Here is a 57,671-nt window from a genome sequence, read left to right on the forward strand (position 1 = left end):
CAACTCGCTGCCGAAAACTGCGTAACTCTTTGTTTACCAAGGAGTTTTCCGTTTCGACTGCGCCGGAAGTGGGGCGAATTATAGACTTCCAGAATCTGCCGTCAAGCACTGATTTGGCTTTTCTATCGACAGGTGCAAAATCACTGCTTATATATAGACGCGCCCGCAATCAATGCGCAGTATATTGCCCAACACCTAGAACATTACTTTGCTCCCCACCTCGGACGATGCCTCGCAATGAATGACCAACCCCGCAGCCTTGCCTCGACCCTCTTCTCGGTTGGCCTGCTATTAATAGCCATGGCATCAATCCAGTCCGGCGCCTCCCTGGCCAAAAGTATGTTCCCCATTGTTGGCGCCCAAGGGACCACCACTCTGCGACTCATCTTTGCCAGCGTGATCATGTTGCTGATCCTGCGGCCGTGGCGGGCGAAGCTCACCGCAAAATCACTGCGCACCGTCATCATCTACGGGATGGCGCTGGGCGGCATGAACTTCCTCTTCTATATGTCGTTGCGCACCGTCCCGCTCGGCATTGCCGTAGCCCTGGAGTTCACCGGCCCTCTAGCCGTCGCTATCTATGCCTCACGGCGCGCCATCGACTTTCTGTGGATCGCGCTCGCGGCGGTGGGCTTGCTGCTATTGATACCTACGGGAGCAACATCGGCCGGGATTGATCTGGTGGGTGCCGGTTATGCACTCGGTGCCGGCGTCTGCTGGGCGTTATACATTCTGTTCGGCCAGAAGGCCGGGGCCGACAATGGCGTAACGACCGCCGCCCTGGGCGTCATGATTGCCGCACTCTTCGTCGCCCCTATCGGTATCGTTCACGCAGGCGCCGCCTTGCTGACTCCATCACTGATCCCCGTGGCCCTCGGCGTTGCGATTTTATCCACCGCCCTGCCCTATACCCTGGAGATGGTTGCGCTGACCCGAATGCCAGCACGCACCTTCGGCACGCTGATGAGCATTGAACCTGCGATCGGCGCGCTCTCAGGCCTGCTGTTTCTCCATGAGTACCTTTCCTTGTCACAGTGGATGGCCATCCTGTGCATTATCCTGGCTTCCGTCGGCGCCACCATGACCATGGGCAGTACCGCCAAGCCTGCGGTCGCGGCGGATTGATACAGGATTTGACGAAGCTCTGGTATTTGCCGCTCAATTAGGCCATGTTTAGGCCCGCAACCCAGTGTCACGCATGGACTTTTTCAGATAGGGATATCGGAGCGCGTCAAGCGAAAGTAAAAGCGAACGCAGCCAGACCCGGGCGTAAAATCCGGGCGCTTAAGGACAGTAATGAAACGAATTTTGATACTGATCGCCATACTTGCAGTTGCGGGCTGCGCGGCGACCTCGAAAACCCAGGCCAAACACGGCAAGAAAGGGCTGCATATCAACTGTTCAGGGCTCTCGTCCTCTTGGGACAAGTGCTACACCAGCGCCGCCAATTCGTGTGCGCCAAAAGGTTACAAGGTCATCGCCAAATCCGGGGACGCCGTGGAAGAGCCCGGTGACTATCCGTTCGGCCTCAACCCCGCCGGTTACACCAGTCGCAGTATGATCGTCATTTGCAAGTAGCTTGATGCCGCCCGGCAATCTGGCGGCCAATCTCGTCTTGACTGGACTGCAGCACGGTTCGCTGTATATCCGCAGTGGCCAACATTCGCGCCACGACCAGTGCACCGATGCATTGCGACAGAATCGCCCACGCCAGGCTGTCGCTGTCCAGGATCCGTGCCCAACTCTCCTGAAGCCGACAAATCCAGATCTCTGCCTGCTGGCGTACCGCAAGGTCTGAGCGGGCAATCTCCGCCCCCAGCGCCGGCAAAGCACACCCGGACTCAGGCTGCTCGACATGGGCCATGCTCAAGTAATGCTTGAGGCAGCGTTCAAGCCTGGCGTGATCCTGCTCACCATTGCCGCCCAACCGCGCCAGACTTTGGCACAGCTCTCGTTCGACGATCGTTGCGAACAACTCGTCCTTCGACGAAAAGTGACTGTAGAACGCCCCGCCGCTCAAGCCGATCGCCTTCATCAAACTGTCGACGCCGACCATGGCAAAACCAGACTTCTTGGCTGACACCGCACTGCTTTCCAGCAGTTTTTCTTTGGTTTCCAGCTTGTGATTGGGCGAGTAGCGCATTGCCTTGTCCTCGGGATTGATCGCCTTGACGTTTGCCGGATCGTAGCATAACGTTCGTTCAGTTAACGATCGTTTACCAAAGGGATCTACCCATGAATAACAAGAAGGTCGTACTGGTTGTCGGCGCCGGAGATGCTACCGGCGGCGCCATCGCTAAACGTTTTGCCCAGGAAGGCTTCATTGCTTGCGTCACCCGTCGCAGCGCCGACAAACTCCAACCGCTGGTGGATGCCATCAAGGCCAGCGGTGGCGAGGCTCACGGTTTTGCCTGTGACGCACGCAAGGAAGAGGATGTGATTGCACTGGTCGAGCAGATCGAAACCCAGATCGGCCCGATCGAAGCATTCGTCTTCAATATCGGCGCCAACGTGCCGTGCAGCATCCTCGAAGAAACCGCCCGCAAGTATTTCAAGATTTGGGAAATGGCCTGCTTCTCCGGGTTCCTTAACGCTCGGGAAGTGGCCAAGCGCATGGCGAAACGCCAACAAGGGACGATCCTGTTTACTGGTGCCACCGCTGGCCTGCGTGGTGCGGCAGGGTTTGCCGCATTCGCCGGTGCCAAGCACGGCATACGCGCCCTCGCCCAAAGTATGGCCCGGGAACTGGGGCCGATGAACATCCATGTCGCCCACGTCGTGGTCGACGGCGCCATCGACACCGACTTCATCCGCGACAGTTTCCCGGAAAAGTACGCGACCAAGGATCAGGATGGCATTCTCAACCCCGAGCACATCGCCGAAAACTACTGGTACTTGCACAGCCAGCCGAGGGACGCCTGGACGTTCGAACTCGACCTGCGCCCGTGGAACGAACGCTGGTAAGTCCTCCCCCACAACAACAATAAGCAGAGTGCATCAACCATGAGCAAAACCGTGGAGTTCTATTTCGACCTGGGTAGCCCCGCCACCTACCTGGCCTACACCCAACTGCCGAAGATCTGCGCGCAGACCGACAGCCGGCTGACCTACATCCCCATCCTGCTGGGCGGCGTTTTCAAAGCCACCGGCAATGCCTCACCCGCGACCATCCCGGCCAAGGGTCGCTATATGTTTGAGGATCTGGACCGCTACGCCAAACGCTATGGCGTGCCGCTGAAATTCAACCCGCATTTCCCGATCAATACGCTGATGCTGATGCGCGCCGTCATGGGCATGCAACTGCGGCATCCGCAGCGTTTCCAGGCATTTATTGATTGTCTGTTCACTGCGCTGTGGGTCGAAGGTCGGAGCCTCGATGACCCGGCGACCGTCGCGGTCGTGCTGACGCAGAAGGGTTTTGATCCGAACGAGGTGCTGGCCCTGACCGCCGACGAGGAAGTCAAAGCCGCCCTCAAGGACAATACCGAGAAGGCGGTGCAACGCGGCGTGTTCGGTGCGCCGAGCATGTTTATCGATAATCAGCTGTTCTTCGGCCAGGACCGACTGGACTTCGTCGCTGAAGCCCTGAGCTGAATGGCATGAGCCAGGCGCTCAATGGAGCGCCTGAACTCACTCCGCTCAGATGGCCGCAGTCCGCGTGTTCAACCACTCCAGCGCCGCACCGTCGAGCAACGGGCTCAAGCGTTCGCGCACTTCAGCGTGATAACCGTTGAACCACTGTTTCTCATCCTCAGTCAGCAGCGACGGCTCCAGGCAACGGGTGTCGATCGGGCACAGGGTCAGGGTTTCGAATTTCAGGAATTCACCGAACTCGCTTGTTCCCGCCTCACGGTTCAACACCAGGTTTTCAATCCGCACGCCCCAGCGCCCTGGACGATACGTCCCCGGCTCGATAGAAGTGATCATCCCTGGCTGCATCGCGGTTTGTGGCGCGGCCGCGGCTTGATAGGCAATCACTTGCGGGCCTTCGTGAACGTTGAGGAAGTAGCCGACGCCATGCCCGGTGCCGTGACCATAATCGACGCTTTCCGCCCAGATCGGCGCACGAGCGATGGCGTCCAGCAACGGCGACAAAATCCCTTTTGGAAACTGCGCCCGGGACAAGGCGATCACGCCCTTGAGTACCCGCGTGCAATCACGTTTCTGCTCGTCGGTTGGCGTACCGACCGGCACCATCCGCGTAATGTCGGTGGTGCCGCCCAGGTATTGGCCGCCGGAGTCGATCAGCAACAGACCGTCGCCCTCGATCACCGCGTGTTCTTCTTCAGTGGCATGGTAGTGCGGCATCGCGCCATTGGCGTTAAACGCGGCGATGGTGTTGAAACTCAGCGACACATAATCCGGGCGCCGCATACGCGCTGCGGTCAGATGCTCGTCGATGGTCAGTTCGGTGATGCGTTCACGGCCCCAGGCCGACTCCAGCCAGGCGAAGAATTCGCACAGCGCCGCGCCGTCCTGCTCCATGGCCTGGCGGATGTGTTTGGCGTCATCCAGGCTTTTTTTGGATTTAGCCAGGGTGGTCGGGTTCAACCCTTCCAGCAGCTTCACGCCGCTGTTCAGGTTTTCCAGCAACCCGGCGGTGACGCGAGCCGGGTCGACCTGTAGGCTCGCCCCGCTTGGCACGGCGCGCAATGCGTCGGCCACTTCGCTGTAATCGCGCAGGGTCACGCCGTCTTGTTCCAGGATTGCGCGCAGTTCGGCGCTGACTTTGCTCAAGGCGACGAACAGGGTGGCCTGCTCCTGGCTAATCAAGGCGAAGGAGACAAACACCGGGTTGAACGACACATCGCCGCCGCGCAAGTTAAACAGCCACGCGATGTCATCCAGGGTCGCAATGAAATGCCAATCGGCACCGCGCTCTTTTAAAACCTCGCGCAACTTGCCGAGTTTCTCGCCACGGTTGACCGTCGCTTGCGGCGGCAAATGTTGATAAATCGGTTCGTTCGGCAGGCTTGGCCGGTCACTCCAGACTTCGCTCAGCAGGTCGATGTCAGTGCGCAGGCGAGCACCGCGCTCTTCGAGCTTGCCCCCCAGCGTGCGCGCCGAAGCCACGGCCATCACCGCACCATCAACGGCAACGACGCCACCTTCAGGGGTTTGTTCGGCCAACCAGTCCAGTGGGCTCGGTTGACCCGGTTGCAGCTTGACCAGTTCGATACCGCTGCCCTTGAGCTCCTTGCTCGCTTGCTCCCAGTAACGGCTGTCGGCCCAGACGCCGGCGAAATCCGGCGTAACAATCAGGGTGCCCACCGAGCCGTGAAAGCCCGACAGCCATTGCCGTCCTTGCCAGTAACCCGGCAGGTATTCGGACAAGTGCGGGTCGGCCGACGGCACCAGCAGGGCGTGAATGCCCTCCCGGCTCATCAGCTCACGGGTTTGCGCCAGGCGCTGGGGTACCAATCCATTGGTCAAAGGCTGCGTACTCATCATGTCTCCTGCTAACCACTTCATCATTATTGTTGAGTGCCGATCTGAGTCGGCGCTTTAACGGCTTACTGCCAGAACGCCGGCGCGCTGGCACAGGCCGCTTTAATCAGTTGAACCGCTTGGTCGATATCCTGCTCGGTGGTGAACCGCCCCAGGCTTAAGCGGATGGTGCGACCGGCCGAACGGGCGTCGTGCCCCAAGGCTAGCAGCACATGGGAAGGCGTATTGCTCGCGGAGTTGCAGGCCGAGGTCGCGGAAAACGCGATCGACTGGCCCAGCGTCGCGGCATTGAACTCGCCTTCGCCGAAGGTCAGGCTCAAGGTGTGAGGAATACGCTGGGCCGCGCTGCCGTTAAGGCGCACGCCGGGAATACTCAATAGGTGTTCGAGCAAGCGCTCGCGAAGATGAACGATGGTGGCTTTCTCGTCATCGAACAAGCTCGCCGCCAACGCAAACGCTTCGCCCATGGCCACGATCTGATGCGTGGCCAGGGTGCCGGAACGCAACCCGCCCTCGTGACCGCCGCCGTGGATCTGCGCCTGCAAGCGCTGTTGCGCCCGCGGGCCGACATACAGCGCGCCGATGCCTTTGGGGCCGTAGATCTTGTGCGCGGAAAACGACATCAGGTCCACCGGCCACTCGGCCAGATCGATCACGACTTTACCCGCACCCTGGGCGGCGTCGACGTGAAACAACGCGTCGCGATTACGCACCACCTGACCGATGGCCGGGATGTCGTTGACCGTTCCCAATTCGTTATTGACCAGCATCAGCGACACCAGGAAGGTGTCGTCGCGCATGGCTTCGCTGACCGCTTGCGGAGTAATCAGGCCATCGGCGTCCGGCACCAGATAGGTCACCGCCACACCGGCGTCCTGCAATTGTTTCGCGGTGTCGAGAATCGCCTTGTGTTCAATCTGGCTGGTGATGATGTGGCCGCCGGACACACCCCGGGCCTGGGCGACGCCCTTCAACGCCAGGTTATTCGATTCGGTGGCACCGGAAGTCCAGACGATCTGATCGGCCTGGGCACCGACCAGTTCGGCGACTTGCTGGCGCGCCTGCTCGACCGATTGCCGGGCCTGTTGGCCAAACGCATGGGAGCTGGACGCCGGGTTGCCGAAATTGCCGTTGAAACCCAGACACTCGACCATGACCTTGATGACCCGTTCATCCACCGGCGTGGTGGCGGCGTAGTCGAAATACAACGGACGTTTATTCATAAAAAGGCTCGCAGAGCGTGTTCCGGGATCAGGTATGCGGGGTAAGGACACCAGCAATACCTGATCGGATGCTGTTAAAGAAATACGACTTCATTTCAAAGTGCGTAGGAACGCTCCTGAAGTCGAGCTTAACAGGCATCGGGCAACCGGTTGAAGCAATGCGTCAGCTAAAGCTTTCGATCAACAACGGATACAGCGAAGCCACCAGCAGCAAGGCCATGCCCCAGTTGAAGACGCGCAACCAGCGACGATCCTTCAATACATTGCGCAACAACGTGCCGCAACCGGCCCAGACGCCGACGCTCGGCAGGTTGATCAAGGCAAAAACCGCGGCAATCACGATCACATTGGTGAAATAACCCTGCATCGGCGTGTAGGTGCTGATGGCGCCAATGGCCATGATCCAGGCCTTGGGATTGACCCACTGAAACGCCGCGGCGCTGAGGTAACTGATCGGTTTGCTCTCACCCTTATCGCTGTCGGAAACCGGCCCGGAGTGGGCGATTTTCCAGGCCAGGTACAGCAAATATGCCGCGCCGACGTAACGCAGCACGGTGTAGAGCAACGGATAGGTCTTAAACACCGCGCCCAGGCCAAAACCCACCGCGACCACCAGGACAAAGAAGCCGCAGGTGATGCCAAGCATATGGGGGATGGTGCGGTTAAAGCCGAAGTTCACGCCCGATGCCAACAACATGGTGTTGTTTGGGCCTGGGGTGATGGAGGTCACGAGGGCAAACAGGGCGAAGCCCAGCAGCAGATCAAACGAGAGCGTCATCGGTGGCAGTCCGTCAGGGTCAGTCAGGTATTGACCCTATCGCACACCTACCGGGAAACCCACGGACAGTTGCGTAAAAGTTCGAGCGGTACAGTCGCGGCTTAGCTTGGACGACCGTGCAGGTGTATGGCACGTTCGGCGTTCATCTCGCCCTGGCTATCGAAACCGAATGACTTCTGTGGCTGGCCGAGCAGCGCGGCTTTTTTCGCGTGGTATTCGTCGAAGGACAACCCTTGGCGGTTCAAGGTTTCCAGCGCCAATTCCTTGGTTTCTTCAGCGGTATAGGGCCGCAATTCCGGTGAAACATGGCTGGCACATCCGGCGAGAACAGAAACGGCGAGGAGCAAGGAAACAGTGAGTAGGCGGTTCATGGGGAGCGTCCTGACAAAGTTGTGTTTGGCGATGGGTGAAGGCTACGCCCGGCCTGGGTCTGGCAGAAATCAACGCTCTCGATAGTGGGTATCAGGATCAAACGCCCGCACCTCACATATTCAATAAAGATCTATAAATATCTTTTAATGATCTTTTACGGAATAACAGAGAGCCTTTATAACAACGACATCGCTGCACTCACTGTTGCCCACGCAACTGTTTGCCTGTCAACAGTCATTCAACAAACAGCCCTGCCAATCGCACAGCTCGCGTCGATCACGGCGCTCAAAGCCCCGGAAAACGGGGCTCCGAAGGATTGGTACAGGTCTTGCTCAAGCCCAGTGACTCTTCACTGCTCCCTGAGCAACTGTTTAAAAAGGAACTGATCATGTCGCGTCCATTGAAAGTCGTTGCCCTCTCCGGCGGTACCTGGCGTCCGTCCCGCACCCTGGTGCTGACCCAAGCGTTGTTGGCCGAACTCGGTGAACAGTTGCCGATCGAGAGCAAGCTGATCGAACTGGGCGACATCGCCCGACCACTGGGTGCGGCGCTGGCCCGTCAGGAACTGAGCGCCGAGGTCGAAGCCGAGCTGCAAGCCATCGAAAGCGCTGATTTGCTGATCGTCGCCGCGCCGGTTTACCGCGGTTCCTACCCCGGCCTGCTCAAGCACCTGTTCGACCTCATCGACCTGAATGCGCTGATCAACACTCCGGTGCTGTTGGCGGCTACCGGTGGCAGCGAACGTCATGCACTGGTGCTCGATCATCAACTGCGCCCGCTGTTCAGTTTCTTCCAGGCCCTGACCTTGCCGATTGGCGTCTACGCCACCGAAGCCGATTTCTCGAATTACCAAATAACCAGTGAGCCCTTGAAGGCCCGCATTCGTCTTGCTGCAGAACGCGCCGCGCCGCTGTTTGGTGTGTACCCCAAAAATCTGCTGAAAATCGCTTAAGGATCTCTTCATGGATGTTTTCTGGTTTCTGCCGACCCACGGCGACGGCCATTACCTGGGCACCACCCAGGGCGCCCGCCCGGTGACGCTCAACTATTTGAAACAAGTGGCCCAGGCCGCCGACAGCCTCGGCTACCACGGTGTACTGATTCCCACCGGCCGCTCCTGCGAAGACTCGTGGGTGATTGCCTCGGCGCTGGTGCCGTTGACCGAACGCCTGAAATACCTGGTGGCGATTCGTCCGGGAATCATCTCGCCGACGGTATCGGCGCGCATGGCTGCCACCCTGGATCGACTGTCCAACGGCCGTTTGCTGATCAACGTGGTGACCGGCGGCGATCCGGATGAAAACCGGGGCGATGGGATCTTCCTCGATCACAGCGAACGCTACGAAGTCACCGATGAGTTCCTGCAGATCTGGCGTCGCGTGCTGCAAGGCGAGTCGGTGGATTTCGAAGGCAAACACCTGCAAGTGCAGAACGCCAAGGCGTTGTATCCGCCGGTGCAGAAACCCTATCCGCCGTTGTACTTCGGCGGTTCCTCGGAAGCGGCCCACGAACTCGCCGCCGAGCAGGTCGACGTTTACCTGACCTGGGGCGAGCCACCGGCCGCCGTGGCGGAAAAACTCGCCGATGTGCGTGAACGTGCCGCACGCAATGGGCGCACGGTGAAGTTCGGGATTCGCCTGCATGTGATCGTGCGCGAGACCGCCGAAGAGGCGTGGAAAGCCGCGGACAAACTGATCGAGCACATCAGCGACGAGACTATCGCCGCCGCGCAGAAATCGTTCTCGCGCTTTGATTCCGAAGGTCAGCGACGCATGGCGGCGTTGCACGACGGGCGTCGCGACAACCTGGAAATCGCGCCCAACCTGTGGGCCGGTGTCGGCCTGGTGCGTGGTGGCGCCGGGACCGCGTTGGTGGGCGATCCGCAGCAAGTGGCGGCGCGGATCAAGGAATACGCGGACCTGGGGATCGAGAGCTTTATTTTCTCCGGCTATCCACACCTTGAAGAGGCGTATCGCTTTGCCGAGCTGGTGTTCCCGCTGTTGCCGGAACCGTACGCGAGCCTGGCCGGACGCGGTGTGACCAACCTCACCGGGCCGTTTGGCGAAATGATTGCCAATGATGTGCTGCCGACCAAAGCCACGGCCTGACCGCCACGCCTGATCGTTCCCACGCTCTGCGTGGGAATGCAGCCCGTGACGCTCCGCGTCACTGGACGCGGAGCGTCCCCAGAGGCATTCCCACGCAGAGCGTAGGAACGATCGGTCTCCAGAAATAAGGAATCCCCCGCGTGACGGCCAAACCACAAAGCGCCCTGCTCTCCCCCTTGCACACCGCTCGCCAACTGGCAGCTGAGTTTGCCCTGACCGCCGTTGAGCGCGACGAACGTGGCGGCACGCCCAAAGCCGAGCGTGATGCCCTGCGCCACAGCGGTCTGCTCGCGCTGAGCATTCCCACCCAGTACGGCGGCCTCGGCGCCAGCTGGAGTGAAACCCTGACCATCGTGCGCGAGTTTGCCAAGGTCGACAGCTCCATCGCGCATGTCTTCGGTTTCCATCACCTGATGCTCGCCACCGTGCGCCTGTTCGCCAAGCCCGAACAGTGGCAGCCGTGGTTCGAGCAAACGGCGCGCAAGAACTGGTTCTGGGGCAACGCCCTCAACCCGCTGGACACCCGCACCGTGGTGAAAAACCTCGGCGGCTGGCGCGAGTTTTCCGGCAAGAAAAGCTTCTGCTCCGGCGCCAGCGATTCACAAATGCTGATCGCCTCGGCGGTGGATGAAAGTGCCGGCGGCAAGCTGTTGATCGCCGCAATCCCCAGCGGTCGCAGCGGCATCACCCTGCACAACGACTGGAACAACATGGGCCAGCGCCAGACCGACAGCGGCAGCGCGACTTTCGAACGGGTGCGGGTCGAAAAGTCGGAATTGCTCCTCGATCCCGGCCCATTGAGCACGCCGTTCGCCTGCCTGCGGCCATTAATCGCCCAGCTGACTTTCACCCATATGTTCCTCGGCATCGCCGAAGGTGCCTTCGAAGAAGCGCGGCAATACACCCTGACCGAAACCCGGCCCTGGCATAAATCCAGCGCCCAGGATGTGCGCGAAGACCCGTATGTGCTCGCCCATTACGGCGAATACTGGGTCGCCCTTGAAGGCGTCCGCCTGTTGGTGGAACGCGCCGCCGACCTGCTCGACAAGGCCTGGGCCAAAGGCCCCAATCTCAGCGCCGAAGAGCGCGGGCATCTGGCAACCGCCATCGCCACGGCCAAGGTCGCCGCCACCCGCAATGGCCTGGAACTGTGCAGCCGTCTGTTCGAAGTGACCGGCGCGCGCTCGACTCACGCCTCGCTGCGCCTGGATCGCCACTGGCGCAACCTGCGCACGCAAACCCTGCACGACCCGGTGGATTACAAACTCCATGAACTGGGTGATTGGGCGCTGAACCAGTCCCTGCCGATTCCGACCTTCTATTCCTGACCTTCTTTTCATGGAGCCTGCCATGCAACTGCTGACCCTACCGCCCTCGCCCGCCCTCGCCACGTCGATCCGCGCCACCGCGCAGGTGTTCGAAGACCCGAAATCCCAGGCTTTGCTCGCGCATTTGCAACAGGTCGCACCGAGTGAAGCCAGCGTGCTGATCATCGGTGAAACCGGCACCGGCAAGGAGTTGGTGGCGCGGCATATCCACAACCTCAGCGCCCGGCGCAACCGGCCATTCGTGGCGGTGAACTGCGGTGCGTTCTCCGAATCTCTGGTGGAAGCCGAGTTGTTCGGTCATGAGAAAGGCGCCTTCACCGGCGCCCTGAGTGCCAAGGCTGGATGGTTTGAAGAGGCCGACGGCGGCACCTTGTTCCTCGATGAAATCGGCGATTTGCCGATGGCGATCCAGGTCAAGTTGCTGCGGGTGTTGCAGGAGCGGGAAGTGGTGCGCCTGGGCTCGCGCAAGAGCATTCCCATCGACGTGCGGGTGCTGGCGGCGACCAATGTGCAACTGGAGAAAGCCATCAACGCCGGGCATTTCCGCGAAGACCTGTATTACCGCCTCGACGTGGTCAGCCTGGAGTTGAGCCCCTTGCGCGACCGCCCCGGCGACATCCTGCCCCTGACCCGGCATTTCGTCGAAGCCTACAGCCAGCGCCTCGGCTACGGCACCATCACCATCAGTAAAGAGGCCGAGCTGAAACTGCGCAGCTACAGTTGGCCGGGCAACATCCGCGAGCTGGAAAACGTCATTCACCACACCCTGCTGATCTGCCGCAACGGCGTGATCGAACGGGACGACCTGCGCCTGTCGAACATGCGCATCGAGCGTCAGGACGATCACCACGGCACGGTCGACGATTCACCGGAAGCCTTGCTCGACCGGGCGTTTCAAAAGCTTTTCGAGGAACAGGCCGGAGCGTTGCACGAAAAAGTCGAAGACGCCCTGCTGCGCGCGGCGTATCGCTTCAGCCATTACAACCAGGTGCACACCGCCGCATTGTTGGGATTGAGCCGCAACGTGACCCGCACGCGCTTGATCAAGATCGGCGAACTGGCGGTGAACAAGCGCCGCCCCACGGAGAACGTGCAGGGCGAGCGCTTGATGCAGTTGTCGATCTAACTCACTAGGTTGCAGTGCAGCGCGTCGTCATGGCTGCGCTCCAGGCTGTGCAACACCTGGAATGAGCCGAAGGTCACGGTTTTCGCCTGATGGGCGCGGATCAGGTGCCAGAAATCCTGCTCGCCGCTTTCAAAGCGCTGGAACGCGGCTTCACCCGCCTCGCGGGATTGCCATTGCAGGTAATTGAGCACCCGCCGACCGTCGTCGCTGGCCTGGATGCTCGCGCTCAAGAAGCCGCTGAAATCCTGGGCCAGGCGCTCGGTCTGAGCGGACAGCGCCGACACCAGCGCGGGTTGTTGATGCGGCTCGATCTCGAATTCGATCAGCTGGGTGAAACTGCGGTTTTTCGCTGACGTTGGCATGAATAGTCCCCACTCACCTTTTAACCGGATCTTGCGATCCGAAGGCCTGCAGGGTAAAACCTCTAGCTAACCAGAGGTCAAGAGGCTTTTTTAAATGGTTACCCCGGAAAACCTGCACAAGGAACTGACCGTCGGCCAAGTCGCCACCCGCAGCGGCGTGGCCGTGACCGCCCTGCACTTCTATGAAACCAAGGGCTTGATCAAAAGCCATCGCAACCAGGGCAACCAGCGCCGCTATCCACGGGAAGTGTTGCGCCGAGTGGCGTTGATCAAGGTCGCGCAACGGCTGGGGATTCCGTTGGCGGAGATTGCCGAAGCGCTGCAATCCTTGCCGGACAACCGCGCGCCGACGGCGGCGGATTGGCAGGTGTTGTCGGCGCGGTGGAGCCGGGATCTGGATCAGCGGATTCAGCAATTGACCTTGTTGCGGGACCGGCTCAATGGCTGCATCGGGTGTGGGTGTTTGTCGATGGAAGCGTGTCCGTTGCGCAACTTTGGCGATGTGCTCGGGGAGCAAGGACCTGGGGCGCAGCTGCTGGAGTGATCGTTCCCACGCTCCGCGTGGGAATGCAGCCGGGACGCTCCGCGTCCCATTGGAACGCGGAGCGTCCCTTGAGGCATTCCCACGCAGGCCATGGAAACGATCATTTAGAACCCCGGCGCAATCTGCCCTTTATAGCGGGTCAGAATGAACTGCCGTTCCGGGAGGTTAAACGGCGTTAAAGGTGGCAAACCCTGGCAATCTGCTGCTTCGCTGTTGATGGCTGAACAGTGGCGCTGCTGCTCGTCGGGCACTCGGTATCGGCGGTAGCCCTGACCTATAGTTATCCGACCGGAAACCGGCGAAGGAACACCTTCAACTCACAACAACAAGGGAGAACCGTTATGAGCGTCCAACCCATTCCAGAGGGTTATCACAGCATCACCCCCTATCTCGGCATCCAGAAAGCCGCCGAGGCCATCGAGTTCTACAAAAAAGCCTTCAACGCCATTGAAGTGATGCGCCTGAGCATGCCCGACGGCGGCATTGGCCACGCCGAACTGCGCATCGGCGACTGCCCGATCATGCTCGGCACGCCGTGCGATCAAGGACCGCTGAGCAACCCGGACAGATCACCGTCCGTGGGGCTGCACCTGTATGTGACCGATGTCGACAAGTCCTACAAACAGGCGATTGCCGCCGGGGGCACGGTGGTGTCCGAGGTCAAGGATCAGTTTTATGGCGACCGCTCGGGGACTTTGAAGGATCCCTATGGGCACTTGTGGTTCCTGGCGACGCGCAAGGAGGATCTGACCCAGGAGCAGATTGAGCAACGGGCCAAGGAGATGTTTCAGCAGGGTTGAGCACCATGATCGTTCCCACGCTCTGCGTGGGAATGCCTCCACGGACGCTCCGCGTTCGGCTTTGGAGGGACGCGGAGCGTCCCGGGCTGCATTCCCACGCAGAGCGTGGGAACGATCAACGCATTCGCAGATTTCAGGGCCGCTTCGCAACCCAACGGGGGCAAGCCCCCTCGCCACAGGTGGTTCTACACACTTCATGAACAACCACCCCACGCTTTGCGCCTTGCCGTAGCCGCCGAACAATTTCAGGATGCAGGCAACTACAACAAGGAGTCATTCCCCATGTTCGCCGGATTCCTGAAAGACCAGCGCCACGTCAACGGCGTGGACATCGCCTACCGCATCGGCGGCACCGGCCCGGGCTTGCTGTTGCTGCACGGGCACCCGCAAACCCACGTCATCTGGCACAAGATCGCCGAGCAACTGGCCGAGCATTTCACCGTGGTCGCCGTCGACCTGCGGGGCTACGGCGACAGCGGCAAACCGCTGGCCAACGACCACCACACTAACTATTCCAAACGGGAAATGGCCAAGGACGGCGTCGAACTGATGAAGTCCCTGGGCTTAGAGCAGTTCTCGGTGCTGGCCCACGACCGTGGCGCCCGGGTTGCCCATCGCCTGGCGCTGGATCACCCCGCCGTTGTGCAACGCATGGTGCTGCTGGATATCGCGCCGACCCTGTCGATGTACGCCCAAACCAACGAAGCCTTCGCCCGCGCCTACTGGCATTGGTTCTTCCTGATCCGCCCGGCGCCGTTGCCGGAAACCCTGATCGAGGCTGATCCCGAATCCTACCTGCGCAGCGTGATGGGCAGCCGCAGCGCCGGGCTCAAGCCGTTCACAGCTGAAGCCTTCAGCGAATACCTGCGCTGCCTGAAGTTGCCCGGCACCGCCCGGGGGATCTGCGAGGACTACCGCGCCAGCGCCGGCATCGACCTTGAGCATGACCGCGCCGACCTCGACGCCGGCCGTCATTTGAACCTGCCCTTGCTGGTGCTGTGGGGCGCCGAAGGCACCGTCGGCCGCTGTTTCGAGCCGCTGAAGGAATGGCAACTCGTCGCCACCGACGTGCGCGGTAAAGCGCTGCCCGCCGGCCATTACATCGCCGAAGAAGCCCCCGAACTGTTGCTCGCCGAGGTCCTGCCTTTCCTGCGCTGACACCCGAAACAGCCTGACCTGAATCCACCTCCCATCGCGGGCCTTAACGGGCCCGCGCGGGATCGTCATGCCCAAAAACCGTCTCGAGATAATAAAAATGACAATCAGAAAACTGCTGGGAACCCTTTATGTGCAGGTGCTTATCGCCATCGCGATGGGCATTGTGATCGGGCATTACTGGCCCCAGGCCGGCATCGATCTCAAGCCGTTGGGCGACGGTTTTATCAAGCTGATCAAGATGATCATCGGCCCGATCATCTTCTGCACCGTGGTCTCCGGGATCACCAGCATGCACGACGTGAAACAGGTAGGCCGGGTCGGTGGCAAGGCGTTGCTGTATTTCGAAGTGGTGTCCAGCATCGCGCTGTTGATCGGCTTGCTCGCGGCCCATGCGCTGCATCCGGGCGCGGGTTTCAACATCGACGTAAAGACCCTCGACACCTCGGCCATCGCCGGTTTTGTTGGCCAGGCGCAACACGGCGAAGGGGTGACCGGGTTTCTGCTGCATGTGATTCCCACCACGTTTTTCGAGGCGTTCTCCCAAGGGGAAATCCTGCCGGTGCTGTTCGTTTCGGTGCTGTTCGGCATTGCCCTGGTGATGGTCGGGGAAAAGGCTCGGCCGCTGGTGGGCATCATCAATCAGGCGAGCGAGGTGTTTTTCCGCATCGTCGGCATCATCAGCCGCGTCGCGCCCATCGGTGCATTTGGTGCGATTGCGTTCACCATCGGCAAGTACGGTCTCGGCTCGCTGCTGCCGTTGCTGAAGCTGATCGGCACCTTCTATCTCACCGCGTTTATCTTCGTCGTCTGTGTGCTGGGCAGCATCGCTCGTTATGCCGGGTTCAGCATTTTCAAATTGCTGGCGTACATCAAGGCTGAGCTGTTGATCGTGCTCGGCACCAGCTCTTCGGAGTCGGCGCTGCCGCAGTTGATCCAGAAACTGGAAAGCCTCGGTGCGTCGAAAGGCGTGGTGGGGATCGTGGTGCCGACCGGCTACACCTTCAACCTCGACGGCACCAACATCTATATGACCCTGGCGGTGTTGTTCCTCGCTCAAGCGACCAATATCGACCTGACGCTGGAGCAGCAACTGACCTTGCTGGCGGTGGCGATGCTCACGTCCAAAGGTGCGGGTGCGGTGGTGGGTGCCGGTTTTGTTGCATTGGCGGCGAGCCTGGCGGTGGTGCCAACTGTGCCGGTGGCGGCGATGGTACTTATCCTCGGCGTTGACCGCTTCATGGCGGAATGCCGATCCCTGACCAACATCATCGGCAACGCCGTGGCAGCCTTGGTGGTCGCCGCGTGGGAAGGTGAACTGGACCGCAGCAAAATGGCGCCGATTGCCCTCAAGCGTGGGCGACATGCCCGGGCGGCCGCCAACGTTACCGCTGAATAAATCCTGCAAACGGCGATGCTATGCTGGCGGCTCATGCCGCCAGTGCTCGTTCTGCCATGACCCTCAAGAAAGACACCGTGCCCCTACCCGAAGACCTGCGAGTCCTGCTCACCGTCATCCGCAAAAACGGTTTCGCCGCAGCCGCCGATGAGCTGGGGCTGTCCCCTGCTTATGTCAGCAAGCGCATCCAGATTCTCGAAACCACCCTCGGCACCCGCCTGCTGCATCGCACCAGCCGACGCATTGCGCTGACCGAGGACGGCGAGCGGGTGCAGCGCTGGGCCTTGCGCATTCTCGATGACTTCCAGCAACTGCAAGACGAACTCTCCGACGCCCACGACAGCCCTCGTGGGCGCCTGCATGTGTGCAGCAGTTTCGGTTTCGGCCGTAACCATGTGGCGCCGGCCGTGTCGCTGTTGGCCGAGCGTTATCCGGAACTGGAGATTCGCCTGGACCTGTTCGACCGGGTGGTGGACATCGTCAGCGAAGGTTTCGACCTGGAGATCCGCGTCGGCGATGACATTCCCGGCCAGCACATCGGTCGGCGGCTGGTGAGCAACCGGCGCGTGTTGTGCGCAGCCCCCGGTTACCTGCAACGCCACGGCACGCCGCAGACCCTGGCGGATCTGGAGCAGCATCATTGCCTGGTGATCAAGGAGCGCGACAACGCGTTCGGCATCTGGAACCTGGAGCGCGACGGGGTCCAGGAAAGCGTGCGGGTCAGCGGGCCGTTGTCGTCCAACAACGGCGAGATTGTCTTGCAGTGGGCACTGGATGGGCGCGGGGTGTTGTTGCGCTCATTGTGGGATGTGAAGCCGTTGCTGGAGCAAGGCCGGCTGGTGCAGGTGCTGGCGGATTACACCCAGAGTGCGAATGTGTGGGCGGTGTACCCGACGCGGTTGGCGTATTCCGGGAAGTTACGCGCGTGCGTGGAGTTTTTGCAGGCGCATTTCAAAGAGCTGTCGGTTTGAAGTGCGGTGAATGGGCGGGCCTCTTCGCGGGCTAGCCTCGCTCCAACGGTTCAACGTAGACCGTGTAGGAGCGAGGCTTGCCCGCGAAAGCGATGTCAGCCCAACCAGGGATTCGCAGCCAGATGCTCACGCTCAAAGGCTTTGATCTGTTCGCTGCGCTGAAGGGTGCTGCCAATGGCATCAAGCCCCAGCAACAACGCGGTCTTGCGCAAGGTATCGATTTCGAACGGGATGACCTGGCCATCGCTCAAGCGAATCTGCTGCGCCTCCAGATCGACGCTGATTTGCGCACTGTCCGGCTGGCTGACAACCCGCCCCAGCCGCTGCACCACCGCCTCGTCCAAGGTAATCAGCAACACCCCGTTGCGCTGGCAGTTGTCATAAAAGATCCCGGCAAAGCTTGAGCCGATCAGCGCGCGAATGCCCATCTGTTTCAACCCCCAGACCGCGTGTTCCCGGCTCGATCCGCAGCCGAAATTCGGCCCGACCACCATAAAACTCGCGCCCTGCCACGCCGGCTGGTTCAACACGAACTCAGGATTAGGCGATCCGTCCGGCAAAAACCGCAGGTCGAAAAACAACCCACGATCCAGCCCCGCGCGGTCGATGCCCTTGAGGAATTGCTTGGGCATGATCACGTCGGTGTCGATGTTGGCTGCGAGCATCGGCGCGGCTTTGCCGCTGACGTGGGTGAAGGGTTGCTGGCTCATGTGCGATCTCCAAAATGACGGATGTCGGTCAGGCGCCCGGTGATCGCGGCGGCGGCGACCATCGCCGGGCTCATCAGGTGGGTGCGCGCCCCGGCGCCCTGGCGGCCTTCGAAATTGCGGTTGGTGCTGGAGGCGCAGCGGTCGCCGGGGGCCAGCACGTCGTCGTTCATTGCCAGGCACATCGAGCAACCGGACTGGCGCCATTCGAACCCGGCCTCGATAAAGATCGCCGCCAGCCCTTCGGCCTCGGCCTGATCGCGCACTTCGGTGGAACCGGGCACGATCATCGCCCGCACATGCTCGGCCACGTGTTTGCCGCGCACCACACTGGCGGCATCGCGCAGGTCTTCGATGCGCGCGTTGGTGCAGGAACCGATAAACGCATGGCTGATGACGATCTCGCTCAGGGGCATGCCGGCTTCCAGGCCCATGTAGTTCAGGGCGCGGCGCATGTCCTGGCGCAGGATCAGGTCGCTGACGGCTTGCGGGTCCGGAACCCGTGCGCCGATGGGTGAGGCCTGGTCCGGGCTGGTGCCCCAGGTGACAATGGGTTCCAGAGAACTGGCATCGACTGAAACTTCACGGTCGAACTGCGCATCTGCATCGCTGTGCAGGCTTCGCCATTGCTCGACGGCGCGGTCCCACAACTCGCCTTTCGGGGCGCGAGGTTTGTCCTTGAGGTAGGCGAAGACTTTTTCGTCCGGGGCCATGAATGCGCCTCGGGCACCCGCCTCTACCGCCATGTTGCAGATGGTCATCCGCGCTTCGACGCTCAAGGCATCGATGGTCGAGCCGCGAAATTCGATGGCGTAGCCGGTGGCACCCGATGCGCCGATCTGGCCGATGAGCGCCATGATCACGTCCTTTGAGGTCAGCCCGGTACCCAATTCGCCTTCGACGCTCACGCGCATGCTTTTCAGGCGTTTGTAGACCAGGGTCTGGGACGCCAGCAGGTGTTCGATCTCCGAGGTGCCGATGCCGAAACCGAAGGCCCCGAGAGCGCCATAGGTGGTGGTGTGGCTGTCGCCGGCGGCGATGACCATGCCCGGCAGGATGAAGCCCTGCTCCGGGGCGATCACGTGTTCGATGCCCTGGCGTTTGTCGAGGATGTCCAGCAACTCGATGCCGAAGTCCCGGCAGTTTTCCGCCAGGTACGACACCTGCCGCGCCCCGCCGGCATCCGGCATCGCAGCGACGCGTACCGGGGCCGTGGGGTTGACGTGATCGACCACGGCCAGCGCGGTGTCCGGGCGCCACACAGCGCGCTTGGCTTCGCGCAAACCGCTGAAGGCTTGGGGGCTGGTGTATTCGTTGATGACCTGGCGATCGATGTACAACAGGACATGGCCCTGGTCATCGAGGCGGCACACCGTGTGGGCGTCGATGTGTTTGTCGTAGAGGGTTCTGGCTCGGGTCATGGAGGTGCTCGCTCGGGGGACGTCTGGGTTCCATCTTAAGGAGCGGGGGTTGGGCATCAATGGCCGCAGAGTGATGGCTTGGAACATGGATCGTGTTGGATGAAGGAGGGCTGCGATCTTTTCCCACGGTCTACCCCACTCCCAAACTGCAATACGAAACATTTACTTTCATATCACCCTTCGGGATTTCCGTTGCTCATCCGTCTTATGTAGATGCAGTCAGGCCGCGTAGGCAAAAGCCACGGCCTGGCCTTTCAGGGGTCACCGTGCGACGAAGCCCGTGGCAGAGGCCCTCTCATCGAAACAAGACCTTTAATCATGTCGAAGAAATCCCGTTCCAAACTCTGGTTTCTGGTGCATAGCTGGCTGGCGCTGCCGATCTGGTTTTTCGTGCTGATCGTCTGCGTGACCGGCACCCTGGCCGTCGTCAGCCAGGAAATCGTCTGGCTGGCCAACCCGCAAATGCGCGCCAGCCCACCGTCGGACGATGCGCCGCTGCTCAGCTACGACCAGATTCTGGCGGCCATGAAAAAAGCCGAGCCGCAAACCCTGGTCCAGGCCATCAGCCGTCCCGATGAATCGCATTTTGCCCTCGACGTTGACGTCAGTTACCCCGACGGGCGCTCGGTGACGGTGTACGTCAACCCGTACAGCGGCGTGATCCAGGGTGTCGCGCCGGAGTTCAACTTCAAGGCCTTCACCCGCGCCTTGCATGGCTGGTGGCTGGTGCCGTTCACCAATGGCTACAGTTGGGGCTGGTACCTGGTGTCGTTCCTCGGCTTGCCGCTGCTGGTTTCACTGATTACGGGGCTGGTGGTCTACAAGAAGTTCTGGAAGGGTTTCCTTCGCCCGACGTTACGCATTCGTCACGGCGCGCGGATTTTCTGGGGCGACTTTCACCGCCTCAGCGGGATCTGGTCGATCTGGTTCATCGCCGTCATTTCCATCACCGGCACCTGGTTCCTGATTGAGGCCATGCTGTTCGACAATCAGGTGTCCATTTCCAGCGCACAAATCATTCCCGCCATGGCCCGTAAAGCCGTGCCGCTCTCGCCGGACGGTACGCCACCCGCGCAGATCGACATTGATCGCGCGATTGAAATAGCCATGCAGAAAATACCGGGGCTGGAGGCCAGTTTTGTCAGCCTGCCGGGCAATGCCTATAGCCACCTGGACGTGGGGGGACGTGGTTGGTATCCGCTGATGTTCCAGACCGCGACCATCAACCCGTACAACGGCGAAATCGCCGCCTCGCGGTTGATCTCGGACCGCAGCACGCTGGAGTTCGTCACCGAATCCATGCGCCCGTTGCACACCGGGGATTTCGGCGGCCTGTGGATCAAGCTGATCTGGTTTTTCTTCGGTCTGGTGCTGAGCATGATGGTGCTCAGCGGCCTGCTGATCTGGACCAAGCGCACCGCCCTCGCTACCGCCAATGCGCTCAAGCGCAGCCACAAGAAACAGCGCAGCGCCACGGCGCCAGTCAACCGCGAAACGTCGGAGGCCAGCCTGTGAGCAAAATCACTGCCGCCCCAACACCCTCGCGCCTGAGCGTGCTGTGGCACAAATGGCGTTTCCACTTGAACATCCTGTTGCTGCTGATCCCGCTGGGTTTCATGCCCAAGTACTTCAGTGACGCCGCGTTGTTTCGCGGTGACAGCGGCCTCGGCGAACGGGAAATCGGCGAAATCCAGGTCGGCCCCTGGAGCCTGCGCCTGGCCGAGTTGCGCAATGAAGCGCCGCGCCGCGATGGCCCGGCCGGCTACATGAAAGGCTTCAATGCCGCGCTGTGCGATGCCTGTATCGAGCCGGTCAAGGCTACCTACCTGCGCATCGGCAAACCCCGCAGCCTGCGCGCCGCCGGGGTGATTTTCTTCGGCACGCCATACCGCATGGGCGCCTCGGTGCCGGTGCCGGAAAAAACCAAAGCCGACGCCGAGCTGTGGATCACCATGGAAGGCTGGGACGGCAGCATGCACCAGGCCTCGATCCCCCTGAGCCAGGCATCCCCGGCCACCATCGCCTGGCTGAACCAACAAGGAGGCAAACCATGATCAACCTTTTTCGACCTCTACGCGTCGCACTGCTGGTACTCGGTGCCGGTTTCAGCGCCCATGCCCTGGCCCACAACCCGATGTGCGAGTGCAAGGCCATCGACGCCGAGCAGATCAAGTGCACCGGCGGTTTCTCCGACGGCAGCGGTGCGCCGGGGGTGACGCTGGATGTGATCGGCTACGACGAAACCATTCTCGTGCCGGGCAAGCTCGGTGCCGATTCGACCGTGGTCTTCAAGAAACCCGCCGCCGAGTTCTACGTGCTGTTCGACGCCGGCCCCGGCCACGTGGTCGAGATCGACCAAGCCGACATTGAGGCACCGTGAACATGAGTACGCCCACCACCCAACTCGTGCGCCCGGCCGGTGCCGGTCATGAAACCCTCTACGTGTTGCTGTTGTGCCTGATGATCCTTGGGGTTGCCGGCTCGGTGGTTGCCTGGCGCCACGAGTCCCAGGAAACGAGCAGCGTCAGCAGCCATCAACTGGATGCGCGCCGCGACCTGAGCGCCTCCGAACAAGGCATCTACGCCGACCTGCGAGTGACCCTGGACGAGATTCACCTGCTGCGCCAGGAGCAAACCACGCTGCCGACTCCCGAAGCCCTGGCCGATGAAGGTTTTGCGCCGTTTGCCCAGGACGCCAGTTCGGTCAGTCGCGGCGGACATGCCTGGCAGTTGCTCGATGCCAAGGCGTATTTCGGCCAGAGCCAGACGCCGACCGTGGCCGGTTCATTCCTGATGCGCCTGACCGCTGACGATGATGCGCCGGACGTCTGGCTCAATCGCGGCGAAGCCCTCACGACGCCGACCGACCTGACTGACGCCGCGCTGGAAAGCGCCGGCTGGCAGCAGATCGTCGCGCAATTCGATGCCGGCGTGACCCGCCAGCACCGGCACTGACCCCTCGCCATCACCCGAGAGAAGACCGCTTTCCCATGCCTATTTCATCGCTTCGTTCTTTCTCGCGCCTGATCGTGGTTGGCGTGCTGGCTTGCCTGCTGACGCCACTGGCCAGCGCCGATCAGGCCAAGCGCCTGCGCATCGGCATCACCCTGCACCCTTATTACAGCTACGTGGCCAATATCGTCGGCGACAAGGCCGAAGTGGTGCCGCTGATTCCGGCCGGTTTCAATCCCCACGCCTACGAACCCCGGGCCGAAGACATCAAGCGCATCAGCGGGCTCGACGTGATCGTGCTCAACGGCGTGGGCCATGACGACTTCGCCGACCGCATGATCGCCGCCAGCGAAACCCCGAACATCCCGGTGATCGAAGCCAACGAAAACGTGCCGCTGCTGGCCGCCACCGGCACCGCCGCCCGGGGTGCCGGCAAGGTAGTCAACCCGCACACCTTCCTGTCGATCAGCGCCTCTATTGCCCAGGTCAACAACATCGCCCGGGAACTGGGCAAGCTCGACCCGGACAACGCCAAGACCTACACCCAGAACGCCCGCGCCTACGGCAAACGCCTGCGGCAGATGCGCGCCGACGCCCTGGCCAAACTGACCCAGGCGCCGAACGCCGAACTGCGAGTGGCCACGGTCCACGCGGCCTACGACTACCTGCTGCGCGAGTTTGGCCTGGAAGTCACCGCCGTGGTCGAGCCGGCCCACGGCATCGAACCGAGCCCGAGCCAGTTGAAAAAGACCATCGATCAACTGCGTGAACTGGACGTGAAGGTGATCTTCTCCGAGATGGATTTCCCCTCCACCTACGTCGAGACCATCCAGCGTGAATCCGGGGTGAAGCTGTATCCGCTGTCGCACATTTCCTACGGCGAATACACCGCCGACAAATACGAAAAGGAAATGACCGGCAACCTCAACACCGTGGTACGGGCGATTCAGGAGTCCGGCGCATGACCGCTCAAGAAAACCTGGCGCTACAAAGCGCCGGCCCGACCCTGGATTTCGCCGACGTCAGCCTGACCCTCGGGCGCACGACGATCCTCGACCAGGTGACCTTCCAGGTCCAGCCCGGCAGCGTGCATGCGCTGGTCGGCCCCAACGGCGGCGGCAAGAGTTCGCTGATCAAGACCTTGCTCGGGCAAATGCCCCATCAGGGTCGCTTGAGCCTGCAGTGGCCCGACGCGCCCGGCACCATCGGCTACGTGCCGCAAGCGCTGGAGTTCGACCGGGGCTTGCCGATGACCGTCGACGATTTCATGGCCGCCATGTGTCAGCGGCGCCCGGCATTTCTCGGCTTGAGCAAGCATTACGCGGCAGCGATTGGCGAAGCGCTGGAGCGGGTCGGCATGCAGGACAAACGCAAGCGGCGCATGGGCGCGTTGTCCGGCGGTGAGCGCCAGCGCGTGTTGCTGGCCCAGGGGCTGATCCCGGCGCCGCAATTGCTGGTGCTCGACGAACCGATGTCGGCGCTGGATGAAGCCGGGATTCAGGTGTTTGAACGGCTGCTGGGCGACTGGCGCCAGAGCGGCATCACGGTGCTGTGGATCGAGCACGATCTGGAAGCAGTCGGGCGTCTGGCGGATCGGGTCACCGGGCTCAATCGCCGGGTGCTGTTCGACGCCACGCCGAAACAGGCACTGACCCCGGAGCGTTTGCTGACCCTGTTTTCGACCCATCCACGGAGCGCGGCCTGATGAGTTATGAAGCCTTTCGCTTGATGGTCCAGGGCTGGGCCTCTGCGGGTTATCTGCCGGAGGCGCTGGCCTATGGATTTGTGGTCAACGCGCTGCTCGCAGGGCTGTTGATCGGCCCGGTGCTTGGTGGTCTGGGTACGCTGGTGGTGGTCAAGCGCTTCGCGTTTTTCTCTGAGGCGGTGGGTCACGCGGCGCTGACCGGCGTGGCCATCGGCATCCTGCTCGGCGAACCCTACACCGGGCCGTATGGCAGCCTGTTTGGTTATTGTCTGTTGTTCGGCATCCTGCTCAATTACCTGCGCAACCGTACCGGCCTGGCGCCGGACACCTTGATTGGCGTGTTCCTGTCCGTGTCCCTGGCGTTGGGCGCGAGCCTGTTGTTGATTCTGGCGGGCAAGATCAACGTGCACATTCTGGAGAACGTGCTGTTCGGTTCGGTGCTGACGGTCAACGGCAATGATTTGCTGGTGCTGGCGATTGTCGGTTCGCTGGTGATGGCCCTGGCCCTGCCGCTGTACAACCGCATCATGCTCGCCAGTTTCAACCCGCAACTGGCGGCGGTGCGTGGGGTGGCGGTCAAGACCCTGGATTACCTGTTCGTGATTCTGGTGACGTTGATCACCGTCGCGGCGGTGAAGGTAATCGGCGCGATTCTGGTCGGTGCGTTGTTGGTGATCCCGGCAGCGGCGGCGCGGTTGCTCAGTCAGTCGTTGAAGGGTTTCTTCTGGTGTTCGGTGGCGATCGCCACGGTCAGCACGTTGTGCGGGATTCTGGCGCCGATTGTGTTCGACCTGCCCATCCCGTCCGGCGCCGCAATCATTCTGGTGGCCGGTATCGCCTTCGCCCTGTCCGCCATTGCGCGCGGCGTCGTTCCAAGCCTGAAAGGGAATCTCGGATAAATGACTTTTAATCTGCGTCAACTGACCCTGGCCATGGCCCTGTGCGGCGTGGTCCACACCGCTTTTTCGGCGGACAGCGCCAAACCGTTGCGGGTGCTGGCGTCCTTGCCAATCACTTACGGCTTGGGCGAAGTCTTGCTCAAAGGCACCGACGTCAGCCTCGAACGGGCCGCACCGGACAATCTGCCCGGCAGCCGCCAGACCGCTTACTTCACCGGACGCGGCGCCCCGGCGCTGGCCAAACTGGCAACCGACGCGGATGCGGTGATCGGCCTGCGCTCGCTGTGGGCGGATGACCCGCTCTACCCCATCGCCCGGCGCAGCAATATCCGCATCGTCGAAGTCGACGCCGCGCGGCCGGTGGACGGTGCCCTGCCCGGCATTGCCGTACAACCGGGTAACAAGGTCGATGGCTTGAACAGTCAGCCATGGTTTTCCAGCAACAACATGGGGCGCATGGCGGACGTGATGGCGGCGGATCTGGTGCGTCTGGCGCCGACGGCCAAACCGAAAATCGAAGCCAACCTCGCAGCACTCAAGCAGCGTTTGCTCAAGCTCAGCGCCGACAGCGAAGCGCGCCTGGCCAGTGCCGATAACCTCACGGTGCTGAGCCTGAGCGATCACTTCGGCTACCTGATCAGCGGGCTCAATCTGGAACTGGTCGGCCTCGATGCCCGGCCGGATGCCGAGTGGACACCCGAAGCGCTCAAGCAACTGGGCGCAACGCTCAAGGGCAATGATGTGGCGGTGGTGTTGCATCATCGCCAACCGTCAGAGGCGTTGAAAGCGGTGATCAGCGAGGCCGGGAGTCGGTTGGTGGTGTTAAGTACCGATGGGGTCGATCCAGTGGCCGAACTGGAAGGGAATGTGGATTTGCTGATCAAGGGGTTGAGCGGCGCATAACCCCGCAGGAGCGAGGCTTGCCCGCGAAGGCGACCTCACAGTCAACATAAATCCCAAACCTGAAAAACGGACGCTCCGCGTTCGGCTTTGAATGGGACGCGGAGCGTCCCGGGCTGCATTCCCACGCAGAGCGTGGGAACGATCATGCGTCCTTCTGTAGGAGCGAGGCTTGCCCGCGAAGGCGACCTCACAGTCAACATAAATCCCGAACCTGAAAAAGCCCGCTGACCTTCTCGGTCCAACAGGCTTCTCGTTCCCACGCTCTGCGGGGGAATGCCTCAACGGACGCTCTGCGTTCGGCTTTGAAGGGACGCGGAGCGTCCCGGGCTGCATTCCCACGCAGAGCGTGGGAACGATCATGCGTCCTTCTGTAGGAGCGAGGCTTGCCCGCGAAGACGGCCTCAAAGACAACACAAATCCCGGACCTGAAAAAGCCCGCTGACCTTCCCGGTCCAGCGGGCTTCTCGTTCCCACGCCGTGCATGGGAACGATCACAAAAAAACCGCTGACTGTTACCGGTTCAGCGGTTTTTTATGCGCAGTGACTTTAGTGAGCCACAGCCGCCTGCTCATCCATCTTCTGGCGCAAGCTCAGCGGACGCATGTCGGTCCAGGTCTCTTCGATGTAGGCCAGGCACTCTTTCTTCAAACCGCTCTTGCCCACGGTACGCCAGCCTTGTGGCACGGCTTTGTAGTCGGGCCAGATCGAGTATTGCTCTTCGTGGTTGACCACGACCTGAAAGAGGATGTCCTCGCGGTCGAATACTGACGTCATGGTGTATCTCCATCGCTGTAGGGGTGGGCTGCACGGCGTGTGCAGCCGGTATGTAAAAGGAACGTTCGGGGCCGCGGAAAATTTAGAGCGTGGCGGTGGCCGCCGCCAACGCACGGCCGAAAATCTCTGCGACGCGGTCGATTTCGGCAGCGGTGATCACCAGCGGCGGCAAGAAACGCACCACCGCCCCGTGGCGACCGCCCAGCTCCAGGATCAAGCCGCGCTTGAGGCATTCGCGCTGCACCAGCGGTGCCAGACGCCCGAACGCCGGCGGATGGCCTTGCACGTCCGGGATGCCGCTCGGGTTGACCAACTCGACGCCGAGCATCAAGCCGCGACCGCGAATATCCCCCAGTTGCGGGAAGTCCCGTTGCAGGATGCGCAGGTGTTCGCTCAGGCGTTCGCCCATGGCAGCGGCGTGGGCGCAGACATTGTTGTCTTTCAGGTAACGCATCACCGCGGAGCCGGCGGCCATGGCCATCTGATTACCGCGGAAGGTCCCGGCGTGGGCGCCCGGCAGCCAGGTGTCGAGCCAGTCGCGATAGACCACCACCGCCAACGGCAGGCTGCCGCCGATGGCCTTGGACAGCACCACCACGTCCGGAATGATCCCGGCGTGTTCAAAGGCAAACATTTTGCCGGTGCGGGCAAAACCGCTCTGGATTTCATCGACAATCAGCGCCACGCCGGCCTGCTCGGTGATGCGCCGCAAACCGCGCAGCCAGTCGAGATCCGCCGGAATCACCCCGCCCTCGCCCTGCACCACTTCGACGATCACCGCCGCCGGCAATTGCACGCCAGCCTCGGGGTCGTTGAGCAGGTTTTCCAGGTAGTTGAGGTTGACCTGTACACCCTGCGCGCCGCCGAGGCCGAACGGGCAGCGGTAGTCGTAAGGGTACGGCATGAATTGCACGCCGCTGCTGAGCAACGCGCCCAAGGGCTTTTTCGGCCCCAGGCTGCCCATCAGGCTCAGCGCACCCTGGCTCATGCCGTGGTAACCGCCCTGAAATGACAACACGGTGCTGCGTCCGGTGGCGGTGCGCACCAGTTTCAGCGCGGCTTCCACGGCATCGGTGCCGGTGGGGCCACAGAACTGGATCTTCGCTTGGGCGGCCAACGCGGGCGGCAGCAAGCCAAACAGATCCTGAACGAATTGATCCTTGACCGGCGTGGTCAGGTCGAGGGTGTGCAGCGGCAATTCATCGGTCAGCACTCGCTGGATCGCTTCGATCACCACCGGGTGGTTGTGCCCCAACGCCAGCGTGCCCGCACCGGCCAGGCAATCGATAAAACTGCGGCCTTCGACGTCTTCGACGTAAATGCCCTTGGCACGCTTGAGGGCCAGGGGAATCCGTCGCGGGTAGCTGCGGGCGTTGGATTCCTGCTGGCTCTGACGGGCCAGCAACGGCGATTCGTTGAACTGGTAAAGCGTCTCGGCAGGCGTCGGGGCGACCCGGACCGGCTGATCTTCGATAAGGCTGGTAGCGACTGACATCTCTCGACCCCTCAATACGCTGTGGATAGTGACCAAAACTGCACACCGGGCAGGTGCGCGTTCCGGTCATGGGGCGCACTTGCAGGTTTTCCTGTTCTGGAAACGCATCAGGGGCGTGGGGATTTAGACCCGCGATCAGCTTTCTATGAAGGTGGCGTCAGCGCCTTGTGCATGGGAATGGCGTGAAGCCCCGCCACGCTGAAGGTTTCGGCGCTGGCGCGATAACCCAGGTGCCGATAAAAGGCTTCGCTGGTGCGGGTGCTGTTGAGGTGTACCTGGTGCACGCCCTGATTGAGCAACCAGGCTTCGAGGTCGTGAATCAAGGCCTGCCCGGCGCCGCGACGAAACCATTCCGGCTGCACGTAGCAGAAGGCGATTCTGCCGCTGATCGCCGCCATGGCCACGCCGATCGGTTTGTCCTGAAGCAGGGCAATGCTCAGGTAAAACCGTTGGTCGGTAAGCCAGGTGTGGATATGTTCGGCGGTTTTGTTGTGGGTCCAGGCGGCGACGATTTTCGCGTCGTTGCGGTGGTCGAGTGCGCAACCGACGCGGATCGAGCGATCAACGATGCGGCTGATGATTCCGGCGTCGGCAGGCGTTGCGTTGCAGATGTGCAGGGCTGTTTCCATGGCGCTGTTACCTCAATCCATTGAGTCAAAGCTGCCGGGAAGATAGCCCCGAGGGCGGCTGGATGGCTAATGGAGAGAAGTTACATTTGATGTGCAACACAGATCCCGTGTAGGAGCAAAGCTTGCTCGCGAAAGCGGTGTGTCAGGCAACGACGATGTTGAATGACACACCGCTTTCGCGAGCAAGCTTCGCTCCTACAGGGGTTGTGGTGTCAGACCGTTTGCAGCGGCATTGTCAGTTCAACCCGCAACCCGTCCGGCCGGCTGTCGAAATGCAACGTGCAGGCACAGCGCTGAACAATCGCCTGAACAATCGCCAACCCCAGCCCGCAACCGGTGCTCTGGCCGTTGCGCCAGAAGCGCTGGGTCAGGTGCTGCAGATCATCTTCGGCAATCCCCGGCCCATGGTCGCGGACCACGAAACGCACGCGGTTGCCGGTGGTTTCCAGGCTCAGTTCCACTGCGCCGTCGCTTGGGGTATGGCGCAGTGCGTTGTCCAGCAGGTTGCGCAGCGCGGCTATCGACAACACCGCGGGCATTTGCACCGGGGCGGCCGAGCACTTCGCCGGCGCTTGAAACTTGATGCGCTGGCGATCACCGCTGGCGGCGTCCTGAATCGCCAGTTTCGCCACCTGCTCGGCGCTGCATTGCACGCCGTCATCGAATGACAAACTGCCCTCGACCCGCGCCAGCAACAGCAATTGTTCAAGGGTGCGGTGCAGGCGATCGGCGCCCTCCTCGGCCCGGGCCAGGGATTGATCCCGCGCCGCGCCGTCGGTCATGCGCGCCACTTGCAGGTGGGTCTTGATCGCGGTCAACGGGCTGCGCAGTTCATGGGCGGCGTCGCCGGTCAGGCGACGTTCGCGCTCGATGGTGCGGCCGATGCGCTGGAACAGTTGATTCTGAGTATCGAGCAACGGCTGCAACTCGCTGGGCAACGGTTGGATCTGCAACGGTTCGAGGGAATCGGCGCTGCGGCGCATCAAGGCATCACGCATGCGATTGAGCGGCGCCAGCCCCTGGCCGATGCCCAGCCAGAGCAGGCACAGGCAACCGAGCAACGCCACACCGACCGGCACCGAAGCGGCCAACAGGATCGACATGTTCAGGGCTTCGCGCTCGATCTGCCGGTCCGCCGTGGTGATGCGCAAATCACCGCGTGCCAGGGTGAAACTGCGCCACGGCGCGCCATCGATCATCTGGTCGTGGAAGCCCATTTTCTCGGCTTCCAGCTTCTGTTGCGGGTCGGTGTGGCTGCGGGCAAGGATTTCACCGCGCAGCGAGCTGACCTGACAGGCCATGCCACCGGGGACGTTCAATTGTTCGGCACTGAAATGCGTGCCCTCGCCCTTGGTCGGCAGCGCCGGCAATTGCTCCATCAGCCCGGCAACCATCCGCGCCGAGGCCACCAGGCGCTGGTCGAGGGAAAACATCATCTGGTTACGCAGGTCGCTGAGCATCCAGGCCGCCGCCAGCGCCCAGATCAGCGCAAACGCGGCGCCGAGGGTCAGGCTCAGGCGCAAACGCAGGCTCATCACTTCGATTGATCTCCGCCATCGGCTGGCCCGAGGCGATAGCCCAGGCCGCGCACCGTTTCGACGATGCCATTGCCGAGTTTACGCCGCAGGTGATGGATATGAACGTTGAGCGCATTGCTTTCCAGCTCATCGTTGAAGCCGTAGACGCTGTCTTTCAATTGCTCGGTGGACAACACTCGGCCACGGTTGTGGAGCAAGGCTTGCAGCAGCGATTGCTCGCGCCGCGACAAGTCCACCGGCTGGCCGGCGAGCAGGGTTTCGCGGCTGCTCGGGTCGTAGGTCAGCGCACCGTGCTCGATCAGGTTGACGCTGCGCCCGGCCACCCGCCGCAACAAAGTGTGCAGGCGCGCGGCGAGTTCACGCAGGTCGAAGGGTTTGAGCAGGTAATCGTCGGCGCCGGCCTGCAAACCATCGACGCGGTCGGTGACCGAGTCCCGCGCCGTCAGGATCAGCACCGGAATCTCCAGGCCACCATTGCGCAATTGTTGAAGCAACTTGAGGCCGTCTTCGTCCGGCAGGCCGAGGTCGAGCACCATGACGTCAAACTCGGCGACCTTGAGCATCGCCCGCGCCGACGATGCGGTGGCGACATGTTCCACGGTCAGGCCCTGGGCGGTGAGGCCGGCGACGATACCGCTGGCGATCAGCTCATCGTCTTCACAAACCAGTACGTGCATGGGAGCTCCATCAGCCAAAAAAGGCGAGTCAAACAGAGAAGGATTAAGCCGCAATTATGGCAGGGCCACAACCGATCGGAATGGAGGGAGGCCAGCGACGCCGCAGCGGTATAGGACGCTATAGCCCCGAACAGCGTTATTCAACAGGGCGTTATTTAAACAATCAAACTTCCAGAAGAAACAATCTTCAATACTTTGCAACTATACAGCGCCCCGACCCACTCACTAACCTGCCCACCCATCGCACTGACAACCACACCTTATTTAAAAGATATTTTTATATGCCCGCACTTAGCAGCTTTGTTGCCGTCGATTGGCGCTCCGGCCCCGACCAGATCTATTTCTTCTTTAAGGAAACCAACACTTACTCACGTTTCAGCATCGCTGACAATCGGGTGCCTTCGGGTTATCCTCGGCCCGTTCCGTCCCACTGGGATACCTTTAACAACGCACAAGATCTTCGCTTCGGATTCAGCACTACGGGAATAAGCCCTGCGCAACCATTCGGATTTGATTCAGATATCTTATGGCTGTTCTATAAGGAAGACGGCGTTCCCATGGTCTGCAAATATGATCAGGATACGGACAGCGTCAATGGCACCTATCGACTGGTGGACTCCATCTGGTATCAGCTACTGCCCTTTTTCGACAACATCGTTGCAGGTACATGGTGGCAAAGATCACCGCAGCCTCGCTTATTTCGTTTCCTGATGAATAACGGGCACTTCCTGTCCCTTAACCTCGCTATCAATAAACTGAACCAAGAACCCATCACCCATAAAACCTGGCCGGGACTGGAGCCGTACAAGGACCAAATCATCACAGCCGCACAAAATGACCGGACATTCGCCCACAGTTACTTCTATATTTTTCTGAACGATAACGAGTACCTGAGATACGACGTCCAAGGCAACAGATTGGACGCCGGTCCTATTGCCGTGGATGACGTCTCCTGGCCCGGGTTATTGCGCAACTGAACACGTCACTTCAATTTGAAAGGAATCAATAAATGCCAGTGCTTAAAAACGTGGTTGCCGTCGATTGGCGCGCCGGGATGGACCGCTGTTATTTCTTTTTCAAGGACAGCCTCACATATTCCCGTTTTGATATCGGTGATAACAAAGTTGCGCAAGGCTACCCCGCCAACGTCAGTGCCAGCAACTGGGATGACTTCCATTCCCATGTCAAGAACCTGCGCTTTGGATTCACCACCACCGGGATACACCCCACTCGCTCGGGAATCAATGGCGTAGATTCAGATATCTTATGGCTCTTCTATTATGAAGAGGGTTTGCCCATGGTCTGCCAATACGATCAGGACACTGACAAAGTACACAGTCTTGCCCGCCTGGAGGATTCACCGTGGAATTCCCTGAGTCCTTACTTCAGTCGCATTGTCGCTGGCACCTGGTGGCAAAATTACCGTGATGTGCAACTGTTCCGGTTTTTAATGAATGACGCAAAGGCGCTCTCCCTTGATCTGCGCACAAACAAACTGACCCTGGAAGCCATTACACACACCACGTGGCCCGGCCTGGAAAACTATAAACATCGCATCATTACCGCTGTACAAAATGATCGAACCTGGGCAGACAGCTATTACTACATCTTTCTGACTGATAACGAATACATCCGATACAACATCCCGAAGAACAAGGCTGAATCAGGCCCGATCAAAGTGGATGACGTAAGCTGGCCCGGATTGTTGCGAGACTGAAATGGGTGAGGGTGCAGAAAACGATAAATATGTAACGCACCCCGCCCTGCTTTGCTCAATACCCTGTGTGGACGTTCAATCAACTCACTCACACAGGTATTGACCATGCAAGCCTACCCCGACGATTTAACCGCCCTGTTCAACCTGCTCAACAACGTGACCGCCCTGATCGCCGACTTGAACATCCATCAGGAAAACGCCCGCAAAAAGGGACTGGAACTCTACAACCTCGGCAGTTTCAGGGCGTCGGAGCCCTACCTGACCATCGCGGCCGCCGCCGGTGAACGGGCCTCGCAATATGCCTTGGGCGAAGTGCTCAGGCGCCGTGAAGGCAGCGTCACCGAGGACGCTAAAAAGTGGTACCGACTGGCCGCCGCCCAAGGCGATGTCTACGCCTTGTTACGGCTCGGCGACAGCGACTCGCTGGACACGGCGCGGCAACTCCTGACGCCCCGTATCGAACAGGGTGATGGTGAAGCCATGCTGCAGATGTACGAGCTGACCCGGGAGATCAAGTGGCTGAAAAAATCGGCCAACACCCGATTCCCGGAGGCCATGTACATCCTGGCGTTGGCGTACGACCGGGATAACAGCCTCGTCCCCCAGGGCCAGGATGCCGACACCCTGATTGATGTGTGGCTGCGAAGGGCCGCCCTGGCCAATCTGCCCCTGGCAATGAACTGGTACAGCAACCGCCCGGAGGTGACCCGGTTCCCATCGCTAAGGCGTGAATGGCTGGAAAAGACCGCCAATGCGGGTGATCTCTACGGCATGCTCAAATATGGCTTCGCCGTCGGCCACGGTGAAAGCGGACGCGACCCGGAATACGGCTACGCTAAAAACTATCCCTTCAGCTATATGCTGATCTGGCTGGTGGTAGACGCCGCCAAGGAGTATCAACTCCACAACAGCGCCACTACGTTCCTGACAGAACTGGCCAAGGACATGAGCCAGGAACAAATTGACCAGGCCGTGGGTTTTGCCCACAGCTGGAAGAGCACCCATCCCCCCATGTCGGAGAACCGCCTGACCTATCACGGCGCCTGACCCGTGCCATGACGGTGTGACCCGATCTCGTTGCCGGGCTGGCCCGCCCGGCAACCTTCTATTAATCACCGGTTAATCGCCGCCCACCATTGTGCTTCTCACTTGCACCGGGACAAGGCTTAACCCATGCGTCGATTGTTTTTCCTCTTTGCTCTCTTGATCTCGGGTCTGGCCCAGGCCGGGACCAATCCGTTTGAAACCAAACCCGACTTTCTCCCCGTCGAGCAGGCCTTCATCTTCACCTCCGAACGTCTTGAAAGCGGCGAAACCCAGCTGTTCTGGCAGATTGCCGACGGTTATTACCTGTATCAGAAACGCCTGAAATTCGATGGCCTGGCCCCGCAGCAGATGCCGGTGTTGCCCGAGGGCGAGTCCCACAGCGATGAGTTCTTCGGTGAACAACCGGTGTATCGCCAGGGCCTGGAACTGAAGATCCCGGCCGGTGCCACCGGTCAGATCAAGGTCGGGTTCCAGGGCTGTGCCGATGCCGGCCTGTGTTATCCGCCGCAGACCCAAGTGGTCGATCTGGGTGGCGTGGTGGCAACAGCGATTGCCAACGAAGCCCCGGACCAGGCCCTGGCCAGCAACCTGCAACAGCGGGCGCTGGGCTGGAGTTTGCTGGTGTTCTTTGGTCTGGGCCTGTTGCTGGCGTTCACCCCTTGTACGCTGCCGATGCTGCCGATCCTTGCGGGTTTGATCGTTGGCAGTGGCGCCACGCCCAAACGCGGTTTCGCCCTGGCCAGCAGTTATGTGATCTGCATGGCGCTGGTGTACGCGGCGATGGGGGTGCTGGCGTCGTTGCTCGGCGCGAACCTTCAGGCGCTGCTGCAAAACCCGTGGTTGCTCGGCAGCTTCGCCGCCGTGTTTGTGTTGCTGGCATTGCCGATGTTCGGCTTCTTTGAGCTGCAATTGCCGGTGGCGCTGCGCGATCGCCTGGAAAACGTCTCGCGCAATCAGCGCGGTGGCAGTCTGATCGGCGCCGGTGTGCTCGGGGCCTTGTCCGGTCTGTTGGTCGGCCCGTGCATGACCGCGCCTCTGGCCGGCGCCCTGCTTTACATCGCCCAGAGCGGCAACGCGGTGCATGGCGGGCTGATTCTGTTCGCCATGGGCATTGGCATGGGGATTCCGCTGTTGCTGCTGGTGACCGTTGGCAACCGTTTCCTGCCCAAGCCCGGCGCCTGGATGAACTTGCTCAAGGGCGTGTTCGGTTTCCTGTTCCTGGCCACTGCGCTGCTGATGTTGCGCCCGGTGCTGGATCAATCGTTGTGGGTCGGCTTGTGCGGCGCCTTGCTGTTGATCGCTGCTTATAGCGCCTGGAAGCAATCCGAAGGGTTTGGTCGAGTGGCCCAAGTGTTCGGCGCCAGTTCGTTGTTGCTGGGGGTGTGGGGCAGTCTGTTGATGGTCGGTGCGGCGGGTGGCAGTGATGATCTGTTCAAGCCGTTGCAGGTGTATAGCGCTGCACGGGCAGACAGCGCCCCGGTCGGCCACGACGCTTTCACGACGATTAAAGATCCCGCCGCGTTGCAACGGGAACTCGACGCCGCCCAGGCCCAGGGGCAATGGGTGCTGCTGGACTACTACGCCGACTGGTGCGTGTCGTGCAAAGTCATGGAAAAACAGGTTTTCGCCAAACCTCAGGTATTGGACGCGCTGAAAGATGTGCGCTTGCTACGGCTGGACGTCACCTCCGACAATGCCGCCAGCCGCGAGCTGCTCGGCCGCTATAAAGTGCCGGGGCCGCCCAGCCTGTTGTGGATCGGTGCCGATGGCAGCGAGCGCCGCAGCCAGCGCATCACCGGCGAGGTGGATGCCGAGACTTTCCTGCAACGCTGGAACACTACCCGAGAAGCCCGTTAATGCTGACCTTTACCCTCGGCACCTTTGCCATCGCGCTTAACCACCTGCTGCTGATCAGTGCCCTGGCGCTGGCGACCTTTGTCGGCTGGCGGGTGGCCAAGCGCGGCGGCGACAACCCCGAGTCGGTGCTGTTCAGCCTGTTCCTGCTGGGCATGCTGGCGGCGCGGGTCAGTTTCGTGGCGGTCTACTGGACCCACTATCGCAACGATCCATGGCAGATCATCGACCTGCGCGACGGCGGTTTCCTCGCCTGGCCCGGGGTGATCGTGCTGGTGCTGGCGGCGTTGTATCGCGGCTGGCGCCGGCCGGGGTTGCGGCGGCCATTGGGGTTCGGCGTCGGCAGCGGTTTGCTGTTCTGGCTGCTGGCGACCTTCTCCCTGAGCCTTTACGAACAAGGCACGCGCCTGCCGGAGATCACCCTGCGTAATGCCGCCGGGGAAACCGTGCAACTGACCGACTATCAGGGCGGCCCGCTGGTGATCAACCTCTGGGCCACCTGGTGCCCGCCATGCCGCCGGGAAATGCCGGTGCTGGAAAAGGCCCAGCAACAACGCCCGGACCTGACCTTCCTGTTCGTCAATCAGGCCGAAAGCATGCAGAGCGTCAGTACCTTCCTGGAAACCCAGGGCCTGAGCCTGTCCAACGTGCTGTTCGACGGCAGTGGCCGCCTGGGCCAGGCCGTCGGCTCCATGGCCTTGCCGACTACGCTGTTCTATAGCAACGACGGTCGCCTGCTGGGCAGCCACCTGGGCGAATTGTCGGAAGCCAGTCTGGCCCGCGCCCTGGAAAACTTCGACGCCCCCACTCCCGCCACAAGGAAATTGCCATGCCCCGCCTCCGCCACCTGCTGACCCTGACCCTGGGCGCAGCCCTGCTGCACCTGCCGTCGGCGCAGGCTGTTGAAGAACTGCCCGAGGCGATCAAGAAGATCGAAGCCAAAGGCGCGAAAATCGTCGGCCAGTTCGATGCCCCCGACGGCTTGCGCGGCTATGCGGCGCAATACCAGAACCGTGGCATGGCGCTGTACCTGACCCCGGATGGCAAGCACGTCTTGCTCGGCAACCTGTACGACGCCGACGGCAATGACCTGAGCAGCGCACCGTTGCAGAAACTGGTCTACGCGCCGATGTCCAAGGAAGTCTGGGGCAAGATGGAAGCGAGCAACTGGATCGGCGACGGCAACAAGGACGCCCCGCGCGTCGTCTACCTGTTCAGCGACCCGAACTGCCCTTACTGCAACTTGTTCTGGGAACAGGCGCGGCCATGGGTCAAGTCCGGCAAGGTGCAGTTGCGGCACATCATGGTCGGCATCATCCGCGAAGACAGCCCGGGCAAATCCGCCGCGCTGCTGGCGGCCAAGGACCCGAGCAAAGCCCTGGCAGAACACGAAAAGGCCGGCAAGGAAAGCGCGCTCAAAGCCCTGAAAGACGTGCCCCCGGCGATCCAGGCGAAACTGGCAGCCAATATGCAGTTGATGGAAGACCTGGAGTTGCAGGCGACTCCGGCGATTTTCTACATGGACGACAAGGGCGAGTTGCAGCAACAGCAAGGCGCGCCGTCGCCGGACAAGTTGTTGAAGATCCTGGGGCCGAAGTAATCCCCACCGACGCCTTCGCGGGCAAGCCTCGCTCCTACGGGTTTTGCGTCGGCCGCATATGTTGATCGTTCCCACGCTCTGCGTGGGAATGCATCCTGTGACGCTCTGCGTCACGCCTGCGAAGGGACGCGGAGCGTCCCGGGCGGCATTCCCACGCAGAGCGTGGGAACGATCTTGATCAGCGTTGCGCCAAAAACTTCAACAAAGTCTCGGTGACAAACCCGGCATTCTCCAGATTGGAGATATGCCCCGCCTCCGGCACCAGCACACACGGGCAGCCAATCAACTCAGCCATCTCTCTGGCTTCCGATGGCGGCCGCGGCTTGTCCTGATCGCCGCACATCACCAACGTGCCCCCGGCATCCAACTCGCCCAGACGCGGCAACAAACCATCCCGGCCAAATGTAATGCGCCCCATCGGCACAATGCTTTCACGCAGACGCTCGGCGGGCAGCGCCGCCAGGGCTGCGCGCAAATCCTGATACAGCGCCGACTGCGGATCGATGCCCGGACGGAAGAAAATCGGCACCACGATGTCCAGCAACTGCGGCGCGATCACGCCGCTGTCTTCGATCTGTTTGAAAAGCGAAAAATAGTACTGGCGCGTCGGCTCGGGCTCGACGCCGACGTAGGTGTCCATCAGCACCAGGCCGTTGAGCCGCTCGGGTGCCGACAGCGCCAGACGTACGCCCCACATGCCACCGACCGACAACCCGACCAGGGTGACGCGATCGATGTCCAGATGGTCGAGCAATGCCAAGGCCTGGCGCGCGATGTCATCCAGCGAGGTCGTGCCTTCGGGGAGTTTTCCGGATTGGCCGTGGCCCCAGAGGTCCAGGGCGATCACCCGGTACTGCTGCGACAACGCGGCAATCTGCGGCGCCCACATGGCCTGGTCCCACAGATAGCTGCCCGCCAGCAGCACGGCGGGGCCGGTGCCTTGGTCGGTGTAGTGCAGGGGTTGTCCGTCTATTGTTGCGAAGGGCATCAGCTGTCTCCTCACCAAAATGGAGGGGGAAGACTGGGCCGCTGTGGCTTGGCAGTCAACCTTGGGGTGTCTGGGCTGACGCCTTCGCGGGCAAGCCTCGCTCCTACAGGTATGTGTCGATCACAAGGGTTGTGATCACTCGATACCTGTAGGAGCAAGGCTTGCCCGCGAAGAGGCCATAACAGACGCTAGAGAATCAAAGCCCCTCCAACTCCGCCATCAGGTCATTCAACCGATCCACCTTCTCCTCGGTGATGTCACTCGCCGCCAACCCTTCGATGTACTCGGCCAATTCCTCCACCGAACTGCACTCGAACATCGCCCGCAACGGCACGTTGCGTTGCAGGGCTTTTTGCACCCGCGAGGCAATCTGTGTCGCCAGCAGCGAATGGCCGCCCAGTTCGAAGAAGTTGTCGCGCACGCCGACCTGCTCGACTTTCAGCACCTCAGCCCAGATATCCGCCAGGGTCTGCTCCAGTTCATTGCGCGGCGCCAGGTAATCCTGGCTCTGCAACTGACCGATCTCCAACGCCGGCAAGGCCTTGCGATCCAGTTTGCCGTTGGCATTGAGCGGCAGTTTGTCCAGCCACAACCAGTGCAGCGGCACCATGTATTCCGGCAGCTCCGCGCGCAGGCGTTGCTTGATGCGTTCCAGGCGTTCGCTCGAATTAAGCGCCGAATCCGCCGCCACCAGATAGCCGACCAGGTGCTTACCGTTGACGCCTTCCTGCACACCCACCGCCCCGTCGCGGACTTCCGGTTGTTCATGCAGACGCGCTTCGATTTCCCCCAACTCGATGCGGTAACCGCGAATTTTCACTTGATGGTCGATGCGCCCCACGTATTCCAGCACGCCATCGCTGCGTCGACGGGCCAGGTCGCCGGTGCGATACAAACGGTCCCCGGGTTCGCCAAACGGGTTCGGCACAAACACCTGGGCGGTGCGCAGCGGATCGCTGACGTAACCGCGACCGACACCCGTGCCGGCGACACACAACTCCCCCACCGCGCCCAACGGCACCAGTTCCAGCGCGCCATCGAGCAGGTACAAACGGTTGTTGTCGGTCGGCGTGCCAATCGGCAAATAGCTGCCGCGAGTCGAGGCCATGTCGACGCGGAAGAACGCCACGTCGTCCGAACATTCCGCCGGCCCATAGGCGTTGACCAGCCCGATGTCCGGGTAGCGCAACAGCCATTGGTGCGCCAGTTCCGGCGGCATCGCTTCACCGGTCGGCAACATCCAGCGCAGACCGTCGAGGCTCATGCGCTCCTGGGCGAGCATGCCCTGGATCAGCGACGGCACGCTTTCCAGCACGGTGATGCCCTGGCTCTGGACGTGGGCCAGCAAACCTTGCGGATCGTGGGCGATGGTGTTCGGCACGATGTCCACCCGCGCCCCGAACAGCGGCGCGGCGAGGAACTGCCAGACCGAAATATCGAAGCTTTGCGAAGCGGTTTGCGCGATCACATCCGCCGCACTGAGGTTCAGGTACGGCACTTTGCTCAACTGGTTATTCAGCATGCCGCGCTGTTCGACCATCACGCCTTTCGGCAACCCGGTGGAGCCCGAGGTGTAGATCACGTAGGCCAAGTTATCCGGGGCGCTGTAGATGCCCGGGTTTTGCACCGACACATCGCTCGCTTGCACCTCTTCCCAGACCAGCAACTTCGGCCGATTGGCACACCCAAACTCTTCCAGCAATGCCACCGCTTGCTCACGGCAAGCCTGGGTGCAAACCAGCAACGGCGTGCGGCTCAGGTCGATGATGCGGCTCAGGCGCTGACTCGGCAGACCCGGGTCCAGCGGCAGGTAACCGGCACCCGCCTTGAAGCTGCCGATGATCATGCCGAGCAAATCGAGATTACGTTCCGCCAGCAACGCCACCGGTTGATCCAGCCCGACACCCGCCGTGATCAACGCATGACCGAGACGGTTGCTGCGCTGGTTCAACTCGACATAACTGTGCAAGCGGTCGAGGCAACTGGCAGCGATGCGCTGCGGGTGCTGCGCGACCTGGGCTTCGAACAGCTCGACGTAGCTTTTCTCCAACGGGTAGTCGTGTTCGCTCTGGTTGCAGCCATGGACCAGGAAGTCCTGTTCCTCGGCGCCCAGCAGCGGCAAGTCGGCCATGTCGCCATGGAAACCTTGCACCAGGGCCAACAGCAAACGCTTGAACTCACCGAGCATGCGCTCGACCGTGGTTTCGTCGAAATAGCGTTGGTCGTAGGACAGGTGCAAGCCGAGGTCATCCCCCGGATAGCACACCGCCGTCAGCGGGAAGTTGGTGTGGGTGCGGCCCGAATCCGAGGTGGCATTGAGGTTTTGCGCACGGTCCAGCACCGAGACTTCCACCGGGGCGTTTTCGAACACGAACAGGCTGTCGAACAGCGGCTGGCCTTTGGGCAATTCGCTGTTTTCCTGGATCGTCACCAGCGGCAGGTATTCGTACTCGCGCAGTTGCATGTTGCTGTCGAGCAAGCCGCTGAGCCACTGGCGCACGCTGACACGCTGATCGTCTTCCGGCATTTTCACCCGCAGCGCGATGCTGTTGATGAACAGCCCGACGGTGCGTTGCATCTGCGGCATGTCCACCGGACGCCCGGCCACCGTGACGCCGAACAGCACGTCGCGATCACCGCTCAAGCGCCGCAGCACCAGGGCCCACGCCGCTTGGGCGAAGGTGTTGATGGTCAGTTGATGGGCCTGGGCCAGTTCACGCAGTTGCGCGCCGTCGCGGGCATCGAGCCGGGTGTAGCGGTCGCCAACGATCATGCCGCCGCTGTCGCCCGCATGTTCACGCAGGAACGGACGGTCGCTCGGGATCGGCGTGGTGCGCTCGAAGCCTTGCAGGTTGGTTTTCCACCACTGCCGCGCCTCGGCCAGGCTCTGGCGTTGCAGCCAGCCGATGTAGTCGCGATAGCGCGGCGGCACGGCCAGTTGCGCGTCCCGGCCTTCGCCCAGAGCCATGTAGATTTCAAAGAAATCGTTCATCAGCAGCGAGCGGCACCAGGCATCGATCAGGATGTGGTGGTTGCTCATCATGAACCAGTAGCGCGCCGCGCCGACCTTGATCAGGCGCAGATGGAACGGTGCCTGGTTGAGCAGATCGAACCCGGCTTCACGCTCGGTTTTCAGCAGTGTTTGCAGCTTCGGTTCTTGCTCGGTTTCGGCGATAGCAGTCCAGTCGAGGTACTCGATCGGCGTGCTGCCTGGCTTGTGGATAACCTGCAACATGTCTTCGCCAACGTTCCAGCAGAACGACGCACGCAGGGCTTCATGACGGGCGATCACCGCTTGCCAGGCCTGGGCGAAACGCTCGGGGTCGAGTTCGCTGTTGATGCGGTAGCGGTCCTGCATGTAGTAGAGGCCGGTGCCCGGTTCCAGCAAGGTGTGCAGCAACATGCCTTCCTGCATCGGGGTCAGCGGGTAGACGTCTTCGATCACGGCCGCCGGGATCGGCAGCGCATCCAGTTGCGGTTGGGTCAGTCGGGCCAGCGGGAAGTCGGACGGGGTCAGGCCACCGGCCTCATCCAGCAGGCAATGTTCGATCAGGCTTTGCAGTTCGCCCACATACGCATCCGCCAGATCGCTGATGGTTTGCAGATCATGGCGTTCGGCGCTGAAGGTCCAGCGCAGCACCAGTTCGCCGCCGTAGACCTGACTGTCGACGCTCAGCTCATTCGGCAGCGGCGCATGGGGATCGTGGGCCGCACCGACCGGTTCATCGAGGGGCCGGAACAACGCGTCCGCGCCGAAGCTCTGGTCGAACTGGCCGAGGTAGTTGAAGGTGATCGGCGCCGCCGGCAGCGCGGCCATGGTCTGGCGGCACAGGTCGTCGGCGAGGTAGCGCAGCACGCCATAACCCAGGCCTTTGTGGGGCACGGCGCGCAGTTGCTCCTTGATCGCTTTGATCGAGGCGCCCTGCTCCGCCGCTGGCACCAGACGCAGCGGATAAGCGCTGGTGAACCAACCCACGGTGCGGGTCAGGTCGATCTCGTCGAACAGGGTTTCGCGACCGTGACCTTCGAGTTGAATCAACGCCGATGCGTGACCGCTCCAGCGGCACATCACCCGAGCCAATGCGGTCAGCAGCAGGTCGTTGACCTGGGTGCGATAGGCGCTCGGGGCCTGTTGCAGCAATTGCCGGGTGCGCTCCGCATCCAGGCGTACGCTGACGGTTTGCGCATGCCGATTCTGCTGCCCGCCCTGAGGGCGATCACACGGCAGGTCGGCACTTGGCCCGGCCAGTTGCGACTGCCACCAGCTGAGCTCTTCACGCAGGGACTCGCTGCCGGCATAGGCTTGCAAGCGTGCTGCCCAGTCCTTGAAAGCGCTGGTCTTGGCCGGCAACTTGACCGACTGCTCGGCGTCGAGTTGACGGTAGACCGTTTGCAGATCGTCCAGCAAAACCCGCCACGAAACACCGTCGACCACCAAGTGGTGAATGGCGATGAACAAGCGTTGCCGGCCTTCCGGACCATCGACCAGCAAGGCACGGACCAACGGCCCCTGTTCGAGGTCGAGGCTGCGCTGGGCATCGGCGAACAACGCCGGGCATTTGTCCATGGACGTGACGCGCACCTGCCACAGCACCGGGGTGTCGTTGATCGCCTGGTGCTCGGCGTGCCACTGGCCATCGGCCTCGGTGAAGCGCAGGCGCAAGGCGTCGTGTTGCTCGATCACCGCCAGCAGCGCTTGCTCCAGGCGATGGGGTTCCAGGGCCAGGGTCGGTTCCAGCAGCAACGCCTGGTTCCAGTGCTGACGCTCAGGGATGTCGGTGTCGAAGAACCAGTGCTGGATCGGGGTCAAACCCGACTCGCCAACCAGCAAACCTTGCTCGGCGCGGACCTGCTCGGTGCGGGTCGCCACGGCGGCGAGGGTCTGCACGGTCTGGTGCTGGAACAGGTCGCGCGGGCTGAAGTGAATGCCCTGCTGCCGCGCGCGGCTGACCACTTGAATAGACAGGATCGAGTCGCCGCCCAGTTCAAAGAAGTTGTCGTTGAGCCCGACCTGCGCCACGTTCAGCACGTCGCACCAGATCCCGGCCAAGGTCAGTTCCAGTTCGTCGCTCGGTGCCACGTAGTGCTGGCGGTTCAGCTCCGGGTCCGGCGCTGGCAGTGCGCGGCGGTCAAGTTTGCCGTTGGCGGTCAGCGGCATGCTGGCCAGCAGGATCAGGTGCGTCGGCACCATGTAGTCCGGCAGTTGCGATTTGAGGTGGGCTTTCAGGGCTTCGCGCAGGGCGGCTTGTTGCGCTTCGTCCTGTTCGGCGACTTCAGTCACCAGATAGCCGACCAGTTGTTTGCCGCTCGGCGCATCCAGCGCCAGGACCACGGCTTCACGGATGGATTCGTGCTCCAAGAGGCGGGTTTCAATCTCGCCCAGCTCGATGCGGAAACCACGGATTTTCACCTGATGGTCGATACGGCCGAGGTACTCGACCAAACCGTCGGCACGCTGGCGCACCAGGTCGCCGGTGCGATAGATGCGCCCGCCATGGTCGGCAAACGGATCCGCAACAAAACGCTCCGCCGTCATCCCCGCCCGTTCGTGATAACCCTGGGCCAGGCCTGCACCACCGACGTACAACTCGCCGGTCGCGCCTTGGGGCACCAAGGCCAGGTCGGCGTCGAGGATGTACGCCACACGGGCGCCGATCACGCTGCCAATCGGCACACTGCCCAGGCCTTCTTCCAACACTTGCGGGGCCAGACTGGCCAGCGGCATCACAACCGTTTCCGTCGGGCCGTAGGCGTTGAAGAACAGGCCCGGTTTGAACGCCGCGCGAATCCGCGACAGGTGTTCGCCGGTCAGGGCTTCGCCGCCGGTGATGATCATGCGCACCGGCAGGGTTTCGCCCTGGGTCGCCAGCCATTGCGCCAACTGGCTGCCGTAGCTGGGGGTGAAGCCGAGGATGTTGATCTGATGCTGGCGAATCAGACCGCAGATTTCTTCCGCGTCCCACTGCCCTTGGGCACGCAACACCACTTGCGCACCGCTCAACAGCGGCACCAGCAGACGTTCGGTGGCGGCGTCGAAGTTGATCGAATAGAAGTGCAGTTCGCAGTCGTCGGGACGCATACCGAAACGCTCGATCACCGCTTGGCAGTGCATGGCGATTTCGCCGTGGGACACCACCACGCCTTTCGGTTTGCCGGTGGAGCCCGAGGTGTAGATCAGGTACGCCTGATGCTGCGGCAGGCTGATAAACGGCAGCTCGGTGGCCGGGTAATTGGCCAGTTCGGCGGCATCGTCTTCCAGGCACCAGCGGGCCACGGTCGCCGGCAATTCACCGAGGGCGTTGAACATGGCGGTGTCGCTGAGCAGCAGACCAATGCCGCTGTCTTCGATTATGTAATGCAGGCGATCGAGCGGGTATTCCGGGTCCAGCGGCACGTAGGCGCCGCCGGCCTTGAGAATCGCCAGCAGGCCGACGACCATTTCCAGCGAGCGCTCCAGCGCCAGGCCCACCCGAACCTGCGGGCCGACACCCCGCTCACGCAGCACCCAGGCCAGGCGATTGGCGCGGCTGTCGAGTTCGGCGTAGCTCAGGGTTTGCCCGGCGAAGGTCAGGGCCGGCGCATCTTTACGCACCAGGGTTTGTTCGCTGAACAGGTGATGGATGCATTGGTCAAGGCGATGTTCGCCCGGTTCGATGCCGAGGCTGTCGAGCAGGTTTTGCTGTTCGGTGGTTTCGAGCAACGGCAGTTCGCTGAGGCGCTGATGCGGATCGGCGAGCAGCGCTTCCAGCAGATTGCGCCAGTGCCCGGCCATCCGTGCGATACGCGGTTCGTCGAACAGGTCGGTGCTGTACGTCAGGCAGCAACCCAGGCGATGGTCGAGGTCGGTGACTTCCAGGTTGAGGTCGAACTTGGTGGCGCGGGCATCGTTGGCCAGGTATTCGACGGTCATGCCGGCCAGGGTGCGGCTCTGCTGGAATTCCCAGCGCTGCACGTTGCACATCACCTGGAATAACGGGTTGTACGCGGCGCTACGCGGTGGTTGCAGGGCTTCCACCAGATGATCGAACGGCAGGTCCTGATGGGACTGGCCTTCAATCACGGTGTGACGAACCTGCTCGAACAACTCGCCAACGGACATCTGCCCGTCGAGTTGGCAACGCAGCACTTGGGTGTTGAGAAATGCGCCGATCAGCCCTTCGCTTTCCGGGCGAATACGGTTGGCCACCGGTGCGCCGATGCGCAAATCGGTCTGGCCGCTGTAGCGGTAAAGCAGCACGGCCAGGGCGGCGGTCATGGTCATGAACAGGGTCAGGCCGTTTTGCGCGTTGAAGGCACGAACCCGGGCGGCGAGTTCGTCGCTGAGGTCGAAACGGAACAGTTCGCCCTGATGGCTTTGTACCGGTGGACGCGGACGGTCGGCGGGCAATTCCAGCAGCGGATGTTCGCGGCCCAGTTGCGCGGTCCAGTAGTCGAGCTGGCGTTGACGCTCACCGGATTCCAGCCACTGGCGCTGCCAGACGCTGTAATCCAGGTACTGCACCGGCAGCGGTTGCAGCGGCGATTCGCGGTCATCGACGAAGGCCTCATAAAGTGCACTGAGTTCCCGGGCGAAGATGTCCATCGCCCAGCCTTCGGTGACGATGTGGTGCAGGGTCAGCACCAGGTAGTGTTCCTGCTCGGCGGTCTTGACCAGGCAGGCGCGCAGCAGCGGACCGGTTTCCAGATCGAACGGTTTGTGCGCTTCGTCATCGGCCAGGGTCTGGACCCGTTGCTCGCGCAGGTCGGCGTCCTGGGCCGAGAAATCCTTCCAGTCCATGCGCAGGCCGGTGTCAGCATGCACCTGTTGCCGGGCCACGCCATCGACGCTCGGGAACGTGGTGCGCAGGGTTTCGTGGCGCATGATCAGCGCTTGCAGCGCCGCTTCGAACCGCCCGACATCCAGCACCCCGCGCAGCCGCGCCATGCCACCGACGTTGTAGGCCGGGCTGTCCGGCTCCATTTGCCAGAGGAACCACATCCGTTGTTGCGAATAAGACAGCGGCACCGCTTGGCTGCGGTCGACTTTCTCGATCGGCGGCTGCTGGTTGGTTTTGCCGCTGGCCTGGACCAATTGGACCTGCTCGGCGAAGGCGCCCAGCTCACTGTTTTCGAACAGCGCGCGCAGCGGCAATTCGACGTCGCAGGCCTGGCGGGTACGGGAGATGATTTGTGTCGCCAGCAGCGAATGACCGCCGAGGGCGAAGAAGTCATCGCGCAGACCGATTTGCTTCTGGCCCAGCACTTCGCGCCAGATGCCGGCGATTTGTTGCTCCAGCGCGGTCACGGGTTCGACGTGTTCGCGCACTTGCCATTGCGGTTCCGGCAAGGCGCGGCGGTCGAGTTTGCCGCTCGGGCTCAAGGGCATTGCATCCAGGCGCATCAACTGCGCCGGGACCATGTAGTCCGGCAGCTCGGCGGCCAGCGCGGTTTTCAGGCGTTGGGTTTGATCATCAATGTCTTCGGCGGAATCGGTTGAGGTGTAGTAGCCGATCAACTGCCCACCCGCTGATGTTTCGCGCACCAGCACCACGGCTTGGGCAACGCCGTCCTGGGCCAGCAGGCGCGCTTCGATTTCTTCCGGCTCCACCCGGAAGCCGCGCAGTTTGACCTGCTGATCGAGACGGCCGAGGTATTCGATCACGCCATCAGCGGTCCAGCGCGCACGGTCGCCGGTGCGGTACAGCCGCGCACCGTTCTCGCCCAATGGATCGACGACAAACCGTTCGGCAGTCAGGGACGGACGACCGAGGTAGCCACGGGCCAGGCCGATACCGCTGATGCACAGTTCACCCGGCACACCGGCCGGCACGGGGTTGAGGTCGCTGTCGAGCACGCGGCAAATCACGTTGCCCAACGGCCGGCCAATCGGCGAACGCTCGCCATCGGCCGTGGTGCAATGCCAATGGGTGACGTTGATCGCGGTTTCGGTCGGGCCGTAGCGGTTGTGCAGTTGCACCGCCGGCAGTTGCTCCAGCACGCGGTTACGCAGTTCGGCGGGCAAGGCTTCGCCGCCGGAGAACACCCGACGCAGGCGGGTGCATTCGGCGGTCAACGGTTCTTCGATGAACAGTGCCAACAGCGGTGGCACGAAGTGCAGCGTGGTCACGCCGTACTGCTGGACAAGCTGCGCAATGCGATGGGGATCGCGGTGCTCGCCGGGGCCGGCAATCAGCAAACGCGCACCGGTGATCAGCGGCCAGAAGCATTCCCACACCGACACGTCGAAACTGATCGGCGCTTTTTGCATCAGCACGTCGGTTGCGTCGAGGCGATAAGTGTTCTGCATCCATTGCAAACGTTCAGCGAGGGCGGCGTGGGTGTTGCCGACGCCTTTTGGCTGACCGGTGGAGCCCGAGGTGTAAATCACGTAGGCCAGGTTGTCGCCGTGCAGGTGCAGGCCCGGTGCCTGGCTCGGCCAGTTTTCCAGGTGCAGTGCGTCCATGGCGATCACGCTGACGCCGTCGCTGGCCGGCAAGCGGTCGAGCAGTTCGGTCTGGGTCAGGAGCAATTCGACGCCACTGTCGCTGAGCATGTAGGCCAGGCGTTCGGCCGGGTAATCCGGGTCCAGCGGCACGTAGGCGCCGCCGGCCTTGATGATCGCCAGCAGGCCGATCAACAGTTGCGGCGAACGTTCGGCGGCGATGGCCACGCACACATCCGGGCCCACGCCTTTGTCGCGCAGGTAATGGGCGAGGCGGTTGGCCTGGGCGTGCAGTTCGGCGAAGTCCAGTTGGCCGCCGTCCCAGATCAGCGCGGTGCGTTCCGGGGTCAGGCGCAGTTGCTCGTTCAGCCGTTCGGGCAGCCATTGACTGGCCGGTGTGCAGGTCGCCGTGCCCCACGAGGCTTGCTGATCATGCTCGCTAGCGGTCAACAGATGCAGATCGCCAATGACCTGCTGCGGACGCTCGCAGACGTCGCGCAACAGGTTGGTGAAGTGTTCGGCCAGGCGCTCGATCGTCGCTTTTTCAAACAACTCGTCGGCGTAGTCGAAGGACAGGCTCAGGCGACCATTTCGGTCTTCCTCACTGTGCAGTTGCAGGTCGAACTTGGCCTCGCGGCTGTGCCACGGCAGTTCTTCGGCCAGCAACCCCGGCAGGCGGCGCAGGGCGCTCAAGTCGCGCTGTTGGTGGTTGAACATGACCTGGAACAAACCGGACTCGCGAGCCTGGGGGAAGGCTTCCAGCAGTTGCTCGAACGGCAAATCCTGATGGGCTTGCGCACCCAACGCCGCTTGGCGGGTTTGTGCCAGCAGCTCAACGAACGACAGACGCGAATCGACATCGGCGCGCAGCACTTGGGTGTTGATAAAGAAGCCGATCAGCCCCTGGGTTTCCAGGCGTGGACGGTTGGCGTTCGGCACGCCGATGCGGATATCGCGTTGGCCGCTGTAGCGGTGCAACAGGCTCTGGAATGCCGCGAGCAATAGCATGAACGAGGTGGATTCGTGGGCCTGGGCGGTCTGGCGAATGGCTTCGCTCAGGCTCACGCCCAACCGCACGGAGTGGCGGGCGGCACTGTGGACGTGATGCGCGGAACGCGGATGGTCGGTGGCCAGACTCAGCACCGGATGCTCATCGCCCAGCTGGTTTTTCCAGTAGGCCAGTTGCCGCTCGCCCTCGCCTTGGGCCAGCCATTGACGCTGCCAGCCGCCGTAATCGGCGTACTGGGTCGGCAATGCCGCGAGCGTGGCTTTCTGGCCTTGGGACGCCGCCGCATACAGCCGCGAGAACTCGTCGATCAGCACGTTCAGCGACCAGCCGTCGGCGATGATGTGGTGCATCGTCACCAGCAGTTGATGGTCCTCGTCGGCAAGACGTACCAGGGTTACCCAGAGCAGCGGGCCCTTTTCCAGATCGAACTGGGTGCGGGCTTCGTCTTCACGGATTTGTTGCGCGCGGACTTCACGCTTATCGACGGGTAAATCACTGATGTCGATCAGTTGCAGGTTGAATTCACCGGCCGCATCGACCTGTTGCAGGGCCACGCCGTCACGTTCGAAGAAGCGCGTGCGCAGGGATTCGTGGCGTTCGATCAACTGCTGGAAACTGGCGCGCAACGCGTCTTCGTCCAGCTCGCCACGCAGACGCAGGGCACCGGGAATGTTGTAGGCGCTGCTCTGGGGGTCGAGTTGCCAAGTGATCCACAGACGGTTTTGTGCCAGGGATTGCGGCATCGCTTCAATGCGCAACAGCGCGGTGATCGTGCCTTGGGCAAGACCGCCGTCGTGTTGCTGTTGCGCCACAGCGGCGGCAAATGCGCCCAGCGTCGGCGCTTCGAACAGCAGGCGCAGGTTCAGCTCCAGACCGAGTTCTTCACGCAACCGCGCGACCACTTGGGTGGCGGCGATGGAGTTGCCGCCGAGCAGGAAGAAGTGATCGTCGGCGTTGACCTGTTTGACGCTGAGTTGCTCGCGCCAGATGTTGGCGATCAGGGTTTGCAGCTCGGAAGCGGATTGCTCAGCCAGGATGTTTTCGGCGTCTGCCGAGGGAAACAGCGCATAACTGTCGAGGCTGCCATCCGCCAGGCGATTGCGGCACGCCGAGCGCTGCAGTTTGCCGCTGGAGGTCTTGGGCAATGCGCCGGGGTTGAGCAATACGACAACGCTCGGCGCTTCCTGATACGCCTCGGCCACCGCTTGGCGGATGGCTTTGATCAGGGCGTCGGGCCGGAGGATTTTCTGCACGCTGCGGCTGATTTCCGCGGCGATGCCAATGCCTTCCTGGCCGTCGATAGTGACCGCGAACGCTGCGACGCGCCCCTTGCGCACCACTTCCACTTCACGCTCGACGGTTTGCTCGATGTCCTGCGGATAGAGGTTGTGGCCGCGCACGATCAGCATGTCTTTCAGGCGCCCGGTGATGAAAAATTCACCGTCACGCTTGAAGCCCAGGTCACCGGTGCGCAGCCAGGTGCGGCCGTCGTGCTGGACGAAGGTCTTGGCGCTGGCCTCGGGGTTGCGCCAGTAGCCATGGGCGATGCTCGGCCCGCTGGCCCAGACTTCGCCGACGAGGTTGTCGGCCAGTTCGGTGAGTGCATTGGGCTCGACAATCAGCACCGCGTGATCCGGCTGGCTGATGCCGCAACTCATGATCGCCGCGCCCTCGCCCGCTTCGGCACGGTTTTGCGCCAAGGCCTGATCGTCGACCCGCAAGTTGCCAATCCCCTGGCCACGAGGGGTGCCGGCGACGAACAGCGTGGCTTCCGCCAGACCGTAAGACGCCATGAAACTGCCCGGGGTAAAACCGCACGGGGCGAACTTGTCGGCGAAGCGTTCCAGGGTGTCGAGGCGGATCGGCTCGGAGCCGGAATAGGCCACGCGCCAGCCGCTCAGGTCGAGGCGTTCCAGGGCCGATGCGCTGACCCGTTCGCTGCACAGGCGATAGGCAAAATCCGGCCCACCGCTGATGGTGCCGCCGTATTCGCTGATCGCTTCGAGCCAGCGCAATGGTCGGCCGAGGAAGTAGGCCGGCGACATCAACACGCACGGCACACCGCTGAAAATCGGCTGCAACAGGCCGCCGATCAAGCCCATGTCGTGGTACAGCGGCAGCCAGCTGACGATCACGTCGTCCGGGTTCAGGTCGATGCCGAAGCCGTGACGGATCAGCAGTTCATTGGCCACCAGGTTGCCGTGGCTGACTTGCACGCCTTTGGGCAATGCGGTGGAGCCGGAGGTGTATTGCAGGAAGGCGATATGATCGTGCTCAAGGTTCGGCAACACCCAGCCTTCGGCCATCGATGGGTCGAGGGTATCGACACAGAGCAGCGGCGGCGCGCCTTCAATTTGCAGCAAGGCTTCTTGCAGGCCGGCGCTGGTCAGCAGCAGGCGCGGCTCGGCGTCGCTGATGATCGACAGCAATCGCTCCTGGTGATGACGCTTGGTCGATTCCGGCGGGTAAGCCGGCACGGCGATCACGCCCGCATACAGGCAACCAAAAAACGCCGCGACGTAGTCCGGGCCGCTGGGAAACAGCAGCACCGCGCGGTCGCCAAATTCAGCCTGGGCCTGCAACGCGCCGGCAATGGTCCGCGCGCGCTGATCCAGATCGCGATAACTGAGCACCACCGTTTGATCCGCGGTCTCGGCGAGAAAACGCAAAGCGACTCGGTCCGGCGTCAGGGCCGCGCGGCGCTGGAGGGCTTGGACCAGTGTGCTGGGGAGTTCGAACGCGTCGGTCATGAGGTTTCCTGCCTGAATTCGGCTTACAAGTTGGAATCGGTTTTCCTACGTCACGCTCATAAAAAATGGCGTGCAGGGCGCGGTCTTCGCCGACCGCGCAAGGCTTGGGAATGCGGTTATGGCCGGAGCGTGTCCGGAACCATTCACCAATGAGAACGATTGATGTCTTGAAATAATTAGTCCGCAGACCTCAACCCCAACAGGGACGGACGCGACAGCGTGTCGCAGTTCCCACTCTGCACTTTTGTGGCGCATTAATTCTCTTTCTCAATTGACAATCATTATCATTCAACATAATTTGTCGCTCGATGTGTAGGACGGCTCCCCAACGCTTGTCGTCCCACAACCCTATTTGCAGCAAGGTGATTTCCATGACGGAACAAGTATCCACAAGCAGGTGCGATTCACCGCTACTTCAGGCCTTTGTCGACAACCGACTGATTCTGGTCAAAATTGCCGCCCGCATTACCGGCTGCCGCTCGCGAGCTGAGGACGTGGTGCAAGATGCGTTTTTCCGGCTGCAATCGGCGCCGCAGATCACGTCTTCGATCAAGGCCCAGCTCAGCTACCTGTTCCAGATCGTGCGCAACCTGGCGATCGACCACTACCGCAAACAGGCGCTGGAGCTGAAGTACTCCGGCCCTGAAGAAGAGGGTTTGAACGTGGTGATCCAGGGCGCTTCGCCGGAAACCTCGCACATCAACTTCTCCACCCTGGAGCACATCGCCGACGCGCTGACCGAGCTGCCGAGCCGCACGCGCTACGCGTTCGAGATGTACCGCTTGCACGGCGTGCCGCAAAAGGACATCGCCAAGGAACTCGGCGTCTCGCCGACCCTGGTGAACTTCATGATTCGCGACGCGCTGGTGCATTGCCGCAAAGTGTCGGGCAGTCGTGCGGATACGTTTGCCCGTCGTTGAGATCCGAGATTTTCGTCGCCCCGTTCGCGGGCAAGCCTCGCTCCTACAGGTTTTGCGCCAACCCGCAATGGCACGGTTGGCGTTAAACCTGTAGGAGCGAGGCTTGCCCGCGAAGGCTGACTCAAGATCGATGCAAACCTTGAGTCATACCCCATCAAGCCAATTTGCACCGATCAAAAAACCGCTCACGCCCCAACACCATCAACGCCGCGCGCTTGTGCGGGAAGTCGAATTCTTTCTCGCAGTGGAAACACTGGTTGTGCAGGTGCCCGATCATCTTTGCGTTGTCGGCGCGGGGTTCGGCGGCGACTTTCTGCGTGCGCGGATCGTCGAGGAACAGGTAATGCACCAGCGCCGATAACCAGCTCGCCACCTTGTACGGGCCGCGGTGCGCTTCTTCACCCACCAGCATGTGAATACCGCGGTCGTAATCGCCGGCGTCGTAGAACGGCGCGATGCGATCTTCCTTGGCCCAGTAGGCTTCAAAGTACGCAAATGGCTGATCATCGAAACAACCGATCAGCGTCAGCGTGTGCGGATCGGCGTCGAGCTTGCTCAGGTATTCGCGATGTTTGTCGAGACTGCCCTCCTCCTGCCAGAAACTGGCCACTCGCGGGCTGTTCTGCCAGCGATTGAAACGCGGCAAATCCTGTTCGATTTCGACCGTGCGCAACGACACCCACGCACCCAGGCGCGCATCGAAACGTCGATAGACTTCGCCGCGCGGTTTGGCCGGGCGCAAGGGATAACGCTTGCCGCCGCTGCTGACCATCTGCTGCGGATAGCTGCCCGTCAGCGATTCGCCGAGCCACGGCTGCGGCAACTGCCAGAACAGGGTGCGTTCGCAGCGGTACTCGCCCGCCGTTTCGGTCGGGATCAGCAAACCGCTGAACAGCGCTTCGGTGGGCGCCTCGTCCAGGCGCCAGGTCAGGCGCTGGCACGCCGGATCCCGGGCAAACAGCCAATAACAGGCGGCCCACAAGGCTTGACCCGCGGGCAAGCCGAAGCGTTCGTCGACTTCGATGTGCAACGCGGGTTCACGACTCAGGCGCAAGCGGATCAGCGGCTGCCCTTCCAGGGTGAGGCTCAGGCGGCTTTCGGTTTCATCGGCTACAAGACTGCGCCCTGACGGCAAGGCCAGGGCAGTCAGGTCATTCAGATTGGACATGGGTCGGGCTCACAGTAATCGTCGACAGTTCAACGATGTGACGTGAGCCGGAGCGGGAAATTTAAGCGAACGCGTTAAATCCGCGACTTGCGGCAGGTTTTCAGGATTTTGGCACCGGCACCACGGCAATCTTGTACGGCTGGAAGATCTTCAGCATCTGGCCGTTATCGCGCAAGCCTTGCAACAATTTGCTGAATGCCGGGCCACTGATCGGCGCGGCCGGGCTGAGCAGCGCGTAGTGGTGATAGACCTGATCGATGCGCTGGGACACCAGCAGTTGATCAGCGACTTGCTCGTTGCGCAGCAGGTAATCGCTCAGGTAAGAGCGCGTGACCAGAGCAATGTCGGCCCGGTCGCGCAAGACCATCAGCAGGTTGCTGTCATGGGAATAGGTCAGCGTGGCGTTGAAGTTCTGCGCGAGGAATTTCGGGTCGGCGTTAAAGTTGGCGAACTCATAGTGATAGCCGCTGAACAAGGCCAGGCGCTTGCCCGTGAGGTCGGCAAAATAGCTCTCGTGGCGCTCGGGTTTGCGCTGGGCGACAAAAATCTCGGCGTCTTCCAGGCCCATGTCGACGGTGGTGTGAGGAATCTCCTTCCAGCCCCAATCCGGGTTCTCGAAGATCGCCATGTCCACCCGACCTTGCTTGAAATCGCCGAAACGCCGGGGGATGGAGGTCGGCACCAGCACGAACTGGTAATCGGTTTGCAACTGGTTCAAGGCTTCCACCAATTGCGGCAGCAGGCCCGTGTCGGCGCCGGACTCCGGGCGCACGGTGTAAGGCGGGAAATGCGCAGCACCGACCCGCACCAGTTGTGCCGCCTGGGACGGCAACACCCATAGCACCGCTAATGCCGCCAGCAAGAGCCGCGACACCGTCCACATTGGCGAAGACATCAAAACAACCCACTCCCCAAATAAAATACGCATCAATGCATTCAAGCTAGGCGGTTTCGCCTACTTAGCCAGTTTATCGTCGAGATAGACGTCTCACGGCTTCTCTTCAAGCACCAGAATCAACGCCTCTTCGGCCAATTGCTCAAGGCTCATGCTGCCGCCGGCGCGAAACCAGGTGGTGGTCCAGGACAAGGCGCCCGTCAGGAACCGCCGGGTGATGAACACATCACCGCGGATAAAACCGGCGTCCTTGGCTTCCCCGAGCACCTGCAGCCAGATCGCTTCATAGATGTCCCGCAGCGCCAGCACCTGGACCTGGCCGTCTTCGGACAGCGAACGCCATTCGTAGACCAGCACCGCCATGGCTTCGCCGCTACCGCCCATGATCGACTGCAATTCGCAGCGGATCAGCGCCAGCACCCGCTCGCGCACGTTGCCGGCCTCGGCCAGGGCCGCTTGCATCAACGCGGTGTTGTAGCGAATGGTCTCTTCCATCACGGCGCGCAGGATCTCGTCCTTGCTTTTGAAGTGATGAAAAATACTGCCCGACTGAATGCCCACCGCGCCGGCCAGGTCGCGCACCGTGGTGCGTTCATAGCCTTTATTGCGGAACAGGTGAGCCGCCACTTGCAGCAGTTTGCCGCGGGCGCTGTCCGGGTCGGTCAATTGGCCGTTGTCGACCAATTCGCGCATCACCCCGAGGGCTTTTTGCTCGTCCACCCGTTATCTCCTACAGTCGTTCAGTCAAATGCGCCCTTCGCCGCTAAAACAGCGGGGTTGCGCGGGCAATTTAAGCTGGCCGGGACGACCAAGCAAGCGCTTGGGCCGAAGATATTTCAGGCGTTTACAAACCAAGCGCTTGCTTGGTAGTCTCGGAGCACTTCTGTCGGAGCTGAGCATGGAGTCGACTGTGCCAAAAACAATCCGCATCGGTTGCGCCAGTGCCTTCTGGGGCGACACCTGCACCGCCGCTGCGCAACTGGTGCAAGGCGGGCGCCTGGACTATCTGGTGTTCGATTACCTGGCCGAGATCACGATGTCGATCATGGCCGGCGCCCGGATGAAAGATCCCCAGGCCGGCTACGCCACTGACTTCATCGAAGTCCTCGGTCCTTTGCTGCCACAACTCGCCGAACAGAAGATCCGCGTCATCAGCAACGCCGGCGGAGTCAACCCGCAGGCCTGCGCCGCCGCCCTGCAAGCGGCGTGCGACAAGGCCGGGGTGGCACTGAAGATTGCCGTGCTGCTGGGCGACGACCTGCAACCACAGTTCAAACAACTCGCCAGCCAAGGCCTGCGCGAGATGTTCAGCGGCGCGCCGTTGCCGCCGATGTGCGTGTCCACCAACGCCTACCTCGGCGCGCCGGGCATCGTCGAAGCCCTGCGCCTGGGCGCGGACATCGTGATCACCGGCCGGGTGGTCGACAGCGCCGTAGTCAGTGCCGCACTGGTGCATGAATTCGGCTGGTCGTGGCACGACTACGACAAACTGGCCCAGGCCGCGCTGGCCGGACACATCATTGAGTGCGGCGCCCAGTGCACCGGCGGCAATTTCACCGACTGGCGCGAGGTGCCCGATTACGAGCACATCGGTTTCCCCATCGTCGAAGTCAGCGCCGACAGCCAGTTCATCGTCAGCAAACCCGAGGGCTCCGGCGGATTGGTCACGCCGCTGACCGTCGGCGAGCAAATGCTCTATGAAATCGGCGACCCACGGGCCTATCGGCTGCCGGATGTGGTCTGCGATTTCAGCCAGGTCAAGCTTCAGCAACAGGGCAAGCATGGGGTGCAGGTCCACGGCGCGAAAGGCTTGCCGCCGACCGATCAGTACAAGGTCAGCGCCACCTACCCCGACGGTTTCCGCTGCACCGCCAGTTGCCTGATCGCCGGCATCGATGCGGTGGACAAGGCACGGCGGGTCAGCGCAGCGATCATCAACAAGACGTCAGAGATTTTCAGCCAGCGCGGCTGGGCACCCTACAGCGAAGTGAACATCGAACTGCTCGGCAGCGAAGCCACCTACGGCCCCCACGGCCAGCGCCACGACAGCCGCGAAGTGGTGATCAAACTCGCCGTGCGCCACCCGAGCAAACAGGCGCTGATCGTGTTCTCCCGGGAAATCGCCCAGGCCGCCACCGGCATGGCACCCGGGTTGACCGGGATCGTTGGTGGGCGGCCTTCGGTGTATCCGTTGATCCGGCTGTTCTCGTTCCTGATCGACAAAAGTGCCTGCACGCTGGAGATTGATCTCAACGGTCAGCGCCACGCCTGCGCCCTGCCCAGCCTCGATCCGCTGGACACCGACGCCCTGCCCGCCCCGCATGAATTGCCCAAACCCCAGGGCCGGGCCGACGCCAGCGTGGCACTGGTCAAACTCGCGGTGGCGCGCTCCGGCGACAAGGGCAACCACAGCAACATCGGGGTCATGGCGCGGCAGCCGCAGTTCCTGCCCTGGATCGCCGAAGCGCTGACACCGGAAGTGATCGTCGACTGGATGAGCCACGTGCTCGACCCGATCCACGGCCGTGTCGAGCGCTGGTACCTGCCCGGCACCCACAGCTTGAACTTCCTGCTGGAAAACGCCCTCGGCGGTGGCGGCGTGGCCAGCCTGCGGATCGATCCGCAAGGCAAGGCTTTCGCCCAGCAACTGCTGGAGATCCAGATTCCGGTGCCCCAGAGCATCGCCGACCAGGTCAACTAGAGGACCGCTGCCATGGCTTACGACTCGATTTTCAAACCCGACCTGTTCGCCGGCCACACCATCATCGTCACCGGCGGCGGCAGCGGCATCGGCCGTTGCACCGCCCACGAACTCGCAGCCCTCGGCGCCCATGTGCTGCTGGTGGGGCGTAACGCCGACAAACTGCGCAACGTCGCCACCGAGATCGCCGAGGACGGCGGCAAGGCGGACTGGAAGACCTGCGATATTCGCGAGGAAGAAGCGGTCAAGCATCTGGTCAGCGAGTTGATCCGCCTGTTCGGACCGAT

The 57,671-nt window shown here is 61.8% G+C and carries 48 protein-coding genes (1 of these 48 running past the window's edge); 30 read left to right on the forward strand and 18 right to left on the reverse strand.

The window, feature by feature from the left end:
- Positions 1–237 precede the first annotated feature (237 nt).
- Together rhtA and FQ192_RS29980 are read left to right on the forward strand one after the other, a co-directional pair.
- On the forward strand, positions 238–1,125 hold the full coding sequence (gene rhtA / locus FQ192_RS29975) for a threonine/homoserine exporter RhtA (RefSeq protein WP_149661767.1): 888 nt from the start codon (positions 238–240) through the stop codon (positions 1,123–1,125).
- Positions 1,126–1,296: 171 nt separating this feature from the next.
- Positions 1,297–1,578 carry a hypothetical protein gene (locus FQ192_RS29980; protein ID WP_149661768.1) on the forward strand — a complete coding sequence of 94 codons (282 nt, stop codon included), beginning with the start codon at positions 1,297–1,299 and terminating at the stop codon, positions 1,576–1,578.
- Here FQ192_RS29980 and FQ192_RS29985 read toward each other — a convergent pair.
- Positions 1,565–2,143 carry a TetR/AcrR family transcriptional regulator gene (locus FQ192_RS29985; protein ID WP_149661769.1) on the reverse strand — a complete coding sequence of 193 codons (579 nt, stop codon included), beginning with the start codon at positions 2,141–2,143 and terminating at the stop codon, positions 1,565–1,567. The two genes, FQ192_RS29980 and FQ192_RS29985, sit on opposite strands and share 14 nt — an antisense overlap.
- A gap of 92 nt (positions 2,144–2,235) precedes the next feature.
- Here FQ192_RS29985 and FQ192_RS29990 point away from each other — a divergent pair, with 92 nt between their 5' ends.
- Together FQ192_RS29990 and FQ192_RS29995 are read left to right on the forward strand one after the other, a co-directional pair.
- Positions 2,236–2,964 (forward strand): SDR family oxidoreductase, encoded by a 729-nt coding sequence (locus FQ192_RS29990; protein WP_149661770.1) that lies wholly within the window; start codon positions 2,236–2,238, stop codon positions 2,962–2,964.
- 39 nt (positions 2,965–3,003) lie between these two features.
- Entirely contained in the window at positions 3,004–3,594 is a 591-nt protein-coding gene (locus FQ192_RS29995; RefSeq protein WP_149661771.1) for a 2-hydroxychromene-2-carboxylate isomerase, read from the forward strand.
- A gap of 45 nt (positions 3,595–3,639) precedes the next feature.
- Here FQ192_RS29995 and FQ192_RS30000 read toward each other — a convergent pair whose 3' ends face one another.
- The 4 genes from FQ192_RS30000 to FQ192_RS30015 form a co-directional block, all read right to left on the reverse strand.
- Positions 3,640–5,448, reverse strand: coding sequence for an aminopeptidase P family protein (locus tag FQ192_RS30000; RefSeq protein ID WP_149661772.1), 1,809 nt, complete (start codon positions 5,446–5,448; stop codon positions 3,640–3,642).
- Between the two features lie 65 nt (positions 5,449–5,513).
- On the reverse strand, positions 5,514–6,671 hold the full coding sequence (locus FQ192_RS30005) for an aminotransferase class V-fold PLP-dependent enzyme (protein WP_149661773.1): 1,158 nt from the start codon (positions 6,669–6,671) through the stop codon (positions 5,514–5,516).
- 163 nt (positions 6,672–6,834) lie between these two features.
- A complete protein-coding gene (locus tag FQ192_RS30010; RefSeq protein WP_149661774.1) occupies positions 6,835–7,449 on the reverse strand; it encodes a LysE family translocator in 615 nt (204 codons plus the stop codon).
- A 101-nt stretch (positions 7,450–7,550) separates the two neighbouring features.
- Complete coding sequence (locus FQ192_RS30015; RefSeq protein WP_149661775.1) at positions 7,551–7,820, reverse strand: hypothetical protein; 270 nt, start codon at positions 7,818–7,820, stop codon at positions 7,551–7,553.
- 389 nt (positions 7,821–8,209) lie between these two features.
- Between FQ192_RS30015 and msuE the strand changes: the two genes are divergently transcribed.
- The 4 genes from msuE (at position 8,210) to FQ192_RS30035 (ending at position 12,383) form a co-directional block, all read left to right on the forward strand.
- A complete protein-coding gene (gene msuE, locus FQ192_RS30020; protein ID WP_149661776.1) occupies positions 8,210–8,773 on the forward strand; it encodes an FMN reductase in 564 nt (187 codons plus the stop codon).
- A gap of 10 nt (positions 8,774–8,783) precedes the next feature.
- On the forward strand, positions 8,784–9,929 hold the full coding sequence (gene ssuD, locus FQ192_RS30025) for an FMNH2-dependent alkanesulfonate monooxygenase (RefSeq protein WP_123409526.1): 1,146 nt from the start codon (positions 8,784–8,786) through the stop codon (positions 9,927–9,929).
- A gap of 140 nt (positions 9,930–10,069) precedes the next feature.
- Positions 10,070–11,257: an acyl-CoA dehydrogenase family protein gene (locus FQ192_RS30030; RefSeq protein ID WP_149661777.1), complete on the forward strand. Its 1,188-nt coding sequence runs from the start codon at positions 10,070–10,072 to the stop codon at positions 11,255–11,257.
- A gap of 22 nt (positions 11,258–11,279) precedes the next feature.
- Entirely contained in the window at positions 11,280–12,383 is a 1,104-nt protein-coding gene (locus FQ192_RS30035; RefSeq protein WP_123409524.1) for a sigma-54-dependent Fis family transcriptional regulator, read from the forward strand.
- Here FQ192_RS30035 and FQ192_RS30040 read toward each other — a convergent pair.
- Positions 12,380–12,745, reverse strand: coding sequence for an antibiotic biosynthesis monooxygenase (locus FQ192_RS30040; protein WP_133840633.1), 366 nt, complete (start codon positions 12,743–12,745; stop codon positions 12,380–12,382). The genes FQ192_RS30035 and FQ192_RS30040 overlap by 4 nt on opposite strands.
- A 94-nt stretch (positions 12,746–12,839) precedes the next feature.
- Between FQ192_RS30040 and soxR the strand changes: the two genes are divergently transcribed.
- From soxR to FQ192_RS30075, 5 genes are all read left to right on the forward strand, one after another.
- Positions 12,840–13,289, forward strand: coding sequence for a redox-sensitive transcriptional activator SoxR (soxR, locus tag FQ192_RS30045; RefSeq protein ID WP_149661778.1), 450 nt, complete (start codon positions 12,840–12,842; stop codon positions 13,287–13,289).
- 341 nt (positions 13,290–13,630) lie between these two features.
- Positions 13,631–14,089 carry a VOC family protein gene (locus tag FQ192_RS30055; protein WP_149661779.1) on the forward strand — a complete coding sequence of 153 codons (459 nt, stop codon included), beginning with the start codon at positions 13,631–13,633 and terminating at the stop codon, positions 14,087–14,089.
- A gap of 282 nt (positions 14,090–14,371) precedes the next feature.
- Positions 14,372–15,247 carry an alpha/beta fold hydrolase gene (locus FQ192_RS30065; protein ID WP_149661781.1) on the forward strand — a complete coding sequence of 292 codons (876 nt, stop codon included), beginning with the start codon at positions 14,372–14,374 and terminating at the stop codon, positions 15,245–15,247.
- A 97-nt stretch (positions 15,248–15,344) separates the two neighbouring features.
- Positions 15,345–16,643, forward strand: a complete 1,299-nt coding sequence (gene dctA, locus FQ192_RS30070) for a C4-dicarboxylate transporter DctA (RefSeq protein WP_149661782.1) — start codon at positions 15,345–15,347, stop codon at positions 16,641–16,643.
- 20 nt (positions 16,644–16,663) lie between these two features.
- Complete coding sequence (locus FQ192_RS30075) at positions 16,664–17,614, forward strand: LysR substrate-binding domain-containing protein (RefSeq protein WP_149661783.1); 951 nt, start codon at positions 16,664–16,666, stop codon at positions 17,612–17,614.
- Between the two features lie 95 nt (positions 17,615–17,709).
- Here FQ192_RS30075 and leuD read toward each other — a convergent pair whose 3' ends face one another.
- Positions 17,710–18,324, reverse strand: a complete 615-nt coding sequence (gene leuD, locus FQ192_RS30080; RefSeq protein ID WP_149661784.1) for a 3-isopropylmalate dehydratase small subunit — start codon at positions 18,322–18,324, stop codon at positions 17,710–17,712.
- Positions 18,321–19,742, reverse strand: coding sequence for a 3-isopropylmalate dehydratase large subunit (gene leuC / locus FQ192_RS30085; protein WP_149661785.1), 1,422 nt, complete (start codon positions 19,740–19,742; stop codon positions 18,321–18,323). Before leuC ends, leuD begins: the two co-directional genes overlap by 4 nt.
- 318 nt (positions 19,743–20,060) lie before the next feature.
- On the opposite strand from leuC, the gene FQ192_RS30090 reads away from it, so the two are divergent.
- Genes FQ192_RS30090 through FQ192_RS30125 form a run of 8 tightly spaced genes read left to right on the forward strand, consistent with a single transcriptional unit; the run spans position 20,061 to position 26,201 of the window.
- On the forward strand, positions 20,061–21,257 hold the full coding sequence (locus FQ192_RS30090) for a PepSY domain-containing protein (RefSeq protein ID WP_149661786.1): 1,197 nt from the start codon (positions 20,061–20,063) through the stop codon (positions 21,255–21,257).
- Complete coding sequence (locus tag FQ192_RS30095) at positions 21,254–21,796, forward strand: thiamine pyrophosphate-binding protein (protein WP_149661787.1); 543 nt, start codon at positions 21,254–21,256, stop codon at positions 21,794–21,796. The genes FQ192_RS30090 and FQ192_RS30095 overlap by 4 nt, the downstream gene beginning before the upstream one ends.
- Positions 21,793–22,122 (forward strand): hypothetical protein, encoded by a 330-nt coding sequence (locus FQ192_RS30100; RefSeq protein ID WP_149661788.1) that lies wholly within the window; start codon positions 21,793–21,795, stop codon positions 22,120–22,122. Before FQ192_RS30095 ends, FQ192_RS30100 begins: the two co-directional genes overlap by 4 nt.
- A gap of 2 nt (positions 22,123–22,124) precedes the next feature.
- The gene (locus FQ192_RS30105; RefSeq protein ID WP_149661789.1) at positions 22,125–22,697 is read left to right on the forward strand and encodes a DUF6162 family protein; all 573 of its coding nucleotides are present in this window, start codon (positions 22,125–22,127) and stop codon (positions 22,695–22,697) included.
- Positions 22,698–22,732: 35 nt separating this feature from the next.
- Positions 22,733–23,659, forward strand: a complete 927-nt coding sequence (locus tag FQ192_RS30110) for a metal ABC transporter substrate-binding protein (protein ID WP_149661790.1) — start codon at positions 22,733–22,735, stop codon at positions 23,657–23,659.
- On the forward strand, positions 23,656–24,399 hold the full coding sequence (locus FQ192_RS30115; RefSeq protein WP_149661791.1) for a metal ABC transporter ATP-binding protein: 744 nt from the start codon (positions 23,656–23,658) through the stop codon (positions 24,397–24,399). Before FQ192_RS30110 ends, FQ192_RS30115 begins: the two co-directional genes overlap by 4 nt.
- Entirely contained in the window at positions 24,399–25,298 is a 900-nt protein-coding gene (locus FQ192_RS30120; protein ID WP_133838194.1) for a metal ABC transporter permease, read from the forward strand. The genes FQ192_RS30115 and FQ192_RS30120 overlap by 1 nt, the downstream gene beginning before the upstream one ends.
- Positions 25,299–26,201 (forward strand): metal ABC transporter solute-binding protein, Zn/Mn family, encoded by a 903-nt coding sequence (locus FQ192_RS30125; RefSeq protein WP_149661792.1) that lies wholly within the window; start codon positions 25,299–25,301, stop codon positions 26,199–26,201.
- Positions 26,202–26,747: 546 nt separating this feature from the next.
- On the opposite strand, the gene FQ192_RS30130 is transcribed toward FQ192_RS30125, so the two are convergent.
- The 5 genes from FQ192_RS30130 to FQ192_RS30150 all read right to left on the reverse strand — a co-directional run bounded on the left by FQ192_RS30130 (position 26,748) and on the right by FQ192_RS30150 (position 31,314).
- Entirely contained in the window at positions 26,748–26,975 is a 228-nt protein-coding gene (locus FQ192_RS30130; RefSeq protein WP_057713869.1) for an MbtH family protein, read from the reverse strand.
- Positions 26,976–27,057: 82 nt separating this feature from the next.
- Positions 27,058–28,470: an aspartate aminotransferase family protein gene (locus FQ192_RS30135; RefSeq protein ID WP_149661793.1), complete on the reverse strand. Its 1,413-nt coding sequence runs from the start codon at positions 28,468–28,470 to the stop codon at positions 27,058–27,060.
- Positions 28,471–28,613: 143 nt separating this feature from the next.
- A complete protein-coding gene (locus tag FQ192_RS30140; RefSeq protein ID WP_149661794.1) occupies positions 28,614–29,099 on the reverse strand; it encodes a GNAT family N-acetyltransferase in 486 nt (161 codons plus the stop codon).
- A 212-nt stretch (positions 29,100–29,311) separates the two neighbouring features.
- Positions 29,312–30,637 (reverse strand): ATP-binding protein, encoded by a 1,326-nt coding sequence (locus FQ192_RS30145; protein WP_149661795.1) that lies wholly within the window; start codon positions 30,635–30,637, stop codon positions 29,312–29,314.
- Positions 30,634–31,314, reverse strand: coding sequence for a response regulator (locus tag FQ192_RS30150; RefSeq protein WP_133838200.1), 681 nt, complete (start codon positions 31,312–31,314; stop codon positions 30,634–30,636). The genes FQ192_RS30145 and FQ192_RS30150 overlap by 4 nt, the downstream gene beginning before the upstream one ends.
- A gap of 56 nt (positions 31,315–31,370) precedes the next feature.
- Between FQ192_RS30150 and FQ192_RS30155 the strand changes: the two genes are divergently transcribed.
- From FQ192_RS30155 to dsbG, 6 genes are all read left to right on the forward strand, one after another.
- On the forward strand, positions 31,371–32,291 hold the full coding sequence (locus tag FQ192_RS30155; RefSeq protein WP_306108902.1) for a hypothetical protein: 921 nt from the start codon (positions 31,371–31,373) through the stop codon (positions 32,289–32,291).
- 32 nt (positions 32,292–32,323) lie between these two features.
- Positions 32,324–33,031 carry a hypothetical protein gene (locus FQ192_RS30160; protein ID WP_149661796.1) on the forward strand — a complete coding sequence of 236 codons (708 nt, stop codon included), beginning with the start codon at positions 32,324–32,326 and terminating at the stop codon, positions 33,029–33,031.
- Positions 33,032–33,136: 105 nt separating this feature from the next.
- Positions 33,137–34,078, forward strand: coding sequence for a tetratricopeptide repeat protein (locus FQ192_RS30165; RefSeq protein WP_149661797.1), 942 nt, complete (start codon positions 33,137–33,139; stop codon positions 34,076–34,078).
- 126 nt (positions 34,079–34,204) lie between these two features.
- On the forward strand, positions 34,205–35,935 hold the full coding sequence (gene dsbD / locus FQ192_RS30170) for a protein-disulfide reductase DsbD (RefSeq protein ID WP_149661798.1): 1,731 nt from the start codon (positions 34,205–34,207) through the stop codon (positions 35,933–35,935).
- Positions 35,935–36,786: a TlpA disulfide reductase family protein gene (locus FQ192_RS30175; RefSeq protein WP_149661799.1), complete on the forward strand. Its 852-nt coding sequence runs from the start codon at positions 35,935–35,937 to the stop codon at positions 36,784–36,786. The genes dsbD and FQ192_RS30175 overlap by 1 nt, the downstream gene beginning before the upstream one ends.
- Complete coding sequence (dsbG, locus tag FQ192_RS30180) at positions 36,762–37,532, forward strand: thiol:disulfide interchange protein DsbG (protein WP_149661800.1); 771 nt, start codon at positions 36,762–36,764, stop codon at positions 37,530–37,532. Before FQ192_RS30175 ends, dsbG begins: the two co-directional genes overlap by 25 nt.
- Positions 37,533–37,710: 178 nt before the next feature.
- Here the strand turns inward: dsbG and FQ192_RS30185 are convergent, their stop codons facing one another.
- A complete protein-coding gene (locus FQ192_RS30185; protein ID WP_149661801.1) occupies positions 37,711–38,520 on the reverse strand; it encodes an alpha/beta fold hydrolase in 810 nt (269 codons plus the stop codon).
- A gap of 196 nt (positions 38,521–38,716) precedes the next feature.
- Entirely contained in the window at positions 38,717–51,700 is a 12,984-nt protein-coding gene (locus FQ192_RS30190) for a non-ribosomal peptide synthetase (RefSeq protein ID WP_149661802.1), read from the reverse strand.
- A gap of 371 nt (positions 51,701–52,071) precedes the next feature.
- Between FQ192_RS30190 and FQ192_RS30195 the strand changes: the two genes are divergently transcribed.
- The gene (locus FQ192_RS30195) at positions 52,072–52,620 is read left to right on the forward strand and encodes an RNA polymerase factor sigma-70 (RefSeq protein ID WP_149661803.1); all 549 of its coding nucleotides are present in this window, start codon (positions 52,072–52,074) and stop codon (positions 52,618–52,620) included.
- Positions 52,621–52,774: 154 nt separating this feature from the next.
- On the opposite strand, the gene FQ192_RS30200 is transcribed toward FQ192_RS30195, so the two are convergent.
- The 3 genes from FQ192_RS30200 to FQ192_RS30210 form a co-directional block, all read right to left on the reverse strand.
- Positions 52,775–53,788 carry a GNAT family N-acetyltransferase gene (locus tag FQ192_RS30200; RefSeq protein WP_149661804.1) on the reverse strand — a complete coding sequence of 338 codons (1,014 nt, stop codon included), beginning with the start codon at positions 53,786–53,788 and terminating at the stop codon, positions 52,775–52,777.
- A gap of 100 nt (positions 53,789–53,888) precedes the next feature.
- Entirely contained in the window at positions 53,889–54,683 is a 795-nt protein-coding gene (locus FQ192_RS30205; RefSeq protein WP_178129280.1) for an ABC transporter substrate-binding protein, read from the reverse strand.
- Between the two features lie 93 nt (positions 54,684–54,776).
- Positions 54,777–55,403: a TetR/AcrR family transcriptional regulator gene (locus tag FQ192_RS30210; protein ID WP_149661805.1), complete on the reverse strand. Its 627-nt coding sequence runs from the start codon at positions 55,401–55,403 to the stop codon at positions 54,777–54,779.
- A 190-nt stretch (positions 55,404–55,593) separates the two neighbouring features.
- Here FQ192_RS30210 and FQ192_RS30215 point away from each other — a divergent pair, with 190 nt between their 5' ends.
- Positions 55,594–57,384 (forward strand): acyclic terpene utilization AtuA family protein, encoded by a 1,791-nt coding sequence (locus FQ192_RS30215; protein WP_178129282.1) that lies wholly within the window; start codon positions 55,594–55,596, stop codon positions 57,382–57,384.
- A gap of 12 nt (positions 57,385–57,396) precedes the next feature.
- Positions 57,397–57,671, forward strand: partial view of an SDR family oxidoreductase gene (locus FQ192_RS30220; RefSeq protein ID WP_149661807.1) — the 5' end (the start) only. 595 nt of this gene lie beyond the right edge of the window; the window shows 275 of its 870 coding nt (coding positions 1–275); the start codon lies at positions 57,397–57,399; the stop codon falls past the right edge of the window.

Source organism: Pseudomonas sp. ANT_J12, assembly GCF_008370045.1.
Lineage (GTDB): Bacteria > Pseudomonadota > Gammaproteobacteria > Pseudomonadales > Pseudomonadaceae > Aquipseudomonas.

Coding starts and splice junctions, on each gene's coding strand:
- rhtA (WP_149661767.1), top strand. CDS start 238: ATGAATGACCAACCCCGCAGCCTTGCCTCGACCCTCTTCTCGGTTGGC.
- FQ192_RS29980 (WP_149661768.1), top strand. CDS start 1,297: ATGAAACGAATTTTGATACTGATCGCCATACTTGCAGTTGCGGGCTGC.
- FQ192_RS29985 (WP_149661769.1), bottom strand. CDS start 2,143: ATGCGCTACTCGCCCAATCACAAGCTGGAAACCAAAGAAAAACTGCTG.
- FQ192_RS29990 (WP_149661770.1), top strand. CDS start 2,236: ATGAATAACAAGAAGGTCGTACTGGTTGTCGGCGCCGGAGATGCTACC.
- FQ192_RS29995 (WP_149661771.1), top strand. CDS start 3,004: ATGAGCAAAACCGTGGAGTTCTATTTCGACCTGGGTAGCCCCGCCACC.
- FQ192_RS30000 (WP_149661772.1), bottom strand. CDS start 5,448: ATGAGTACGCAGCCTTTGACCAATGGATTGGTACCCCAGCGCCTGGCG.
- FQ192_RS30005 (WP_149661773.1), bottom strand. CDS start 6,671: ATGAATAAACGTCCGTTGTATTTCGACTACGCCGCCACCACGCCGGTG.
- FQ192_RS30010 (WP_149661774.1), bottom strand. CDS start 7,449: ATGACGCTCTCGTTTGATCTGCTGCTGGGCTTCGCCCTGTTTGCCCTC.
- FQ192_RS30015 (WP_149661775.1), bottom strand. CDS start 7,820: ATGAACCGCCTACTCACTGTTTCCTTGCTCCTCGCCGTTTCTGTTCTC.
- msuE (WP_149661776.1), top strand. CDS start 8,210: ATGTCGCGTCCATTGAAAGTCGTTGCCCTCTCCGGCGGTACCTGGCGT.
- ssuD (WP_123409526.1), top strand. CDS start 8,784: ATGGATGTTTTCTGGTTTCTGCCGACCCACGGCGACGGCCATTACCTG.
- FQ192_RS30035 (WP_123409524.1), top strand. CDS start 11,280: ATGCAACTGCTGACCCTACCGCCCTCGCCCGCCCTCGCCACGTCGATC.
- FQ192_RS30040 (WP_133840633.1), bottom strand. CDS start 12,745: ATGCCAACGTCAGCGAAAAACCGCAGTTTCACCCAGCTGATCGAATTC.
- soxR (WP_149661778.1), top strand. CDS start 12,840: ATGGTTACCCCGGAAAACCTGCACAAGGAACTGACCGTCGGCCAAGTC.
- FQ192_RS30055 (WP_149661779.1), top strand. CDS start 13,631: ATGAGCGTCCAACCCATTCCAGAGGGTTATCACAGCATCACCCCCTAT.
- FQ192_RS30065 (WP_149661781.1), top strand. CDS start 14,372: ATGTTCGCCGGATTCCTGAAAGACCAGCGCCACGTCAACGGCGTGGAC.
- dctA (WP_149661782.1), top strand. CDS start 15,345: ATGACAATCAGAAAACTGCTGGGAACCCTTTATGTGCAGGTGCTTATC.
- FQ192_RS30075 (WP_149661783.1), top strand. CDS start 16,664: ATGCTGGCGGCTCATGCCGCCAGTGCTCGTTCTGCCATGACCCTCAAG.
- leuD (WP_149661784.1), bottom strand. CDS start 18,324: ATGAGCCAGCAACCCTTCACCCACGTCAGCGGCAAAGCCGCGCCGATG.
- leuC (WP_149661785.1), bottom strand. CDS start 19,742: ATGACCCGAGCCAGAACCCTCTACGACAAACACATCGACGCCCACACG.
- FQ192_RS30090 (WP_149661786.1), top strand. CDS start 20,061: ATGTCGAAGAAATCCCGTTCCAAACTCTGGTTTCTGGTGCATAGCTGG.
- FQ192_RS30100 (WP_149661788.1), top strand. CDS start 21,793: ATGATCAACCTTTTTCGACCTCTACGCGTCGCACTGCTGGTACTCGGT.
- FQ192_RS30105 (WP_149661789.1), top strand. CDS start 22,125: ATGAGTACGCCCACCACCCAACTCGTGCGCCCGGCCGGTGCCGGTCAT.
- FQ192_RS30110 (WP_149661790.1), top strand. CDS start 22,733: ATGCCTATTTCATCGCTTCGTTCTTTCTCGCGCCTGATCGTGGTTGGC.
- FQ192_RS30115 (WP_149661791.1), top strand. CDS start 23,656: ATGACCGCTCAAGAAAACCTGGCGCTACAAAGCGCCGGCCCGACCCTG.
- FQ192_RS30120 (WP_133838194.1), top strand. CDS start 24,399: ATGAGTTATGAAGCCTTTCGCTTGATGGTCCAGGGCTGGGCCTCTGCG.
- FQ192_RS30125 (WP_149661792.1), top strand. CDS start 25,299: ATGACTTTTAATCTGCGTCAACTGACCCTGGCCATGGCCCTGTGCGGC.
- FQ192_RS30130 (WP_057713869.1), bottom strand. CDS start 26,975: ATGACGTCAGTATTCGACCGCGAGGACATCCTCTTTCAGGTCGTGGTC.
- FQ192_RS30135 (WP_149661793.1), bottom strand. CDS start 28,470: ATGTCAGTCGCTACCAGCCTTATCGAAGATCAGCCGGTCCGGGTCGCC.
- FQ192_RS30140 (WP_149661794.1), bottom strand. CDS start 29,099: ATGGAAACAGCCCTGCACATCTGCAACGCAACGCCTGCCGACGCCGGA.
- FQ192_RS30150 (WP_133838200.1), bottom strand. CDS start 31,314: ATGCACGTACTGGTTTGTGAAGACGATGAGCTGATCGCCAGCGGTATC.
- FQ192_RS30155 (WP_306108902.1), top strand. CDS start 31,371: ATGGCAGGGCCACAACCGATCGGAATGGAGGGAGGCCAGCGACGCCGC.
- FQ192_RS30160 (WP_149661796.1), top strand. CDS start 32,324: ATGCCAGTGCTTAAAAACGTGGTTGCCGTCGATTGGCGCGCCGGGATG.
- FQ192_RS30165 (WP_149661797.1), top strand. CDS start 33,137: ATGCAAGCCTACCCCGACGATTTAACCGCCCTGTTCAACCTGCTCAAC.
- dsbD (WP_149661798.1), top strand. CDS start 34,205: ATGCGTCGATTGTTTTTCCTCTTTGCTCTCTTGATCTCGGGTCTGGCC.
- FQ192_RS30175 (WP_149661799.1), top strand. CDS start 35,935: ATGCTGACCTTTACCCTCGGCACCTTTGCCATCGCGCTTAACCACCTG.
- dsbG (WP_149661800.1), top strand. CDS start 36,762: ATGCCCCGCCTCCGCCACCTGCTGACCCTGACCCTGGGCGCAGCCCTG.
- FQ192_RS30185 (WP_149661801.1), bottom strand. CDS start 38,520: ATGCCCTTCGCAACAATAGACGGACAACCCCTGCACTACACCGACCAA.
- FQ192_RS30190 (WP_149661802.1), bottom strand. CDS start 51,700: ATGACCGACGCGTTCGAACTCCCCAGCACACTGGTCCAAGCCCTCCAG.
- FQ192_RS30195 (WP_149661803.1), top strand. CDS start 52,072: ATGACGGAACAAGTATCCACAAGCAGGTGCGATTCACCGCTACTTCAG.
- FQ192_RS30200 (WP_149661804.1), bottom strand. CDS start 53,788: ATGTCCAATCTGAATGACCTGACTGCCCTGGCCTTGCCGTCAGGGCGC.
- FQ192_RS30205 (WP_178129280.1), bottom strand. CDS start 54,683: ATGTCTTCGCCAATGTGGACGGTGTCGCGGCTCTTGCTGGCGGCATTA.